Source organism: Pseudomonas salomonii, assembly GCF_900107155.1.
Taxonomy (GTDB): domain Bacteria; phylum Pseudomonadota; class Gammaproteobacteria; order Pseudomonadales; family Pseudomonadaceae; genus Aquipseudomonas; species Aquipseudomonas salomonii.
Window position 1 is genome coordinate 344374 of record NZ_FNOX01000005.1, and the last position, 56417, is coordinate 400790.

Sequence of the window (56417 nt, forward strand, 5' to 3'; positions counted from 1 at the left end):
ACAGTCGGCTGGAAGGTGATGACCGCCACTTCACTTTTGTTGCCGAATGCTCGGCCCTGGAAGCCGCGTTCATAGTCAGTCTTCAAGCCGAACGGCGCATAAACGCCAAAGCCGATTGCCCACTGGTCGTTAAGTTTGTTGGTGTAGAAACCAAAAGGGACGGCGGTGAACGGCACCATGTCGCCTTTGTTGCTGCCGCGTGAGCGACCGCTGGCGTCCTTGATGTCGGTAGAAGCGTCAATGGCTGCGACACCACCGGTGATTTGCTGGCCTTCAAGGCGAGCCATGCCGGCAGGGTTACCATAGACAGTACTGGCGTTATCGGCAGAAGAAGAACGGCCTGCGAAACCTGTGCCCATACCCGCGACGTCTTGCTCGTTAAGGGCAAAGCCGCTCGCGAACAGTTGGGTGGAGGCCATTGCAACGGCGAGGCTAAGTGTGGTCTTGAGCATTACTTTTTTCATTATTAGAACTCCGTGGTGATCACCGCTGCGGAAAGTAACAATAAATTTAGGTTAGCGCTATAGGCTGTAATGCAGGAGATAGAGCGGTTTTGTAGGACAATCCGACCAAAATCAACGTTTTTAGCCGAACCTTGCGCAACGCCTGATCAACAAGTGACCTGATTCATGGGTGAAACACAGGTTTGCCAGGCTTGGGTGAAATCCCGCAGCCGCCCTTGAGGGTGAAATATTTCTTTCCAGATACGCGCCATGGCCAGTACATCGCCCGGCGCCGGCAGGGCAGGGCTGTGTTGCTCCACCAGCAGCCAGGCAATCGCAGTGGCGTAACGCAGGTTGACGGTCAGCTCAAGCTGGGGCGCACTGAGGAATGCGTGCTGGCTGGCCAGGCCGCGTACCAGGCTGGCGCGCTCGGGGTCGCGCGCCAGGTAGTGATCCCAAAGTGCGCGGTGGCGCGGTTCCGTGATGCTGTACAGGCCGTGGCCACGGCGGTCGTGCAGGGCGGAGCCGAGTTCCGACTGGCTGGCGGCAATGCCCAGCAGCAGGGCTTCGGCGGTCGCGTCATGGCGGCCGAGGTAAATCAACGTCGGCCGGATCACATAACGACACAATTCGCTGGCGGCGATACCCATACAAGCCTCGGTCCATGAAAGTGGTCGACGGTGCCTGAGAGGGGGCTTGGCAGCTGTGGATCGGATCTCAGGCCCGTCGCAAGCGGATCATGCCGCTTGAGTTGAAGTGTAGTGTCATATTCACGATGTAAAGGACTGTTTTTAAAACATCTTCTTCATTTAGTTATAACGTTTATATCTATTTGAACTTAGGCAAAATGTTTCGATGGCAAATTTCAGGCAATAAAAAACCCTGCTGTTTAAACAGGGTTTTTGTGTTTCAGCGACTCGGGTCGATCAGGCAGTCAGTGCCTGACGGGTACGCTCGATCACGGCCTGCAGCGGCTCTGCGCTGGAGTATTGATCGGGGTACAGGCGTTCGCTGTGACGAGCGATGCCGTGTTCGTTGACCAGGGTGAAGCTGAAGCAGCCTTTGCGAGCGGCCATGATCAGGCAGTTCATTGGTGCAAAAGCGTTGGTGAGGGTGCGAATGGCATCCTGAGTATGGATTTGAGCGTTCATATTATTGGTGTTCCTACAAATGACACGGATAAGAACCGTGCAGCGTTAAAACGTTCCAGTAACGTTGATCACCATTGATCAAACGAAGAACCCGACTGGAACAAAGCAGCCAGTTTGAAGCGCTATTAAGTTGGCGCGCTTGGGCTGGCAGGTAGGTACTTAGGAGGGCAGGCAACACAACAGGGGCAAAGGTTCTGGGCCCAGGGTGAAGATCCTGATCAATTTGCAGGTTGGTTCGGTCAGAGTATTGAGACTTCGCGGCACCCTTTGCATGTTCAAAGGCAGTGTCGTCGCAAGTGATACCTGGAAACCATCGAGGTGGTCGATCCCGTGTTGTTCAGGGGAGTTGTTCGACCAGAATTGACTTTCAGCTTGGTACTAACGCCGCGGATAGTAACGGATCGAAACCGGGAAGGGAAGCGGCTGAGCAAAAAACTTTTATCAGCCGCCGAGCAAGCCGCGATAGACCAGTACCGTCACGGCGGCGGCCAACGAGCAACCCAGGCCGTAGGCCGCGAGGGTCAGGCGCCAGGAGCGGCCGGCCTCGATCACCTTCATTACGTCGCGCATGTCATTGACCCGTCCGTCACCCAGCTCAATGCACAGGCTGACGGCAGTAAAGGCCGCCGATAACAGGATGGCGATGGCGAACAACGCGCCGTCAGGCGAGGGCAGCGCTGCATTGATGCCCAGTGAGGTCGCGCAGATGGCGAGCAGCAACACGGCAAACAACAGGATTCCTTTCATCAGCGCCTGCAGGAGAGTTACGTCGATGGGGGCATGAGTGTGGCGAGCCGAGGTGGATTTGAAAAGTCCTCTGTTCCGGCAGGCCGGTAACATTCCCGAGCGGGTTGAAGCAAAAAACGTCAGTGATATAACCAGTGGATGGGTACTTGTGCACATTAGTTGCGCGGTGTGTAACCACTCTGTCAACTGCCCGAAAGCGCCCTTGTTTGCCTGCAACGAAAATTTAAGTCAATGAAAAACATCACTTTTTTTTATTGGTGAAAAAATCGTCAGTTTGACTGCGGCCCACGTTTCATGGGGCTTTGCGCGGGTTCAAGGTGGGTTGTCCACTGAGTTATCCACAGCTTCTGTGGATTGTCCCGAGCGCTTGCTCTAGAACGGGCGCGTAGGATTTTTCCAGCTTTACCTGCGCGAAAAAAAGAGTAGAGTGGCGCGCCTTCCAATCTGTCCCACAGTGCTTTATGAAGTTTCGCTCAGTATCACCTTCTGTTACCGACACCCCTCAAACTGTTACCGCACCCAAGCGCTTTTCGCTGAAGGTTGCCTTGTGGCTGCTCGACAGCCCGCGGTTGGGGCACAACGCCAACATCAAGCACTTCGCCGGGCGCCTGCTCAAGCAGCCTGCCCGCGATGGCGTCGTCGCCGCCCAAAGCCGCCTGGGCCAGTTGATGTGCCGCGAGTGCGGCAACGCCCGTGACCGCCGCATTGGCCACGACCTGCTGCGCCTGGCCGCCCGTGCCGGTGACCGCCGCGCCCTGCGCGAGCTGGGGCAGGTCGAAGACTGAGCTGTCCTCAAGCCCCGCGCTTGGTTAACCTTGCTCCTTTTCGGTGATGGCAGAAATGGCTATGGTTTTTGACTGGACCAGTATTGCCTTGGGTCTGGCGGGTGCAGCAGTGCCTTTATTGGCCCTGTGCTGGCAGATTCAACGACGACTGACCGCGCGCATGACCGGCTGGGAGCTGCTCGAAGAGCGCCTGGCGACCGCGCAACTGGCCCAGGAAGGGCTGGCGGCGCAACTGGATGCCAGCCGCGATGAAATCAGCGACCTCAGCCAGGCCAATGCCGCGAAACAGGCCGACCTGGCCGCCATGCGCCGCGAAGTCGAACTGCTGCAAATCGACCGCGATAACGCCCGCGACGCCGCTCACGCCTGGAACCTCGACCGCAGCGCCAAGGAAACCGAGCTGCGCCGCCTTGATGCGCTGTCAGCCGCCTTGCGCGCCGAATTGCGTGAACAACAGGACAGCCATCAACAACGCCTCGCCGACCTGCAAGGTTCGCGCGATGAGCTGCGCGCGCAGTTTGCCGAGCTGGCCGGGAAGATCTTCGATGAGCGCGAGCAGCGTTTCGCCGAAACCAGCCAGGAACGCCTGGGCCAATTGCTTGACCCATTGAAGGAACGCATCCAGTCCTTCGAAAAGCGGGTGGAAGAAAGCTATCAGAACGAAGCCCGCGAGCGTTTTTCCCTGGCCAAAGAGCTTGAGCGTCTGCAGCAATTGAACCTGCGCCTGTCGGACGAAGCCACCAACCTGACCCGCGCCCTCAAGGGCCAGAAAACCCAGGGTAACTGGGGCGAACTGATTCTTGAGCGGGTGCTGGAGCATGCGGGGCTGGAGAAGGGCCGCGAGTACCAGACCCAGGTGAGCCTCAAAGGGCCGGACGGCGAGCGCTTCCAGCCGGATGTGCTGATCATGTTGCCGGGCGACAAGCAGGTGGTAGTCGACTCCAAGGTCAGCCTCACGGCGTATCAGCAATACGTCGCGGCGGATGATGAGGTGATTGGCCAGGCGGCCCTTAAGCAGCATGTATTGTCCCTGCGTAACCACGTCAAAGGCTTGGCCGGCAAGGATTACAAGCGCCTGGAAGGGCTGCACAGCCTGGATTTCGTGTTGCTGTTTGTGCCCATCGAGGCCGCATTTTCCGCTGCCCTGCAGGCCGAGCCGAACCTGTTCCAGGAAGCGTTCGACCGCCATATCGTGATTGTCAGCCCCACTACCTTGCTCGCCACCCTGCGGGTGATCGACAGCCTGTGGAAGCAGGAGCGCCAAAGCCAGAATGCGCGGGAAATCGCCGAAAGGGCCGGCTGGCTGTACGACAAGTTCGTGCTGTTTATCCAGGACCTGGACGAAGTGGGCAACCGTCTGCAACAGTTGGATAAGGCTTACAGCGCAGCGCGTAACAAGCTGACAGATGGGCGGGGGAATCTGGTCAGCCGTACCGAGCAATTGCGGTTGCTGGGCGCGCGCGCGAGCAAAAGCCTGCCGGCGGATTTGCTTGAACGCGCAATGACCGATTCAGACGGCGTGGCGCATCTGCCTGAGTAAATGCAATCCGAAATGTGGGAGCGGGCAAGCCCGCTCCCACATTTTTGACCGAGTACACTGTTTAAAGCGGCAAATGCCGACTCAACAACGCCCGCAACGCCGCCGGTTTCACCGGCTTGGCCAGGTAATCCAACCCCGCCGCGTGTACCTCGGCGACCATCTCCGGTCGCCCATCGGCACTGATCACCACCCCGGGAATCGGCTCCGCCAACTGCGCCCGTAGCCAGCCCATCAGCTCCGTGCCCGTCTCGCCGTGGTCCAGGTGGTAATCCACCAATGCCAGTTGCGGGCGCACTCCCTCGGCCAGCAGCGCCGCGCATTGCGCCTGGTCGGTGGCGGTCCACACTTCGCAGCCCCAGCGCGTCAGCAGGCTGCGCATGCCGATCAGGATGCTTTCTTCGTTGTCCACGCACAGCACCTGCGCGCCGCTTAATGGCAGCCCATTGTCTGGCGCGATCTTGACCGGCGGGCTGGCCTGGTTGCGCGCCAGCGGCACGCGCACGCTGAACACGCTGCCTTGGCCCGGCCACGAGCGCACGCTCAACGTATGCCCGAGCACGCGGCACAGGCCGTCAGCGATGGCCAGGCCCAGGCCCAGGCCTTTCTCGGCACGGGTCTGGTGGCTGTCCAGGCGCTTGAACTCTTCGAAGATGACCTTCTGTTTATCCAGCGGAATGCCAGGGCCACGGTCCCACACTTCCAGGCACAGTTCGCCTTTGCGCCTGCGCACGCCCAGCAACACGGGGCCGTCGGCATAGCGGAACGCATTGGTGAGAAAGTTCTGCAGAATCCGCCTGAGCAGCTTGATGTCGCTGTCCACCCGCAACCGGCTGCCGCGCAAACGAAAACGCAGGCCCTGCTCCTGAGCCAGCGCCTTGAATTCGGCGCCGAGGGTGTCGAACAGCTCGTTGAGCACAAAGGGCTGGCGCTGCGGGTTAATCTTGCCGTTTTCCAGGCGGGAGATATCCAGCAAATCACTGATCAAGTCTTCGGCCGAACGCAGCGAACTGTCCAAGTGCTGCACCAATTGCCGGGCCTCGGCAGACAAGCCGTCGTGCTGGTGGGAGAGGGCGGCGGAGAACAGGCGTGCGGCGTTCAAGGGTTGCATCAGGTCGTGGCTGACAGCCGCAAGGAAGCGGGTCTTCGACTGGCTGGCGGATTCGGCCACGCCCTTGGCATCGGTCAGTGCAACATTGAGCTGAGACAGTTCATGGGTGCGCTCGGTTACCCGTTGCTCAAGGCCTTCGTTGGCTTCGGTCAGCGCCTGCTCGGCTTCACGGAACGCTGTGATGTCGGTAAAGCTCATGACAAACCCACCGCCAGGCATCGGGTTGCCGATCAGCTCGATCACGCGGCCATTCGGGAATAAACGCTCGGAAGTGTGTGCGCGGCCCTGGCGCATCCAGTGCAGGCGGCGTGCTACATGCACCTGGGCTTCACCCGGCCCGCACAGGCCGCGCTCGGCGTTGTAGCGAATGATGTCGGCAATCGGCCGACCCACGCTGATCAGGCCTTCAGGGTAGTTGAACAGCTCAAGATAGCGGCGGTTCCAGGCCACCAGCTTGAGGGACTGGTCGACCACACTGATGCCCTGGGTGATGTTTTCGATCGCGCCTTGCAGCAACGCGCGGTTGAACTGCAACACCTCGGAGGCTTCGTCGGCGATGCGTACTACGTCCTCCAGCTGCATTTCCCGACCTTCAATCGCGGCTTTTACCACGGCGCGTGTCGAAGAGGCGCCGAGCACACCGGCCAGCAAGCGTTCGGTGTGGGCGATCCAGTCATTGTCGGCATTCTGGTTCGGGTTGAAGCCTTTGCCTTGGCGATAGGCGAAACGGATAAAGCTCTGCTGGGCGCGTTCCTCGCCGACAAAACGTGCGGCGAGGCTGAGCAGGTCGCTGATCTGCACCGACAGCATCGAGCGCGCATTGGCGCGCTGGCTGATTTCCTGGCCGATAAAGCGCCCGGCCTGCCAATGCTCGGACACCCGTGTGCGCGACAGCATCGACACCCACACAAACAGCGTGAAGTTGCCCGCCAGGGAAAACACAGTGCCCAGAGTCAGCGAGGTGACGGTGAAACCAAAGGGGTGCGAATGCATCCACGTCAGGCCGGGGAAAAGGCTCAACGACCAGCCCAGGCTTTTCGCCGTCACCGGTAGGACCAAGGTGTAGAACCACAGGAAAGTGCCCGCCGCCAAACCGGCAAACACGCCGCGTCGGTTGGCCTGCTTCCAATACAATGCGCCGAGCATCGCAGGTGCCAGTTGGGTGACGGCGGCGAACGCGATCTGGCCGATGGTCGCCAGGCTCGCGCTGGAGCCGAGCAGGCGGTAACTCACGTAGGCGAGCAACAGGATGATCACAATGCTGACCCGGCGCACCGACAGCATCCAGTGGCGGAACACTTCGAACGGCCGCTCGGCGCTGGAGCGGCGCAGCAGCCACGGCAGCAACATGTCGTTGGAGACCATGGTCGACAAGGCAATGCTCGCCACAATCACCATGCCGGTTGCCGCCGAAGCACCGCCGATAAACGCCAGCACGGCAAGGGCCGGGTGCGCTTCGGCCATGGGCAGGCTGATCACGTAGGAGTCCGGCAATACCGAGGCGGGCAAAAGCATTTTGCCGCCGAGGGCGATAGGGATGACGAACAACGCGGCGAGGATCAGGTAGGCCGGGAACACCCATTTGGCCAGGCGCAAATCCTGCGGGTCGATGTTCTCTACCACCGTAACGTGAAACTGTCGGGGCAGGCAGATGATGGCCATCATCGCTACGCCGGTCTGCACCACCATCGACGGCCAGTTGATGGTTTCTGTCCAGTATTCTTCAAGGCGCGGGGCGAGCATGGCCTGGCTGAACAGATCGCCGAAACCGTCGTACAGGCCGAAGGTCACGAATGCGCCCACCGCCAGAAAGGCGAACAGCTTGACCAGGGATTCAAACGCAATCGCCAGCACCATGCCGCGGTGGTGTTCGGTGGCATCCAGGTTACGGGTACCGAACACAATGGTGAACAGCGCCAATACCAGCGACACGATCAATGCGGTGTCCTGGGCGCGGGTGCCGGTGGTGTCGGGGCCGGAGCCGATCAACAGGTTCACGCCCAGCACGATGCCTTTGAGTTGCAGGGCGATATAGGGCAGCACGCCGACCAGGCAGATCAGTGCCACCACCACGGCCAGTGATTGGGATTTGCCGTAGCGTGCGGCGATAAAGTCGGCAATGGAGGTGATGTTTTCCTGCTTGCTGATCAGGATCATCTTCTGCAGCACCCAGGGTGCCAGCACCAGCAGCAGCACAGGTCCCAGGTAGATCGGTAAAAACGCCCACAGCTGCTCGGCGGCCTGGCCTACGGCGCCGAAGAAGGTCCAGCTGGTGCAGTAAACGGCCAGCGACAGGCTGTATACCCAGGCACGCATTCGCGGCGGCAACGGCGCGTGGCGGCGATCGCCGTAAAAGGCGATGGCGAACATAATGGCCATATAGGCCAGGGCAACGGCGGCGATCAGCCCGCTGGACAGCGTCATGGTAACTCCGAGCATAAGAACACCCGGGCATTCCGAGCCCGGTGGGACAGTCTCGCATGATGCCGGGGGTTAGTCAGTGTCGACCAAGGTCGTGTGGGATCGAATGTCGCAGTGCGTGTTTATCGCGGTGGCAGGGTTTTCTGGCGCAAGATGTAAACGGTTACCAGCACCGCACTGGTCAGCATAAACCCGCGTGCCCAAGGCAGCGGCACCAGGTAGCAGGAAAAACCAATGCTCAGCCACATCAAACCGATGGCGTAGACCTTGCCCTTGAGCGGAATGCCATTGCCGTCCAGATAGTCTCGAATCCATGGCCCCAGGCGCGGGTGTTCCACCAGCCATTGGTAGAAACGCGGGGAGCTTCGCGCGAAGCAGGCGGCGGCGAGCAGCAGGAAGGGGGTGGTCGGCAATACCGGCAGGAAGATACCGATCACGCCGAGCGCTACGCTCAGCCAGCCGATGGCCAGCAGCACGTAGCGCAGGAGCAGTGAGCGCTTGCCCATGGGCGTCATGGGCAAACGACTCAGTGGTGACGTGGCTTGAGGATCGCCGGTTTTTCGTCAGGCGCGTTGCACAGCAGGTACAAGGCGGTGAGGGCTTCCGGGATCTGTACGATCATGTCGTCCATCAGGTTGGCATCGGCGGCGATGTCGGAGAATTCCGGCTGGTCGTCAAACAGGCCCGAACCGACCATGATCGGCAGCAGCATTTCGCTGACTTCTTCCTCGGCAGTTTCGAACCAGGCGGCTTCGCGCAGGAACACGCCTTCCATGAAGCCGATGCACCAGCCGCGCAGGTCGGAGTCATCCGGCTCTTCGCCCAGGTCCAGCTCGCATGGCAGCTCGAATTCCTCATCGGAAGCCAGCTGGCGACCAATGTGGGCCTTGAGGGCCAGCAGGGTCGATTCGATTTCTTCGCGTTGGGCGGCGTCGGCGTAGTGTGGTTCTTCGGCGAACAGCGCGTCGATCCATTCACGGTCGGGTACGACGTCGGCGCAGATCGACAGGGCGGTCAGGTAGCCGTGAGCGGCCACGTAGTCCAGCGCCTCGTCATGCAGCTCATCGGCGTCGAGGAAGGCTTGCAGGCGGGTTAGTTGCTCAGCGAAGGACATTGAAGGGCTACCTTGGGAATAAACGATGCGCAATTCTAGGCTTTCTTGAGCCTTCCGGCCAGCTGCAAGGCATATTTGCCGGGTTCTGGAGCGGGATGACTATTCGTCAGTGACGCCCTTTGCCGGGTAACGCTCGGGTATACTGCCGCGTTTTGTGATGCCCCTGCAGGCCAAACGCCAATCCGCGAAAACTTCGCTTACGGATTATTTCCCGTGATGCGGTGTTTTTTCGGCCAGCCTGTACAGAGGGATTTCGGCACCATTTTGGAGTTTTACATGCTCGAGCAGGCTCAACGCGTCCTCAAGGACATCTTCGGCTACGACAGTTTTCGTGGCCGCCAGGGTGCGATCATTGAGCGCGTGGCCAGTGGTGGTGATGCCCTGGTCCTGATGCCTACCGGTGGCGGCAAGTCGCTGTGCTTCCAGGTCCCGGCGTTGTTGCGCAATGGCTTGGCCGTGGTGGTGTCGCCACTGATCGCGTTGATGGACGATCAGGTCGCCACCCTGGAAGAACTTGGTGTCGCCGCCGCTTCCTTGAACTCCACCTTGAGTGCCGAGCAGCAGCGCGAGCTGGCTGCGCGCATCAAGCGCGGTGAAGTGAAAATGCTCTACCTGGCGCCTGAGCGGTTGGTGCAGCCGCGCATGCTGGCCTTCCTGCAAAGCCTGGAAATTGCGCTGTTCGCCATCGACGAAGCCCATTGCGTGTCGCAATGGGGCCACGATTTCCGCCGCGAATACCTGCAACTGGGCCAACTGGCGGAACTGTTCCCCGACGTGCCGCGCATCGCCCTGACCGCCACCGCCGACAAGCGCACCCGCGAAGAAATCGTTGAGCGCCTGCACCTGCAAAACGCCGAACGCTTCCTGTCGAGCTTCGACCGGCCGAATATTTTTTACCGCATCGTGCCCAAGGAACAGCCGCGCAAACAGTTGCTGGCGTTCCTGTCCGAGCGGCGCAGCGACGCAGGCATCGTGTATTGCCTGTCGCGCAAGAAGGTCGATGAAGTGGCTGCGTTTCTCTGTGAGCAAGGCTACCCGGCGCTGCCGTATCACGCGGGCCTGCCCAATGACACGCGCTCTGCCCACCAGAAGCGCTTCCTCAACGAGGAAGGCCTGATCATGGTGGCGACCATCGCGTTCGGCATGGGCATCGATAAATCCAACGTGCGCTTTGTTGCGCATATGGACCTGCCAAAATCCCTTGAGGCCTACTACCAGGAAACCGGTCGCGCCGGCCGTGATGGCCTGCCGGCGGATGCCTGGATGGTCTACGGCCTGCAAGATGTGGTGATGCTCAAGCAGATGCTGCAGAACTCCGAAGGCGACGAGCGGCACAAGCGCCTGGAACAACACAAGCTCGATGCCATGCTTTCGCTGTGCGAGGAGACGCGCTGCCGCCGTCAGACGCTGCTGGCGTATTTCGACGAGGACATGCCCGAGCCATGCGGGCACTGCGATAACTGCACCGATGGCGTACAGACCTGGGATGCGACCGAGCCGGCGCGCCAGGCGTTGTCGACCATCTACCGTACCGGCCAGCGCTACGGCGTGGGGCACCTGGTGGACGTATTGCTGGGCAAGGACAACGAGAAAGTGCGCAGCTTCGGCCACGAAAAACTCTCGGTGTACGGCGTCGGCAAGGCGCGCGCCGAAGGCGAATGGCGTTCGTTGTTCCGGCAGATGGTCGCGCGCAACCTGGTGGACATCGACATCGAAGGTTACGGCGGCCTGCGCCTGAACGACAGTTGCCGGCCCTTGCTCAAGGGCGAGGTGAGCCTGGAGCTGCGCCGCGACCTTAAGCCGCAGACCACCGCCAAAAGCAGCAGCACCAGCCCGGCCAGCCAATTGGTGCGTGGCGAAGAACGCGAGCAGTGGGAAGCCTTGCGCACCCTGCGGCGCAAACTGGCGCAGGAACACAGTGTGCCGCCCTACGTCATCTTCCCCGACTCCACCTTGCTGGAGATGTTGCGCGAGCAGCCGACCAGCATGGCCGAGATGGCCAAGGTCAGCGGCGTCGGTGCGCGCAAGCTGGAACGCTACGGCCAGGCCTTCCTCGAAGTGCTCGGTGGCCAGGCCGAGGCGCCGAAGGAAGTCGCCGATATCCGCCATGAGCTGATCAGCCTGGCACGTGCCGGCATGACTCCGATCCAGATCGCCGGCCAACTGCAATGCTCGGAAAAAAACGTCTACACCTTGCTGGCTGAGTCCATCGGCAAACAGCAGTTATCGTTGGAGCAGGCCCTTGATTTACCGGAAGATCTGCTCGGTGAAATCCAGGATGCCTTCCTTGACGGAGAAGGCGAATTGCCACCGGTTACGGAGATCGCGCCGCTGTTTACCGGGCGTGTGCCTGAAGGTGTTTTGTATTGCGTACGTGCCGCTTTGCAGTCTGAATTCGAAATTTAGTGTGCCAATTACGACAATGTAACGAATCAGTCCATAGCGCCACTTGCCTCCTGGCATGGCTCATGCTTAGCTGACTAATAATTAGCCACATTTTATTTTCAGTCTAAATCATGAGTTTTTTATGCCGTTAACCGAACAACACCGCTTTGGCATGCAGTTGGCGCAAATGTCCCGAGGCTGGCGCGCCGAACTGGACCGCCGTTTGGCGGGGCTGGGTTTGTCCCAGGCGCGTTGGCTGGTGCTGTTGCATCTGGCCCGTTTTGTCGATGCACCCACCCAGCGTGAACTGGCGCAAAGCGTCGGCGTAGAAGGTCCGACCCTGGCACGCCTGCTCGACAGCCTGGAAGGCCAGGGCCTGGTGCAGCGCCAGGCGGTGCTGGAGGATCGTCGCGCCAAACGCATCCTGCTGTGCGACACCGCCCGCCCGTTGATCGACCAGATCGAAACCATCGCCACGGCCTTGCGCCATGAGCTGTTTGTGGGCGTGGATGAAGACGATTTGCGTGTGTGCATGCGCGTGCATGGGCACATTCTGGCGAACCTGGAAAAGTCCTGAGGTGTGGCGAGGGAGCTTGCTCCTTCGCCACCGTAAGCCTGGCATCCCGCTAGAACGTCTGCCCGAGGTTCAGGTACACCGCCTGCTGCTTGTCATCATTGAACCCATAGCTGAAGTTCAGCGGCCCCAACGGCGTATCAAAGCCGAGGAAAATACTCGCCGCATTGATATAGCCACTGTCGAACTGATTGTCGTTGTTCCACGCCCGGCCGCGCTCCAGCGAAGCCCCCAGGTACAGTGGAAAATCCAGCGGCAGGTACGAGCGCGGCGTCAGGCGGCGGTAGTACACGGCGCGCATCAGGGCGATGTTCTGCCCCGAGATTGAATCTTCGCGAAAGCCCGATAATTGCCGCGCACCGCCGAGCAGGAAGCTGGAAACCACCACGTCGGATTTATCCAGGGTGCGGCCATAACGACCACCGAGTATCAAGGTGTCCGGGCCGTGGCTCATGGCCTTGTCCAGCTTGAACTCCCACTGTCGGTAGCGCTGGTCCGAACCCAGGCCGGGTTCGAACTCGCGATAGGCCAGGCCGATGTCTTCACCGGAATGGGGGAAGTACACGTTATCCAGCGAATCGAACGAATACTTGAGTTCATAGAAACCCTCGCTGAAGCTGACACTCGGCAAGTCGCGCTCGCCAACACGCACATCCGCCTTGCCCCAGGCTTCGCCGACGCCGAAGCGGATCTCGCCGCTGTTGCCGATCTGGCGCCCCACGTTCAAACCAAAACCGTAGCGCTCCAGGCGGTATTCGGCGATAGGGTCGCTGTCCAGCACCAGGTCAACGTTCTGCGCCTGGGCACTGAGATAGGGCGCGACGAAGTAGCGTGAACCCACATCCAGTGGCTGGTAGAACTCGCTGTACAGCTCCTGGCGATCACCAATCTGCACGCGTGTCAGCCATTCGGCGCCGAGGCGGTTGATGCCGTTCATGCGGTAACTGGCGCCGAGGTTGTAGGCGCTTTCGCCGCGCATGTCATCCGACAGGCTCAGGCCCAGGCGCAAATAGTCGGTGCCGCTGCGTTTGCCGCGCGCGCTGATGACCAGGGTATTGTCCTGGCCCTTTTTCACCACGCGGTATTGCACCTGCTCGAAGTAATCGAGGCCATACAACGTGCCCATGTCGGTTTGCAGGCGGCCCAGGTTCAGCGGCTCGCCCAGGGTTTGGCGAATGTAGTAGCGAATCACGTCGTCACTGACTTTCGAGTCGTTTTCCACCTTGATGGCGGTGATCACCGGCGTGCGTTCACCCGGGGTGCGGGCCTCCACCAATTGCGCGTCGATCGGTTCGGCGGGGCGCAGATGCGCCAGGCGCACGTCGAGGGCGCGGGTGGCGCGGTAGCCGGCGTCGATCATGTCTTTGGCGCGGCCGAAGTCGGTCACGCCGTAGGCGGCCAGCGGCGGCTGGATCAACACATCCCTGGGATGCAGGGCCTTGAGTTGTTCTTCGGAGTTGCGCCGGGTCATCAGGGTGATGGACTGGTTGAGCACATCCACCACAGTAGCCAGTTGCTTGCGTGAGCGCAGCGGCGTGCCGATGTCCACGACGATGGCGATATCGACGCCCATTTCGCGCGCCACATCCAGCGGGATATTGTCGGTCATGCCGCCGTCCACCAGCAGCCGCCCGTCCAGCTCAACCGGGGCGAACACTGCCGGGATCGACATGCTCGCACGGATTACCTGGGGCAAGTGACCCTTGCTGAACACCACTTTTTCGCCGGTGGTGATGTCGGTGGCCACAGCGCGGAACGGGATTGGCAGCTTGTCGAAATTACGCGTATTGCTGGAGTGGGCGAACATGCTTTCCAGCAACAGCGCCAGGTTCTGGCCCTGGATCACGCCGAGCGGCAGGCCGAGGCTGCCGTCATCGCGGAAGCTGAGCTTCTGTTTGACGAGGAAGTCGCGGTCATCCTGTTTGCGCCGAAACGGCACGTCTTCGCGTGGCGGGGCGTCGGACAATGCCTGTTGCCAGTCGATATTGAGCGCGAGCTTTTCCAGTTCATCGATCTTGTAGCCCGAGGCGTACAGGCCGCCAATCACCGCGCCCATGCTGGTGCCGGCGATAGCATCGATATGGATACCTTGCTCCTCCAGGGCCTTGAGCACGCCAATATGCGCGAGGCCACGGGCGGCACCGCCGGACAGCACCAGGCCGATCTTGGGGCGTGGGCTTTCGACGGCATCGGCGATCAGGGGAAGCAGGCACAGAAACAGGCAGGACAACAGGCGGCGCATCATGAATCTCAAGGCTGGGCGATAAAGGCCGGTATTATAGTCATTCGATCGTCCGTGCCCGTTATGTCAGGAACTTCTCAATTTATGTCTGCCAGCAAACCCGAGATCGTCATTACCTATTGCACCCAATGCCAATGGCTGTTGCGCGCCGCGTGGCTGGCTCAGGAATTGTTGAGTACATTTGCCGATGACCTGTCCCGCGTGGCGCTGGAACCGGCCACCGGCGGGGCGTTTCGCATCACCTGCGACGGCGTGCAGATCTGGGAGCGCAAGGCCGACGGCGGGTTTCCGGAGGCCAAGGTGCTCAAACAGCGCGTGCGCGACCAGATCGACCCGCAGCGCGACCTGGGCCACAACGACCGCAAGGCCTGAAGGCTACGCGGTGGCTGCCGGCTGTTTGGCCTGGCTGGCGCTGCCCATTAAGCCTGAGAGCACGATGGCGACGATGATCAGCGCGCCGCCCAGCAGCATGCGCAAGGTCGGGGTTTCGGCGAACAGCAGCCAGGCCGCGGTGATGCCATAGACCGGCTCCATGGCGAACACCACGGACGCGGTGCGCGCCTTGATCACCGCGAGGCTGGCGACAAACAAGCTATGGGCCAGGCCGGTACAGAACACGCCGAGCAGCCCGATCCACAGCCAGTCAATCCCACGCACATCCGCCAGGCCTGGCGCTGCTACTGGCAGCAGGCAGGCTGCGACCACCACGTTCTGGCACAGCGCGGCCTGCACCGCCGGAATGTGCCCGGAGCTGGCGCGGTTGTTCAGCGACAGCAGCGAGAACAACAGGCCCGAAAGAATCCCCCACAACAGGCCCCCCGTGGCTTGGCTGGCGAGGTCGAAGTCTGGCGTCACCAACACCAGGCCCACCGTGACCAGCGCCACCAGCAACACCTCGTTGGCGCGGATGCGCTCGCGGAAGATCAGCCCTTCAAGTATCACGGTAAAGGCCGGGAACGCAGTGAAGCCCAGGGTGGCGACGGCCACCCCGGCGACTTTGACGGCAATGAAGAAGGTCACCCAATGTGCCGCCAGCAGCACGCCGCTGACGACGAGTCGACGCCAGTCGCGCATCTCCAGGGTTTTCCAGGTGGTGTTGCTGGCGAATCGCGCAAAAATCGCCAGGGCGATTACGGCAAAGGCGGCGCGGCCAAACACAATGATGGCCGGCGAGGCGGCCGCCAGTTTGCCGAAAACACCGGTGAGGCCAAACATCAGTGCGCCGATATGCAGGGCGCCAAGGGCTGAACGGGGAGTCATTGCGATCCTTGAACCAACGGGGTGACAGAATCGCAGTCTAGAGGCTTGAGGGCGCCGGTGTCTGTCGCAGACCTCGCGAATCTTAGCGACAGGCTCTTGTCAGCCCGAGCGACGCAACGTGCCCGGTGAGGCGCCAAACTCACGGAGCATGGCGTTCGATGTGCGCATTGAACGCCGAATACGGCAAACGCTTGCCCGGTATCGGTTGGGCCAGCGGATGATTGAGACTGGCCAGCACCAGGCAGCGGCTGCCGTCGCGACTGCCACAGGCATGGTGGGCCGAGAAGGGCAGCACCATCACGCTGCTGGCGTGCACCTGGCTGCCCTGGCCATCGACTTCCAGGTCCAGGTGCCCCGACAACCCGAACACCAACTGGGCGTGATCATGGCTGTGGGCGAGCGGTTCTTCGAGGTAGTGGCGCAGCGTGAGGGTCGGTCTCATCGCAGTCTCCTGGGCAGCAGGCCTGCAGTCTGCAACGCTTCTGAGGGCTGCGAGCGCTGTCATCAGACTGACGCACAGTTGTCATGGGCTATTAACCGCCTGGGCGCAAGCTCGCGAAAACACCGTCGAGGGATGCCCATGACCAGTGCCGAGTTCGTTAAACCCAGCCGCAAACAACGGGTTCGTACCCTGTGGATCTCCGACGTGCACTTGGGCACCCGGGATTGCCAGGCCGAGCACCTGTCGCAGTTCCTCAAGGGCTACCACGCCGACAAGGTCTACCTGGTGGGCGATATCATCGACGGCTGGAAAATGCGCGGCGGCATGTATTGGCCCCAGGCTCATACCAATGTGATCCGCCGCTTGCTCACCATGGCCAAGCGCGGCACCGAGGTGATCTACGTCACCGGCAACCACGACGAATTCCTGCGCCGCTACTCCAAGCTGATCCTGGGCAATATCCAGCTGGTGGACGAGGCCGTGCACGTCACTGCCGATGGCCGCCACCTGCTGGTGATTCACGGCGATCAATTTGATGTGATCACCCGATACCACCGTTGGCTGGCCTTCCTGGGCGATTCGGCCTACGAGTTCACCCTCACGCTCAACCGTTGGCTCAATCACTGGCGTGCGCGGTATGGCTATGGCTACTGGTCGTTGTCGGCGTACCTGAAGCACAAGGTCAAGACGGCGGTGAGTTTTATCAGCGATTTTGAAGAAGCGATCGCCCACGAAGTGACCAAGCGCGAGTTGCATGGCGTGGTGTGCGGGCATATTCACCATGCCGAGATTCGCAAGGTGGGCGAGGTGGACTACCTTAATTGCGGGGATTGGGTGGAGTCGTGCACCGCGTTGATCGAGCACTGGGATGGCAGTATCGAGTTGTATCGGTTGGCGGATGCGCAGGCCAAAGAGGCGCAGTTGAAGGCCGAGATGGTTGCGGGCTAGAAGGTTCGCACGGTCAAAAATGTGGGAGCTGGCTTGCCTGCGATGGCGGTTGTTCAGTCAGCTTATTCAGTGACTGACACTCCGTAATCGCAGGCAAGCCAGCTCCCACAATTTGATTGGATTTCTTCAGTTATTTCGAGACGTCGGCGATAGCCTCGGCCAGTAATGCCAGACGTGTGGCATCAATGCCGGCGACATTCGCCCGCCCTGAACTGACCATATACACGCTGTGCTTCTCACGCAGTTGCTTGACCTGTTCGGCACTCAAGCCGGTATAGGAAAACATCCCACGCTGCGCACCAATATGCGCAAACTTCTCGGCCAGCCCGTGGGGCGCCAGCGCCTCCACCAGCCCGGAGCGCAGTTGTGCAATGCGCGAACGCATGGCCTCGACTTCAGCGCTCCAGCGCTTTTTCAGCTCGGCGTCGCCCAGGATGGTCGCTACCACTGCGGCGCCATGATCCGGCGGCGTCGACCACAGGTTGCGCGCGATATTCGCCAGCTGGCTGCGCACGTCCGTGAGCTTCTCGGCGCTTGCCGCGCACACGATCAGCGCGCCGACACGGTCGCTGTACAGGCCGAAGTTCTTCGAGCAGGAACTGGTGACCAGCACCTCCGGCAGCTCGGCGGCAAATAACCGCACCGCCCAGGCATCCTGCTCCAGTCCGTCGCCAAAGCCCTGGTAGGCGAAGTCGATCAGTGGCAGTAACTGCCGTTCGCGCACGATGTGCAACACCTGGCGCCAGTCGTCCTGGGACAAGTCAAAACCGGTCGGGTTATGGCAGCAGGCATGCAACAACACCACGTCGCCCTTGGGCACGGTGGCAAGCGTTGCGAGCATCGCGCCCACGTCTAGGCGGTTATCCGCGCCCACATACGGGTAATGGCTGACCTTGAGCCCGGCCTTGGCGAAGATGGTTTCGTGGATCGGCCAGGTCGGGTCGCTCAGCCAAACGCCACGGCCGGGCAGGTTTTGCGCGATAAAATCCGCACTCAGGCGTAGCGCGCCGGTGCCGCCAGGGGTTTGCGTGGCACCGGCGCGACGCTCGCGAATCAGCGCTGAATCGGCACCCAGTACCAGTTGGCTGATCAGCGCACCGAAGGCCGCATTGCCGTGGCCGCCGATGTAGGTCTTGGTGGTTTGTGTGTCCACCAGACGCTGTTCGGCCAGTTTTACCGAGTGCGGAATCGGCGTCAGGCCCTGGTCGTCCTTGTAGACGCCCACGCCCAGGTCGAACTTGTTCGGGTTGGCGTCCTGGGCATACAGGTCCATCAGCCCGAGGATCGGGTCGCCGGGCACGCGGCCAATGGCATCAAAATGCATTACTTGCGGCCCTCGGCGTCTTTGGCCACTTCGTCAGTGCGCGCAGCCATGATGAAGTCGTTGCGGTGCAAGCCTTTGATCGAGTGGCTCCACCAGGTCACGGTGACTTTGCCCCACTCGGTCAAAAGGCCTGGGTGATGGCCTTCGGCTTCGGAGATTTCACCCATGGCGTTGGTAAAGGCCAGGGCGAATTTGAAGTTCTTGAACAGGAAAACCTTTTCCAGCTGCATCACGCCGTCGCGCACTTCGATGTTCCAGTCGGGGATCTGCTTGATCAGTACCGGCAGCTCTTCGTCGCTGACTTGTGGGGCATCGGCGCGGCAGGCTTCGCAATGGGCTTGGTTCAAGGTGGTCATGGAGGTGTCCTGAATTCGAATGATTGAGATCAGTGAGCGTTACCCTAAAGCAACGCGGGGCCAGGGAACAGATTCACCTGGCCTCAAATTGTAAGGTTCAAGCAGCTTCGGGTTTGGGCGGGACTGCCTTTGGGGTGAAGAGCGGCGCATGCAGACCCAGCTGCATACCGCGCTCGACCATGCCCATGATGTCTTCCTGCGCCACCTCAAACAGGCGCTTAAGCTCAGGCAATACGAAGTACAGCGGTTGCAGAATGTCGATGCGATACGGCGTACGCATGGCTTCCAGCGGGTCGAAGGCCTGGTGTTCGGGTTCATCCGACAGGCAATACACGCTTTCTTTAGGCGACGACAAGATGCCGCCACCGTAGATGCGTCGACCTTGCGGCGTGTCCACCAAACCGAATTCGATGGTCATCCAGTACAGGCGCGCCAGGTACACGCGTTGCTCTTTGGTGGCCGCGAGGCCGAGCTTGCCGTAAGTGTGGGTGAATTCGGCAAACCATGGGTTGGTCAGCAGCGGGCAGTGGCCAAAGATCTCGTGGAAAATATCCGGCTCTTGCAGGTAGTCCAGTTCTTCGCGGGTGCGAATAAAGGTCGCCACCGGAAATTGCTTGCTGGCGAGCAATTCAAAGAAGGTCTGGAAGGGGATCAGTGCGGGGACGCGGGCAACTTGCCAGCCGGTGGTTTCGGCCAACACCTTGTTGATCTCACCCAGTTGCGGGATGCGGTCCAGGGGCAGGCCGAGCTTGTCGATTCCGTCCAGGTATTCCTGGCAGGCGCGCCCCTCGATCACTTTCAATTGGCGGGTGATCAGGGTGTTCCACACCGCGTGTTCTTCCGGCGGGTAGTGGATAAAACCTTGCGCATCGGGCTCGCGGGCCACGTAGTGCGTCTGCTTCATACGGCTCTCCTGCTAGGCATTCGTTCTTGTTATGTCCTGCGATGAGCCTATTGATAACGCGGAAGGTGCCGGATTCCATCGGGGTCCGGCGCCTGCGCGTAGGAAAAGTTACCGTTATTCGTAAAGTTTTCGTTACGCTATGCCGACCTCTCGGTGTCTTGGGCTGGGAAAAGGTCACAAGCTGTCACATAATCTTGACGACTATCTGCGCTCAGCGGCAAAAAGCCCCGGCGCTTTCCCACCATTTGGGCTTTTTCATGCGTATTAAAGTGCACTGCCAGAACCGTATCGGCATCCTGCGGGACATTCTCAACTTGCTGGTGGAGTACGGCGTCAACGTCGCCAAAGGCGAGGTGGGCGGTGAACATGGCAACGCCATTTACCTGTTTTGCCCCAACCTTGTGAACATGCAGTTCCAGGCGCTGCGCCCGCAATTCGAAGCAATTGCCGGCGTTTTTGGGGTTAAAAGGGTAGGGCTGATGCCCAGCGAACGTCGGCATATGGAGCTCAATGCGCTGCTCGGCGCTCTGGAATTTCCGGTGTTGTCGATTGATATGGGCGGCTCTATCGTCGCCGCCAACCGCGCGGCGGCGCAGTTGCTCGGGGTGCGCGTGGACGAGGTGCCGGGCATTCCGCTGTCGCGTTATGCCGAGGATTTCGACCTGCCGGAGCTGGTGCGTGCGAGCAAATCGCGCATCAATGGCTTGCGGGTCAAGGTCAAGGGTGACGTGTTTTTGGCGGACATCGCGCCGCTGCAATCTTCCGAGCACGATGACAGCGAGGCCATGGCCGGCGCCGTGCTGACCCTGCACCGTGCCGACCGTGTGGGCGAGCGTATCTACAATGTGCGCAAGCAAGAGCTGCGCGGCTTCGACAGTATCTTCCAAAGCTCCAGGGTCATGGCCGCGGTGGTGCGCGAAGCCCGGCGCATGGCACCGCTGGATGCGCCGCTATTAATAGAAGGTGAAACCGGCACCGGCAAAGAGTTACTGGCACGCGCTTGCCACTTGGCCAGCCCGCGCGGGCAATCACCCTTGATGGCGCTCAATTGCGCGGGCCTGCCGGAGTCGATGGCCGAGACCGAGCTGTTCGGCTATGGCCCCGGCGCATTTGAAGGGGCGCGGGCCGAGGGCAAGCTGGGCCTGCTGGAACTGACGGCGGGCGGTACCTTGTTTCTCGATGGCGTGGGAGAAATGAGCGCACGCTTGCAGGTGAAATTGCTGCGCTTTTTGCAGGACGGCTGCTTTCGCCGGGTGGGCAGTGATGAAGAGGTGTACCTCGACGTGCGGGTGATCTGCGCCACCCAAGTGGACCTGTCGGAACTCTGCGCCCGTGGCGAATTCCGCCAGGACCTGTATCACCGGCTCAACGTGTTGTCGCTGCATATCCCGCCGCTGCGTGAATGCCTGGATGGCCTGGCGCCGCTGGTTGAGCATTTTCTTGACCAGGCCAGCCGACAGATTGGTTGCCCGCTGCCCAGGCTGGCACCGGCGGCGATGGATCGGCTCAGTCATTACCACTGGCCGGGCAATGTGCGGCAGTTGGAAAATGTGTTGTTTCAGGCGGTGTCGTTGTGCGACGGCGGCATGGTCAAGGCTGAACATATTCGCCTGCCGGATTATGGGGTGCGCCAGCCGCTTGGGGATTTTTCCCTGGAAGGCGGGTTGGAGAATATCGTTGGACGGTTTGAAAAGGCGGTGCTGGAGGCCTTGTACGCCGAGCACCCGAGCAGTCGGCAGCTGGGTAAGCGCCTGGGCGTGTCGCACACGACTATTGCCAATAAGTTGCGCGATTACGAAATCCTCAAGACCGATAAATAACCCGCTGACACACTGAGGTTAAAACTGTGGGAGCTGGCTTGCCTGCGATGACGGTGGGTCAGTTGGCTCATGTGTCACTGATACACCGCTATCGCAGGCAAGCCAGCTCCCACATTGGTTCTTTGTCATTTTCAAGGCCGGTGCTTGCCGCAGGCGGCAGTAGTCCGCCGTTTTTTCGACTCTATCCCTGCCACCTAATCTCTAAGCCTGCCCGCAAACCCGCGCCGCATATGGACTTCAATCTATTTTCAAAAGTTGGTTCGCAAATTGCTTAAGCCTCATCAGAGCAACGGTGGGCGGCAAGCGTCCGTCAGAAAGAGGATAGAGCGTGGACAAGTACCTTTATGTGGCAATGACCGGCGCCAGCCAGAATGCACTGGCGCAAAAGGCCCATGCCAACAATCTGGCGAACATTTCCACCAACGGTTTTCAACGGGACCTGGAGCAGGCGCGTTCGATGCCGGTGTTCGGTGACAGCTTTCCGGCGCGGGCATTTGCCATGACCGAACGGCCGGGCACCGACTTCTCCCAGGGCGCCATGATTGAAACCGGTCGCGACCTCGATGTGGCGGTCAGCGGTGACGGTTGGATGGCCGTGCAAACCCCGGATGGCGGCGAAGCCTACGTGCGCAGCGCCAGCATGAATGTGGATGCGCTGGGCGTGTTGCGTGCCGGCAACGGCATGCCGGTGATGGGCAACGGTGGCCCGATTGCCGTGCCGCCCGAGCAGAAAATCGAAGTGGGCGCCGACGGCACCATCAGCATCCGCGCCATGGGCGAAGGCCCACGCGTGATGGCTGAAGTGGACCGCATCAAGCTGGTTCAGCCGGACCTCAAGAACATGACCAAGGGCCTGGATGGCGCCATCCATACCAAGGATGGCAAACCGGCCCAGGCTGACGCGAACGTGCGGCTGACCTCGGGTTTCCTGCAGGCGAGCAACGTCAATGCGGTGGAAGAAATGACCGCCGTGCTGTCGCTCTCCAAGCAGTTCGAGCTGCACATCAAGATGATGAACAGCGCCAAAGAAGACGACCAGGCCATGACTCGCGTTCTGTCGATGAGCTGATCGCCGGTTCACTGAAGACTAATTTTGCAGCACAGCGCCAACAAACAGGCGCACGAAGGAGAACACTATGCTTCCGGCTCTATGGGTTGCCAAAACAGGTTTGGCCGCGCAGGACACCAACCTGACCACCATCTCCAACAACTTGGCGAACGTGTCGACCACGGGTTTCAAACGTGACCGCGCCGAGTTTCAGGACTTGCTCTATCAGATCAAGCGCCAGCCGGGCGCCCAGTCGACCCAGGACAGCGAATTGCCGTCGGGCCTGCAACTGGGTACCGGTGTGCAGATCGTCGGCACCCAGAAGAACTTCAGCGCCGGTAACCTGCAGCAAACCAACCAGCCGCTGGACATGGCCATCAATGGCCGGGGTTTCTTCCAGATCCTGCAGCCCGATGGCACTACGTCCTACACCCGTGACGGTACTTTCCACCTCGACTCCAATGGCCAGATCGTCACCGCCAACGGCTTCGCGCTGGAGCCGGCCGTTGTAGTGCCGGCCGATGCCAAGACCTTTACCGTCGGCACCGACGGCACCGTGTCCATCACTGTTGCCGGCAACCCGGCGTCGCAAGTGATCGGCAACCTGCAAACCGCCGACTTTATCAACCCGGCCGGCTTGCAGGCCATGGGTAACAACCTGTTCCTGGAAACCGCCTCCAGCGGCGCGCCGCAAATCGGCACCCCAGGTCTCAACGGCTTCGGTACCACCCTGCAACAAACCCTGGAAACCTCCAACGTCAGCACGGTTGAGGAGATGGTCAACATGATCACCACCCAGCGCGCCTACGAGATGAACTCCAAGGTGATTTCCACCGCCGACCAGATGCTTTCGTTCGTAACGCAGAATCTGTAATCAAGTCTATGGGGCGCCTTCTGCGGCGCCTGCAACACCGTGAGGTAAGGGTCATGAATCGCTATGTTTCTGTTCTGGCATTGAGTGGGATCGCCGTGCTCGCGGGCTGTGTCGCCCCGTCGCCAAAGCCCAATGACCCGTACTACGCGCCGGTGCTGCCGCGCACGCCGTTGCCGGCGGCGGCCAACAATGGCTCGATCTACCAGGCCGGTTTCGAACAGAACCTGTACAGCGACCGCAAGGCCTTCCGGGTGGGTGACATCATCACCATCACCCTGAACGAGAAGACCCAGGCCAGCAAAAACGCCAACTCGCAGATCGGCAAGACCAGCAAGACCGGCATCGGCCTGACTTCGCTGTTTGGTGGCGGCCTGACCACCAATAACCCTTTGGGCGATGGCGACCTGAGCCTCAATGCCGGTTACAGCGGTGACCGTGCTACCAACGGCAAGAGCGCGGCAGGGCAGGGCAACAGCCTGACCGGTTCGATCACCGTGACGGTGGCGGATGTATTGCCCAACGGCATTATCGCCGTGCGCGGTGAAAAGTGGATGACCCTCAACACCGGCGACGAGCTGGTGCGTATCGCGGGCATGGTGCGTGCCGATGATATCTCCACCGACAACACCGTGCCGTCGACGCGCATTGCCGATGCACGCATTACCTACTCGGGTACGGGTTCGTTTGCTGATGCGAGTCAGCCGGGCTGGTTCGACCGTTTCTTCCTTAGCCCGCTGTTCCCTTTCTAGGTGGCCACTTTGAACCTCAAACAGCTGATGGCTGCCGCGTTATTGCTGGCCTTGAGCGCAGGGGCACACGCTGAGCGGTTGAAAGACATCGCCAGCATTTCCGGCGTGCGCTCCAACCAATTGATCGGCTACGGCCTGGTGGTGGGGCTCAATGGTACGGGTGACCAGACCACCCAGACCCCGTTCACCCTGCAAACCTTCAACAACATGCTCTCGCAGTTCGGCATCAAGGTGCCGCCTGGGTCGGGCAACGTGCAGCTCAAGAACGTCGCGGCCGTGTCGATCAGTGCCGATTTGCCGGCGTTCTCCAAGCCGGGCCAGGTGGTGGACATCACCGTGTCGTCCATCGGTAACTCGAAAAGCCTGCGTGGCGGCACCTTGCTGATGACGCCGCTCAAAGGTATCGACGGCAACGTCTACGCCATCGCCCAGGGCAACCTGGTGGTCGGCGGTTTTGACGCCGAGGGCCGTGACGGCTCGAAGATCACTGTTAACGTGCCATCGGCCGGTCGCATTCCCGGTGGCGCCACGGTTGAACGCACCGTGCCCAGCGGTTTCAACCAGGGCAACAGCCTGACCCTGAACCTCAACCGTTCGGACTTCACCACCGCCAAGCGCGTGGTCGACAAGATCAACGACATGCTCGGCCCTGGCGTGGCACAAGCCATCGACGGCGGCTCGATCCGTGTGACGGCGCCGCTCGACCCAAGCCAGCGTGTCGACTACCTGTCGATCCTGGAAAACCTTGAGGTCGACCCGGGCCAGGCGGTGGCCAAAGTCATCATTAACTCGCGCACCGGCACCATCGTGATCGGTCAGAACGTCAAGGTCTCGCCGGCGGCAGTGACCCACGGCAGCCTGACCGTGACCATCACCGAAGACCCGATCGTCAGCCAGCCCGGGCCGCTGTCCAATGGTCAGACGGCAGTGGTACCGCGCTCGCGGGTCAATGCCCAGCAAGAAGCCAAGCCGATGTTCAAATTCGGCCCCGGCACCACCCTGGACGAGATTGTCCGTGCGGTGAACCAGGTGGGCGCAGCGCCCGGCGACTTGATGGCGATTCTCGAAGCTTTGAAACAGGCCGGCGCCTTGCAAGCCGACCTGATCGTGATCTAAGGCCATGGCCATGGATATGCACAAAAGCGGGTTCACCAGCACGGCGGATTCGGGGTCTTATTCCGACCTCAACCGGCTGAACCAGCTCAAGGTCGGCGCCGACAAGAACAGCGAAGGCAACATGCGCAAAGTGGCGCAGGAGTTCGAGTCGCTGTTCCTGAGCGAGATGCTCAAGTCCATGCGTTCGGCCACTGAGGCCCTGGGCAAGGACAACCCGCTGAACACCCCGGCTGCCAAGCAGTACCAGGAAATGTATGACCAGCAGTTGGCGGTCTCGATGTCCCGTGAAGGCGGTGGTATCGGTTTGGCTGACGTGCTGATGCGCCAGATGCAGAAGAACAAGCCGGTTGAGGCGCAGTCCTCCACCTTGCAAGGCCCGGCGGCGGCCGAGCCGGTCAAGGCCAGGAAGGTTGATGTGCCGACCGAAATTGCCGCCGGTACCCAGGCGAATGGCCCGTTGGGGCGCTCCAATGGCCAGCGGCCGTTGTGGGCTTACCGCGTTGCGGAGCCGCAAGGTACCAGCGCACACACCAACGACATGGAGCTGATGAACCAGCGTCGCATGGCGTTGCCGAGCAAACTGACCGATCGCCTGCTGGCCGGCATCGTGCCGAGTACCCAGCCCGCTACGCAGGGCGCGAGTGCGCCACTGCGTAACAGCGCCGCCACCGATAACGTGGTTAACAGCGCCGCGCGCAACTTTGCCGTGCCGAGCGGACGCATGCAGGTTTATGGCCGCGCAATTGCCCAGCCACCGCTGGCACCGGCGAAAAAAGCCTTCAGCTCGCAGGACGAATTTGTCGCCACCATGCTGCCGATGGCCAAGGCGGCCGCAGCGCGCATCGGGGTCGATCCCAAGTATCTGGTGGCCCAGGCCGCGTTGGAAACCGGTTGGGGTAAATCGGTGATGCGCGCCGAGGACGGCAGCAGCAGCCACAACCTGTTCGGCATCAAGGCCGGGCAGAGTTGGCAGGGCGGCCAGGCGCGTGCAATCACCAGCGAGTTTCGTGCAGGGGCGATGGTCAAGGAAACGGCGCAATTTCGTTCCTATAACTCCTACCAGGACAGCTTCCACGACCTCGTAACATTGCTGCAAAGCAATGATCGCTATAAAGAAGTTGTGAAATCAGCCGACAACCCGGAACAGTTTGTACGCGAGTTGCAAAAAGCCGGATATGCAACCGACCCGGACTACGCCAGCAAGATTTCGCAGATCGCCAAAACGATGAACAGTTACCAGAACTTCGCTGCCGCTGGCGCAACCACACATTTATAAGGTCTGAACCATGAGTTTGCTCAGTATCGGGATGTCAGGACTCAATGCCTCTCAAGGCTCGTTGTCGGTCTTGAGTAACAACATTGCCAACGTCAATACCCCGGGATACTCGCGTCAGCAGACCACCCAGAACGCCAGCGCCAGCAACCAGTATGGCGGCGTGTTTATCGGCAGTGGCACAACGCTTGCGGATGTGCGCCGCATTTATAACGACTTCCTGGGCGCTGCCTACCAGAGCAGCACCGCCCTTAACAGCGATGCCAACGCCTACGCGGGTCAGGCCGCCGCCATCGACAAGACCCTGTCGGACAAGTCCACGGGTATGTCGGCCGTGCTCAGCGCGTTTTTTGCCTCTTTGCAGAACGCCGCGGCCACGCCCAGCGACGTGTCCGCGCGGCAGTTGCTGATCACCAACGCCCAAACGTTGAGCAACCGCTTCAACGCGATTTCCACGCAGTTGACCCAGCAGAAAGAAAGCATCAACGGTCAGTTGCAGACCATGAGTGACCAGGTCAACAAACTGACTTCGTCGATTGCCTCGCTCAACAGCCAAATTGCCACGGCCCAGGGTTCTTCGACCAGTGCGCCGGCCAACCTGCTGGATGCGCGCAATGAGGCGGTGCGTTCGCTCAATGAGTTGATCGGCGTGACGGCCACCGAAAAGAACGGCCAGTTCAGCATCACCACCGGCACCGGCCAATCGCTGGTAGAAGGCAGCGTTGCCAATACCATTTCGGCGGTGCCGAGCAAGAACGACAACAGCCAGTACACCATTCAGCTGAACATGGGCGACACGCCGATGGACATCGGCAATGTGGTCAGTGGCGGCAGCATTGGCGGCCTGTTGCGTTATCGCAGTGATGCGCTGATGCCGGCCATCAACGACCTGGGACGCATCGCCATTGCCACCGCCGACAGTGTTAACAGCCAGTTGGGCCAGGGCCTGGACCTGAACAGCGATTTCGGCTCCTCGCTGTTTGGCGACATCAACAGCGCTGCGGCGATTTCCCAGCGCAGCCAGGCGGCCGCCGGTAACAGTGCAGGCTCGGGCAACCTGAACGTGACGATTGCCGACAGCAGCAAGCTGTCGACCTTCGACTACAAGGTGACCTTCACCAGCGGCAATCAATACAACGTGGTGCGCTCCGACGGCAAAGCCATGGGCTCGTTCGACACCACCACCACGCCACCGCCGGTGATTGACGGCTTCACCCTGGCCTTGAACGGCAAGGGACCGGTGGCGGCCGGCGACAGCTTCAAGGTCAGCCCGACGGCCAATGGCGCCAGCGGCATCAGTGTCGACCTCAAAGACCCGAACAAACTCGCCTTCGCCGCGCCCTTGGCCGGCAATGCCAGCAAGACCAATACCGGCACCGGCGCGTTCACCCAGCCGACCCTGACCGTGCCGATCGATATCGACGGCGGCGTCGCGACTGCGCAATTGCGCACCGGGATCGAAAACTCGATGCCGGTGAAAATGGTGTTCGGCAAGCCGGCGGCGGACGGCACCCAGTCCTATGCAATCAGTGATGCCCAGGGCAACCCGATCGGCACCGGCACCATCATTCCGGGCCAAGGCAACAAGGTCAGCATCAATGTGCCGATGCGTGATGCCAGCGGTGCGTTGATCCCCGGCAAAAGCTTCAGCTTTGACACCTCCGTGTCCGGTTCGCCGGCCAATGGCGACAGCACTACCTTTTCATTCAACAGCGGCGCCAGCTCCGATGGCCGTAATGCCCAGGAACTGCTGGGGTTGCAGACCAAGGCCACGGTGGGTGCGGTGGACGGCAATGCGGGCGTCAGCCTGGTCAGCGCCAACAGCCGGCTGGTGTCCCAAGTCGGCTCCAAGGCCGCCCAGGCCAACACCGACAGCACCGCCACCGGCGCCTTGCTGGCGGCGAACAAGGCGGCCAGCAACTCGGTGTCCCAGGTCAACCTGGATGAGGAAGCGGGCGACATGATCAAGTTCCAGCAGTACTACACCGCGTCGTCGCAGATCATCAAGGCCGCGCAGGAAACCTTCAGCACACTGATCAACGCCCTTTAAAGGAGTCTGGAACGATGCGTATCTCTACACAGCAGTATTTCGACACCAGCTCCAGCAAGTATCAGGACAACTATTCGGGTGTGGTGAAGGCCCAGGACCAGGCGAGTTCCGGTGTGCGTGTGCAAACCGCGTCCGATGACCCGGTGGCCGCCGCCCAATTGCTGATGTTGCAGCAGCAGAAAGACATGCTGGGGCAGTACAACGGCAATATCACGAGCTTGCAAAACTCGCTGACCAACGAAGAAAGTGTGCTGGCGAGCATCAATACCTCCATGCAAGCCGCCCAGGGCCTGGCACTGCAGGCCGGTAATCTCAAGCTCAGCGATGATGACCGCAAGGCGATCGCCAGCCAGATAGGTGCCCTTGAAGACCAGGTGTTGGGCCTGCTCAATACCAAGGACTCCAGCGGCAACTATATGTTCTCCGGGACCAAGACCGACACGCCGCCTTACACCCGTAACAACGATGGCACCTACACCTATCAGGGCGATGAGACGCCGCTGAGCCTGCAGGTGTCGAGCAACCTGACGGTCTCTGCGGGGGATACGGGCAAGACGTTGCTTGAGAGTTCTTCCAATACCGGTCGCACCCAGGCCACGCTGTTGCCGCCTGCGGTGAATGACGGCAAGGTCGCGATCTCGGCGGGCCTGATCACCTCCGGCACCACTTACACCAAGAGTTTTTCCGATGGTCAGCCCTATACATTGACCTTCTCCAGCAGCACCCAATACAGCGTGAGCGACAAGGACGGCAATGACGTTACCGCCGAGATCACCGGTAACGGCACGTTTGACTCCACCAAGGAAGGCGCTTCGAGTGTCAACTTGCGCGGCGTCAAATTCGATATCAGCTTGAACCTGGGGCCGGATGTCGCCTCGGGTGCGCCTGCGGATGCATTGGTGGCGGGCAAGGCGTTCACCCTCGAAAGCAAGCCGGACACGTTCAGCAGCTCGCGTACCGCCAGTAATCCGTCCACGGCGCAACTGACCGGCGGCCGGGTCACGGATCAGCCGACCTACGCCAGTACCTTTCCCAACTCGGGTGCGGTGATCAAGTTCACCAGCGGCAATGCCTACGACGTGTATGCTCAGCCGTACACGCCGAACAGCAAGTCGATTGCCTCGGGCACCATGGCCACCGGCGCGACGTCGATTACCGCTGCCGGAGTGACGTTCGATGTGAGCGGTACGCCAGGGGCTGGTGACCAGTTTTCTGTTGGTGCCACCAGCAACAAAAATATGAATGCCCTGGATACCTTGGGCCAGCTGCGCAAGGCCCTGCTGGTCCCGGCGGATGGCAACCAGGTCGCCAAGAACAACCTCAAAGACGTGTTGAACACCACCATCGGCAACCTGACCAACGCGTCGGCGCAGATTGACCAGGTGCGCGGTTCGATTGGTGCGCGCCAGAATGCGCTGGATATTCAGGGCCAGGAAAACACCAGTCTGGGCCTGGCCAACACCTCGACCATGTCGTCACTGGCCAACGTCGATATGGGCCAGGCTGCCATTGACCTGACCTTGCAACAGACCATGCTGCAAGCCTCGCAATTGGCTTTCGTGAAAATCTCGCAGTTGAGCCTGTTCAGCCGCATGTAATCGGCGGTGATACAAACGGCCCAGCCTGGAAACAGGGTGGGCCGTTGTCGTTTCTGGTGCCGGGAATGTTGCCGGGTTTTGCATAAAGCGCACAAAATTGAGTGACCTGTGAGTCATAAAGCGCATCTTCACTGTATCGTGTGAAAAGGATAAGTCGCTTGCGAGTCTTCACACGGCGGCTTTCAGCGATATTTTCATGGGGTTATCCCCTTTATTGTCAGCGCTCCCGGCCAAGCCCGAGGGGTGTTATCCAGCTATTTAGTATTGGGAAGCCACAATGATTGGCATAAAAAGCATCGCCAGTTACGTGCCGGCAGACGGGGTTGATAACTACGCCCAGGGCGCCAAATTCGCCAAGGATGAAGATTTCATCATCGGCAAGATCGGTTCGGCGTTCCTGCCGCGCAAGGATGCTGCGCAGGAAACCTCTGATCTGTGCGTCGAGGCAGTCAACGCCTTGTTTGCGGCCAACCCGGATTTGAAGCGCGAATCCATTGACGCGCTGATCGTTGTGACGCAAAACGGCGACGAAGAGGGGTTGCCCCACACCGCCGCCATCGTCCAGGACAAGCTGGGCCTGCCCACCCACGTGGCTGCGTTTGATATTTCCCTGGGCTGCTCGGGTTACGTCTACGGCATCTATGCGATGAAGGGCTTCATGGAAGCCACCGGCCTGAAAAACGGCCTGCTGATCACCGCCGACCCGTATTCGAAGATCGTCGACCCGGAAGATCGCAACACCACCATGCTGTTCGGCGATGCCGCCACCGCCACCTGGATGGGTGAAGACGCGCCGTGGTTGCTGGGCAAGTCCAAATTCGGCACCGACGGTTCCGGCGCACCGCACCTTAAGGTCAGCGACGGCGTGTTTTTCATGAACGGCCGCCAGGTGTTCAACTTCGCGTTGCTCAAGGTGCCGGCACATTTGCACGAGCTGCTCAATGAGTCGGACCTCAAAGCCGACGAAATCGACGCATTCTGTATTCACCAGGGCAGTGCGGCGATTGTTGACGCGGTCGCGCGGCGTTTCGAAGATGCGCCCGTGGAGAAGTTCATCAAGGACATGGTCGAGACCGGCAACACCGTGTCCTCGAGTATTCCGCTGCTGCTGGAAAAGCACATGATCGACGGCGATTGGAAGCGGGTTGCCATCAGCGGTTTCGGCGTTGGCCTGTCGTGGGGCTCGGCGATTCTCTATCGCCCGTAACGCTCTAACAGGCTGCACACAAAAACGCCCAGGCTCAAAAAGCCTGGGCGTTTTTTATTTGGCGCCAGAAAACCCAGCAATTGCGAGTGATTGGGCTATCGTAAATGCTTGAATTACAAAGGGTGGCCCCGTGCTAGTAAAAAAAATCAAAAAAGTCCTCAAGCAACCTGCTTTCACGACGATAACTATTACGAAGGTTCTCTAGGCCACACCCGGCGGTTGCCAGGGCCGGAAGCCGCAGTACACCACCCACGAGGATTTCGTCATGGCTTTAACAGTAAACACCAACCTTGCTTCGTTGACCGTTCAGAACAACCTGAACAAGGCTTCCGGCGCCCTGCAAACCTCCATGCAGCGTCTGTCCTCCGGCCTGCGTATCAACAGCGCCAAAGACGATGCGGCCGGCCTGCAAATCTCCAACCGTCTGACCAGCCAAATCAACGGCCTGGGCGTTGCGATCAAAAACGCCAACGACGGTAGCTCCATTGCTCAGACCGCTGAAGGCGCCATGCAGCAGTCCACCAACATCCTGCAAAGCATGCGTACCCTGGCTCTGCAATCCGCCAACGGCTCGCCAAGCGCTGAAGACCGTAAGTCGAACCAGGCTCAATACGCTGCTCTGACTGCTGAATTGACCCGTATCGCTACCACCACCACCTTCGGTGGCAAGAACCTGCTGGACGGTTCTTTCGGTACTACGTCGTTCCAGGTCGGCGCCAACGCCAACCAGACCATCGACATGAGCATCGGTAACGTTGCCGCCAACAACATTGGTTCGCAGCAGCTGAAAACTCAATCCCTGACGCCTTCGGCAACAGGTATTGCCGGCGGCGCGATCACCGTTACCGGTGGTGGCCAGTCTGCAACCGTGACCCTGGCAGCTGGCGCTTCCGCCAAGCAGATCGCTGCTCAAATGAACGGCGCTGTCGGCGGCCTGGCTGCGACTGCCAGCACTGAAGCTAAGTTCACCGTAAACACCGCTACCATCGGTGCTGCTACCCCTCCGAACGCTAACTTCACCCTGCAAGTGGGCAGCGGTGCAGCCGTTCAGTTCACTGGCGTGACCAGCACTGCCGACCTGGCTAGCCAACTGTCGTCCAACGCTGCCAAGCTGGGCATCAGCGTTAACTACGATTCGTCGACCGACGCTCTGTCGGTCAAGTCCGACACCGGTGAGAACCTGACCTTCAACGCTGGTGACGGCGGTGCTGCTGGTATCTCGGTTGCAACAAAAGACGGCAGCGGTACCTTCGGTACTGCTACTGCACTCGCCGCCACCGCTATCATTGCTACCGGTGCTGTTTCGCTGAACTCCTCCAGCAGCTACGCGCTGAACGGCGCGGGTGTAGCTGGTGTGTTCGCTGCCGGTGCTGCTACCGCTGCCAACTCCACCAAAACCACCGTCAACAACACCGACGTTACTACCGCTGCCAACGCGCAAAACGCGATCGACGTGATCACCCAGGCGATCTCGGACATCGACTCCCAGCGTGCCGGCCTCGGTGCTGTACAAAACCGTTTCGACAACACCGTTGCCAACCTGCAGAGCATTGCAGACAACTCCAGCGCCGCTCGCGGTCAGATCCAGGACGTTGACTACGCTGCAGAAACTGCTCAGCTGACCAAGCAACAAACCCTGCAACAGGCTTCCACTGCGATCCTGTCCCAGGCCAACCAGCTGCCTTCCGCTGTACTGAAGCTGCTTCAGTAATAGCCATCGGTAGATGACTGACGGAAGGGCGCGTTTACGTGCCCTTTTGTCTTTTGCGTGATGAGGAGACTGGACATGGACATGAGCGTCAAGTTGAACCTGTCTTATCCGGCAGCGGCGCCGCAAAGTGCTCCTGCTCCTGTAAGTACCGACCCGCAGAAAACCAAGGTGGACCCTACGGTCGCCACGGTCCAGCCCAAGCAGGACTCGAAGCCGTCCGACCTTGAACAGGCGGTCACGGATATTCGCAAATTCGTCCAGGCTGCCCAGCGCAACCTGGATTTTTCCATTGATGACACCACCCATCAGGTGGTAGTCAAGGTCATTGCGACCGACAGCGGCGAGGTGATTCGTCAGATCCCTTCGGAAACTGCGTTGAAACTCGCACAAAGCCTTCACGACGCCAGCAGCGTGTTGTTTGACGCCAAAGTCTGAGCTGGCATGAATTTTGTTGCTGAAGCTGCTTGAGGCGTCGTACGTCAAGAAAGCGCCAGCCCCGGATCAGGAGAACAGTCATGGGTGATATTACGGTTAGCGGCCCAGTTACGAACATCGATACCCAGTCGATCGTGACGGCATTGGTGAACGCGGAACAGGCACCCAAGCAGTCGCAGATCAACAAGCAGACGCAAACGTCGACCGCCCAGCTGTCCTCGATCGGCAAGATTCAAGCGGCACTGGATGCGTTCCGCGGCGCTATGGACAACATGGCCAAAGACGCCAGTATCGGCGGTTTGTCGGCAACGACCTCGGATAACAACGTATCGGCCATCACGCTGGGGGCCGGCGCTTCCGCGGGCAGCTACCAGTTGGTGGTCAATCAGTTGGCGACGGCCTCGAAGGTCGCTACCCAGACCTTTGCAGCCGGGACGAAGGCTGTCGTCAATAGCGGCACTACGTCGACCACCCTGGAGATCTCCCAGTCGGGCAAGAGCTATGGTGTGAGCGTTCCGCCAGGTGCGACGTTGCAGCAGGTGCGTGACTCGATCAACGCGCAATACAGCAGTGCTGGTTTGAGTGCCAACATCGTGACTGACGCCACCGGTTCCCGTTTGGTCATGACGTCGACCAATACCGGCGTCGGCACCGACATTACCCTCGGCGGTAACTCCGGCCTGGAAGCCGGAGCGTCAGTCGTGACCGTGCCGCAGAACGCGAAGTACACCATTGACGGTACCGCTCAGGAATCCAAGAGCAATACCCTGGGTGACGCGATCAGTGGTGTGAGCATCAAGTTGACGGCAGTGTCGCCTCTGCCTGCCGGCTCTACAGATCCGCTACCCCCTGGCTCAACCGTTACGCGCCTGAGTTCGACCATCACCATCGCGCGAAGCACCGACACCCTCAAGAGTTCGGTCAAGGGCTTTGTCGACACCTATAACGCCCTGATGACTGCGATCAACACTGAGACCGCGGTGACCACCAATGCCGACGGTTCCATCACGTCGGCTGCGCTGACGGGCGACGCCACTCTGCGTACCCTGACCTCGGCCGTTCGTAGCGAACTGAACGCATTGGGTGGCACCGGCTCGTTGAAATCCCTGGCCCAGTTTGGTGTGAACACTGACCAGAAGACCGGCAAGCTCAGCATTGACGATAAGTTGTTCAGTGCGGCGATCGCGACCAACCCCACTGACATTGGCGGCATTTTCAACGGCGACAAGGGGCTGCTGGCTCGGATGAAGACCGCGACCGACAGCTATGCGCTCAGTGGTACCGGGGTTCTCGCCACGCGTACCTCGACGCTGTCGGCAAACATCAAAGACCTGCAAAACCAGCAGGACACCCTGACCGCGCGCATGGCGGCCTTGAAGACGAGCCTGACTGCCAAATACACCACGATGAACAACCTGGTCGCCCAGCTCACCAGTCAACGTTCCAGCGTGATGACGACGCTTAACGCGCTGAATAATCCGAAGACCAATTGATCCTCAATGAGGCCGCCCGGCAATGTGATTAACGTTGTCGGGCGTGACCTTCGCCAGACTATCGGCTTAAAGTTTTTTGCGACGCCGTCGACATAATAATCAGAGCCCATCTTTTTTAGCTGTTGCCTGCCACGAGGTAGAAACATGAATCCCATGAGAGCCCTTCGCCAATACCAGAAGGTCAATTCCCATGCCCAAGTCTCTGAAGCCAGCCCACATCGCCTGGTGCAGATGCTGATGGAAGGCGCGCTGGACCGCATGGCGCAGGCCAAGGGCGCCATGGCTCGTGGTGATATCGCGCAGAAGGGTTTGTTGTTGGGCAAGGCGATCGATATTTTGATCGGCCTGCGTGACGGCCTGAACCCGGAAAAAACCGATGATCCGGCCGCGTTGCAGCAACTCGATAACCTGTATGCCTACATGACCACGCGTTTGCTTGAAGCCAACAGCAAGAGCGATGTCAGCATGATCGACGAAGTAGCCGGCCTGATGATTACGCTCAAGGAAGGCTGGGACGGTATTGCAACACTGTAGGCCTTTGGCCTGAGGATGATGTCATGAGCCACGCCCTGCAACGGATTGACGAGACCCGCGAAGCCTTGGTCGACGCATTGGCGCAACGTAACTGGGACGCCATCGGCGAACTGGACATGGGGTGCCGCGCAGTCATCGACGAAGCGCTCAATAACGCGCCGGTGGACGAGGATGCGCTGCGGGAGAAGTTGGAGAGTTTGCTGGCGGTGTATCAGCAGTTGCTGGAGGTCACGACCGGCGAGCGCCAGGCGATTTTCGAAGAGATGTCGCAGATCAACCGCGCGCAAAGTGCGTCAAAGGTTTACCATCTGTTCGGCTGAACTGGCCCAGTTAATCCGAACAGTGCGTCATATATTTGACTGTGCTCGTATTTTTGACTTAACTAGTGCTGTTTTCAGATTTCAGGCGTCTGTTAGGTAAGAAGTCCTACAGGCGTCTCGATTGCCCTCACTCTGGGGCAGGAAGTTTTACTAGGGAAGTTGCTATTGCATGTGGCGTGAAACCAAAATTCTGCTGATTGATGACGATAGCGTCCGTCGCCGCGATTTGGCGGTGATTTTAAATTTTCTCGGTGAAGAAAATTTGCCCTGCGGCAGCCATGACTGGCAGCAGGCGGTCAGCTCTTTGTCGTCGAGCCGTGAAGTTATTTGTGTGCTGATCGGGACGGTAAATGCTCCTGGCGCCATTTTGGGCCTGTTAAAGACACTGTCGACCTGGGATGAGTTCCTTCCGGTGTTGCTGATGGGTGATATTTCTTCCGTGGACCTGCCGGAAGACCAGCGCCGCCGCGTGCTTTCAACCCTGGAAATGCCGCCCAGCTACAGCAAATTGCTCGACTCCCTGCACCGTGCCCAGGTCTATCGCGAGATGTACGACCAGGCTCGCGAGCGCGGCCGTCACCGTGAACCCAACCTGTTCCGCAGCCTCGTCGGCACCAGCCGTGCGATTCAGCATGTGCGCCAGATGATGCAGCAAGTCGCCGACACCGACGCCAGCGTGCTGATCCTTGGCGAATCCGGCACCGGCAAGGAAGTGGTTGCCCGCAACCTGCACTATCACTCCAAGCGCCGCGACGGGCCATTCGTGCCGGTCAACTGCGGGGCGATCCCGGCAGAGCTGCTTGAAAGCGAACTGTTCGGCCACGAGAAGGGCGCCTTTACCGGGGCGATCACCAGCCGTGCCGGGCGTTTCGAACTGGCCAACGGCGGCACCTTGTTCCTCGACGAAATCGGCGACATGCCGCTGCCGATGCAGGTCAAGCTGTTGCGCGTATTGCAGGAGCGCACCTTCGAGCGCGTGGGCAGCAACAAGACCCAGAGCGTCGACGTGCGCATCATTGCCGCCACGCACAAAAACCTCGAAAGCATGATCGAGGTCGGCAGCTTCCGCGAAGACCTGTACTACCGCCTCAACGTATTCCCCATCGAGATGGCCCCGCTGCGCGAGCGCGTGGAAGACATCCCGTTGCTGATGAACGAGTTGATCTCGCGCATGGAGCACGAAAAGCGCGGTTCGATTCGCTTCAACTCCGCCGCGATCATGTCGCTGTGCCGCCACGGCTGGCCGGGCAACGTGCGTGAGCTGGCCAACCTGGTAGAGCGCATGGCGATCATGCACCCCTACGGTGTGATCGGCGTGGTCGAACTGCCGAAGAAATTCCGTTACGTCGACGACGAAGACGAACAACTGGTCGACAGCCTGCGCACCGACCTCGAAGAGCGCGTGGCCATCAACGGCCACACGCCGGACTTCGGCGCCACCGCCATGCTGCCGCCCGAAGGCCTGGACTTGAAGGACTACCTCGGTAGCCTCGAGCAGGGCCTGATCCAGCAGGCGCTGGACGATGCCAACGGCATTGTTGCCCGCGCCGCCGAACGCTTGCGAATCCGTCGAACCACCCTGGTGGAGAAGATGCGCAAGTACGGTATGAGCCGCCGGGAAGGTGATGAACAGGCGGATGATTGACGCCTGTTTTTTAAGCTACTGAAATTTCAGTAGTTTTTTTTAGGCACGGGTATTGCTACAGCCCTCGCAACGTTCCGTTTAACTGACGGTCAGCCAAGCGAGAGAGCATGATGCCCCACGCCGCCCAACTTTCTTCCGCCCCTGCTATTGCGGGGCTCGTTCCGTCCTCAGAGCCGCTGACCCGGCAGGGTCTTGAACAGGCGTTCTCGCAGTTCAACCAGATGTCGAGCCAACTGACTGACTCTTACAGCTTGCTGGAGGCGCGGGTTTCCGAGCTTAAAGGCGAGCTGGCGGTGGTCAGTGCCCAGCGCATGCAAGAGCTGGCCGAGAAAGAGCGCCTGGCCAACCGTCTGCAAAACCTGCTGTCGCTGCTGCCCGGTGGCGTAATCGTCATTGATGATCAGGGCCGCGTGCGCGAAGCCAACCCGGCTGCGGTCGACATGCTCGGCCTGCCGCTGGAAGGCGAGTTGTGGCGCGAAGTCATCGCCCGCTGCTTCGCCCCCCGTGAAGACGACGGCCACGAAATATCCCTCAAGGACGGCCGCCGCCTGTCCATCGCCACCCGTTCCCTGGACGCCGAGCCTGGCCAACTGGTGCTGCTCAACGACCTGACGGAAACCCGTCACCTGCAAGACCAGCTGGCGCGCCATGAACGCTTGTCGTCGTTGGGGCGGATGGTCGCTTCGTTGGCGCATCAGATCCGCACGCCGTTGTCGGCGGCGCTGATCTACGCCAGTCATTTGACTGACGAGCAATTGCCGGCCGCCACCCATCAGCGTTTTGCTGGCCGTCTCAAAGAGCGCTTGCATGAGTTGGAGCACCAGGTGCGCGACATGCTGGTGTTCGCCCGCGGCGAATTGCCGCTGACCGACCGCGTTACGCCCGCCCTGTTGATGCAGTCGCTGCAAGCGGCGGCCGCCACCCATATCCAGGACGCCCAGGTGCGCTGGCAGTGCGACAGCCACCAGGGCGAGTTGCTGTGCAATCGCGACACCCTGGTCGGCGCCTTGCTTAACCTGATCGAAAACGCCACCCAGGCCAGTGGCCTCGGAGCGCGGCTCAAGGTCCACCTGTACACCCGCGAGCAAACCCTGCGCCTGTGTATCAGCGACAGCGGCAGCGGCATCGAACCGCGTGTGCTGCAACGCCTGGGCGAACCGTTTTTTACCACCAAGACCAACGGCACCGGCCTCGGCCTGACCGTGGTCAAGGCCGTGGCACGTGCGCATCAGGGAGAATTGCAACTGCACTCCCGATTGGGGCGTGGCACCTGTGCATTGATGACCTTGCCACTGTTTTCCAGCACGGCAAGCGCGGAGTAAAAGGACTATGGCTATCAAGGTTTTACTGGTCGAAGACGATCGCGCCCTGCGTGAAGCATTGGCTGACACGCTGCTGCTGGCGGGCCATGACTACCGGGCGGTCGGTTCTGCCGAGGAAGCCTTGGAGGCGGTCGAGCAGGAATCTTTCAGCCTGGTGGTCAGTGACGTCAACATGCCCGGCATGGACGGCCACCAGTTGCTCGGCCTGCTGCGCGCGCGCAAGCCGCAGTTGCCGGTGCTGCTGATGACCGCCCATGGCGCCGTGGAGCGGGCGGTGGACGCCATGCGCCAGGGCGCGGCGGATTACCTGGTCAAACCCTTTGAGCCTAAAGCCTTGATCGAACTGGTTGCCCGGCATGCACTCGGCGTTGTTTCGAACGCCGAAGGCCAAGGCCCGATTGCCTTTGAACCGGCCAGCGCACAGTTGCTGGAACTGGCGGCCCGTGTGGCGCGCAGCGATTCCACCGTGCTGATCTCCGGCGAGTCCGGCACCGGTAAAGAAGTGCTGGCGCGGTATATCCACCAACAATCGAGCCGTGCCAAACAACCGTTCATCGCGATCAACTGCGCGGCGATCCCTGACAACATGCTCGAAGCCACCTTGTTCGGCCATGAAAAAGGCTCGTTCACCGGCGCCATCGCGGCCCAGGCCGGCAAGTTCGAACAGGCCGACGGCGGCACCATCCTGCTCGACGAAATCTCGGAAATGCCCCTGGGCCTGCAAGCCAAGCTGCTGCGGGTGTTGCAGGAGCGTGAGGTGGAGCGCGTGGGTGCGCGCAAGCCGATCCAGCTGGATATCCGCGTGGTTGCCACCACCAACCGCGACCTTGCGGGCGAAGTGGCGGCGGGGCGCTTTCGTGAAGACCTGTTCTACCGGCTATCCGTATTCCCGCTGGCCTGGCGCCCGTTGCGCGAACGCCCGGCGGACATCATCCCGCTGGCCGAGCGCCTGCTGAACAACCACGTCAAAAAAATGAAGCACGCCCAGGCGCGGCTGTCGGCCGAGGCTCAGGCTTGCCTGATCAGCTACCCATGGCCGGGCAACGTGCGCGAATTGGACAACGCCATCCAGCGTGCGCTGATTTTGCAGCAGGGCGGTTTGATCCAGCCGCAGGACTTTTGCCTGGCCATGGGCAGTGGCAGCGCGCCGTTGCCGAGCCTGGCGCCCGCACCGGTGGCGGCTGCCGATACCGAGTCCGGCGGTGCGCTGGGCGACGACCTGCGCCGCCGCGAATTCCAAATGATCATCGACACCTTGCGTGCCGAGCGCGGCCGTCGCAAAGAGGCCGCTGAGCGCCTGGGCATCAGCCCGCGCACCCTGCGCTACAAGCTGGCGCAGATGCGCGACGCCGGCATGGACGTGGAAGCCTACCTGTTCGCCACCTGACCGGTAACAAGGTCGACAAGGTTTGTCGCCTTTTCTTACGAGTTGCTACAGAGCTGGCACCCTTGTTGCTACCTCCCCTGGTAATTGCTGCGTAGTGTCAAAAAATTGCGGGTCGTCGGAGAGAGAAGGTCATGAGCCAGGGTATTGAGTTCAATCGGTTGATGTTGGATATGCGCTCCATGCAAATGGATGCCATGGCTCAACCGAAATCCGTCGCGCCAGCGCCGGAATTGGGCCAAAGCAGTTTTGCCGACATGCTCGGTCAGGCAATCAACAAAGTCAGCGACACCCAGCAAGCCTCCAATCAGTTGGCCACCGCCTTCGAGATCGGCAAGAGCGGCGTGGACCTCACCGATGTGATGGTCGCTTCGCAAAAGGCCAGCGTTTCCTTTCAAGCCTTGACCCAAGTGCGTAACAAGCTGGTTCAGGCTTATCAAGACATCATGCAGATGCCGGTTTAAGGACGAGATTTAAGTCATGGCAGAAGCAGTCTCCGACAACGTACCCGCCAAGGCAGACGGCAAGCCGCCGCTGTTTGGCCTGTCGTTCCTGGAAAACCTCTCGGAAATGACCATGCTGCGGCAGGTGGGCCTGATGGTCGGCCTGGCGGCGAGCGTGGCGATTGGTTTTGCCGTGGTGTTGTGGTCGCAGCAACCCGATTACCGTCCGCTGTACGGCAGCCTGGCCGGCATGGATTCCAAGCAGATCATGGAAACCCTGGCCGCCGCCGACATCGCCTACACCGTGGAGCCCAATTCCGGCGCCTTGCTGGTCAAGTCCGATGACGTGGCCCGTGCGCGCATGAAGCTGGCTGCGGCTGGTGTAACGCCGTCCGACAGCAATATCGGTTTTGAAATCCTCGACAAGGACCAGGGCCTGGGCACCAGCCAGTTCATGGAAGCCACCCGCTACCGTCGTGGCCTGGAAGGCGAACTGGCGCGCACCATCAGCAGCTTGAACAACGTCAAGGGCGCCCGCGTGCACCTGGCGATCCCGAAAAGCTCGGTGTTCGTGCGTGACGAACGCAAGCCAAGTGCCTCGGTATTGGTCGAACTGTTTTCCGGCCGCTCCCTGGAGCCTGGCCAGGTACTGGCGATCATCAACCTGGTGGCCACCAGCGTTCCCGAATTGAGCAAGTCGCAAATCACTGTGGTCGACCAGAAGGGCAACCTGCTGTCGGACCAGGCCGAGAACTCCGCGCTGACCCAGGCCGGCAAGCAGTTCGACTACAGCCGCCGCATGGAAAGCATGCTGACCCAGCGGGTGCACAACATCCTGCAACCGGTGCTGGGCAATGACCGCTACAAGGCTGAAGTGTCCGCCGACGTGGATTTCAGCGCGGTCGAGTCGACCTCCGAACAGTTCAACCCGGACCAGCCTGCGCTGCGCAGCGAGCAGTCCACCAGCGAACAACGTACCGCCAGCAATGGCCCGCAAGGTGTGCCGGGTGCCCTGAGCAACCAGCCACCGGCCCCGGCGACTGCACCACAAACCACCGGTGGCGCCGCTGCCACGGCTGGCGCGATCCAGCCGGGCCAACCACTGTTGGACGCCAACGGCCAGCAGATCATGGACCCGGCCACCGGCCAGCCCATGCTCGCACCGTACCCGGCGGACAAGCGTAACCAGTCGACCAAGAACTTCGAACTCGACCGTTCCATCAGCCACACCAAACAGCAGCAGGGCAAGATCAATCGCCTGTCGGTGTCGGTGGTGGTCGATGATCAGGTCAAGGTCAACCCGGCGGATGGTGCCGTCACCCGTGCACCGTGGAGCAGCGATGAATTGGCGCGTTTCACGCGCCTGGTACAGGACGCCGTCGGTTTCGACGCCAGCCGTGGAGACAGCGTCAGCGTGATCAACATGCCGTTCTCCGCCGAGCGCGCCGAAGTGATCGCCGACCCGGCGTTCTACACGCAGCCATGGTTCTGGGACATCGTTAAACAAGTGCTGGGTGTGTTGTTCATCCTGGTGCTGGTGTTCGGCGTGCTGCGCCCGGTGCTCAACAACATCACCGGCAACGGCAAGAAACAGCTGGCTTTGGCCGGTGGCGACGTCGAGTTGGGTGGCATGGGCGGCCTGGACGGCGAACTGGCCAACGACCGCGTCAGCCTCGGCGGCCCGCAAAGCATCCTGTTGCCAAGCCCGAGCGAAGGCTACGACGCTCAGCTGAATGCAATCAAGAGTCTGGTAGCAGAAGACCCGGGCCGTGTGGCTCAGGTCGTGAAAGAGTGGATCAACGCAGATGAGTGATAATCGAGCCGCTGTTGCCAAGCTCACCAAGGTCGATAAAGCCGCAGTTCTGCTGCTGTCCCTGGGTGAAACCGACGCCGCCCAAGTGCTGCGCCACATGGGGCCTAAAGAGGTCCAGCGGGTGGGCGTGGCCATGGCGCAGATGCGCAATGTGCACCGCGAGCAAGTCGAGCAGGTGATGAGCGAGTTCGTCGAGATCGTCGGCGACCAGACCAGCCTGGGCGTCGGCTCCGACAGCTATATCCGCAAGATGCTCACCTCGGCTCTTGGCGAAGACAAGGCCAACGGCCTGATCGACCGCATCCTGCTGGGCGGCAACACCAGTGGCCTGGACAGCCTCAAGTGGATGGAACCGCGCGCGGTGGCCGACGTGATCCGCTATGAGCACCCGCAGATCCAGGCGATCGTCGTGGCTTACCTCGACCCGGACCAGGCCGGTGAAGTGCTCGGCCACTTCGACCATAAAGTGCGCCTGGACATCATCCTGCGCGTGTCGTCGCTGAACACCGTGCAGCCGGCAGCCCTGAAAGAACTCAACACGATTCTGGAGAAGCAGTTCTCCGGCAACTCGAATGCTTCGCGCACCACCTTGGGCGGCATCAAGCGTGCGGCCGACATCATGAACTTCCTCGACAGCTCGGTCGAAGGCCAGTTGATGGACTCGATCCGCGAGATCGACGACACCCTGTCCGGCCAGATCGAAGACCTCATGTTCGTGTTCAACAACCTCTCCGATGTCGACGACCGTGGCATCCAGGCGTTGCTGCGCGAAGTCTCCTCCGACGTGCTGGTGCTGGCCCTCAAGGGCTCGGACGAAAACGTCAAAGAGAAGATCTTCAAGAACATGTCCAAGCGTGCTTCCGAACTGTTGCGCGACGACCTCGAAGCCAAAGGCCCGGTGCGCGTCAGCGACGTCGAAACCGCGCAGAAAGAAATCCTCACCATTGCCCGCCGTATGGCCGAAGCCGGAGAAATCGTTCTCGGCGGGAAGGGCGGCGAAGAAATGATCTAAGGCGCGTCCCATGTCGAACAAAGATGAGACGCCCAGCGATCTGATTCGCGCGCGGGATGTCGGCGGGTTCGACATCTGGTCGCTGCCCAGCTTCGATCCGCATGTGCCGGAGCCTGAGCCTGAACCGGTGGTTGAAACGCCGGTAGAGATGGAAGAAGTGCCGCTGGATGAAGTCCAGCCACTGACCCTTGAAGAGTTGGAGGCCATCCGCCAGGAAGCCTACAACGAAGGCTTTGCGGCCGGCGAGAAGGACGGCTTTCGCAGCACCACCCTCAAGGTGCGCCAGGAAGCCGAAGAGGCGCTCAGCGTCAAACTCGCCAGCCTTGAGCGGCTGATGGGCACGCTGTTCGACCCGATTGCCGAGCAGGATACGCAGATCGAAAAAGCCATGGTCGGCCTGGTCGAGCACATTGCTCGCCAGGTGATCCAGCGCGAACTGGTGCTCGATTCCAGCCATATCGAAAGCGTCATGCGCGAAGCCCTCAAGCTGCTGCCGTTGGGCGTGGGCAATGTGCGCCTGTACATCAACCCGCAGGATTTCGAACAGGTCAAAGCCCTGCGCGAGCGCCATGAAGAAACCTGGCGCATCGTCGAGGACGCGGCGTTGTTGCCCGGTGGTTGCCGCGTCGAGACGGAACACAGCCGCATCGATGCCACGGTGGAAACCCGTATCAGCCAGATCATGGCCAAGCTGTTTGATCAACTGCATGAACAAGCCCTGCACCCGGCCGAGCCAGACCTGAGTGTGGACCTGGACGCCGCCGATGCGCCTTGATCGCACCAGCTTCGCCAAGCGCCTGGGCGGCTATGCCGAGCTCACTGAGTTGCCCGGCCAGCCGATTCTCGAAGGGCGCCTGCTGCGCATGGTTGGCCTCACTCTCGAGGCCGAAGGCCTGCGCGCCGCCATGGGCAGCCGCTGCCTGGTGATCAACGACGACAGCTACCACCCGGTGCAGGTCGAGGCCGAGGTGATGGGCTTTTCCGGCAGCAAGATTTTCCTCATGCCTGTCGGCAGCCTGGCGGGCATCGCCCCCGGTGCCCGCGTGGTGCCCTTGGCCGACACCGGCCGCCTGCCCATGGGCATGAGCATGCTCGGCCGCGTGCTCGATGGCGCCGGTCGCGCACTCGACGGCAAAGGCGGGATGAAGGCCGAAGACTGGGTGCCGATGGACGGCCCGACCATCAACCCGCTCAACCGCAACCCCATCAGCGTGCCGCTGGACGTGGGTATTCGCAGCATCAACGGTTTATTGACGGTTGGTCGCGGCCAGCGTCTGGGCCTGTTTGCCGGTACCGGCGTGGGTAAGTCGGTGTTGCTGGGCATGATGACGCGCTTTACCGAGGCCGACATTATCGTGGTCGGGCTGATCGGCGAGCGCGGCCGTGAAGTGAAAGAATTCATCGAGCACAGCCTCGGTGAAGAAGGCCTCAAACGCTCGGTGGTGGTCGCATCCCCAGCCGACGATGCGCCGCTGATGCGCCTGCGCGCCGCGATGTACTGCACGCGTATCGCCGAATATTTTCGCGACAAGGGCAAGAATGTCCTGTTGCTGATGGACTCGCTCACGCGTTTTGCCCAGGCCCAGCGGGAAATCGCCCTGGCCATCGGCGAGCCGCCCGCCACCAAAGGTTATCCGCCGTCAGTGTTCGCCAAGCTGCCCAAGCTGGTGGAGCGCGCCGGTAATGCCGAGGCCGGTGGCGGTTCAATAACTGCGTTCTACACCGTGTTGTCCGAAGGCGATGACCAACAAGACCCGATTGCCGACTCGGCGCGGGGCGTGCTCGACGGCCACATCGTGTTGTCACGGCGGTTGGCGGAGGAGGGGCACTACCCGGCCATCGACATCGAAGCCTCGATCAGCCGGGTGATGCCGGCGGTGGTCACCGCAGAGCACATGGCCCGTGCGCAGCACTTCAAACAACTGTGGTCGCGTTATCAGCAGAGCCGAGACCTGATCAGCGTCGGCGCCTACGTGGCCGGTGGCGATCGCGAAACCGACCTGGCCATCGCGCTGCAACCGCAGTTGGTGAGCTACCTGCGCCAGGGCCTTAACGACAAAATCAGCATGGGCGAAAGCGAAGCCCACCTGGGCTCGATCTTCGCCCCGGCGCCGGGCGGTTAAGCCATGGCCAGCACCCGTTCTTCACGCCTGGCCCCAGTGGTGGACATGGCCGAAAAGGCCGAGAAAACCGCCGTGCAACGCCTGGGGTATTTCCAGGGTCAGGTGCGCCTGGCGGAAAGCAAACTGGGTGACCTGGAGCGTTTTCGCAGCGAGTACCAGCAACAGTGGATCGAACGCGGCAGCAAGGGCGTGTCCGGCCAATGGCTGATGGGTTACCAGGGCTTTCTCAACCAGCTGGAAACTGCCGTGAGCCAACAGCGCCAGAGCCTGGCCTGGCACCAGAATAATCTCGATAAGGCTCGTGAGGCTTGGCAAGCGGCGTTTGCCCGGGTTGAAGGGTTGCGCAAGCTGGTGCAGCGTTATATCGACGAAGCGCGGGCCATCGAAGACAAGCGCGAGCAAAAGCTGCTCGACGAGCTATCACAGCGTCTTCCGCGCCAGTCACAGTACTAACAGCTCCCACACACGCCAGCTCCCACATTTGAGTATCAGTGTTGCTCACATCTCTATCAGCTGCTAAACCTTGTTGCATATTGCCAATGACAAGGAAGCAGTCACATGTCAGTCGAATCAGAAGTGTCCCTGGATGGGACGAAGTTGACGATTAAAGTAAGAGGCCGTTTCGATTTCGGTAACCACCAGACCTTTCGTGAGGCCTACGAACGGTTTTACAAAGTGCCCGAGATCTACGTGGTGGACCTGAAGGACGCCACCTACATGGACAGCTCGGCCCTGGGCATGCTCCTGCTGTTGCGTGACCACGCCGGTGGCGATAACGCCGAAGTGCAGGTCATCAACAGCAACTCCGATGTGCGCAAGATCCTCGCCATCTCCAACTTCGACAAACTGTTCGACATCAGTTGAACACCCTGGCCCCCGTACTCGAGGCGCTGACGATCCTGATCGCCGAAGACAGCGCCGCCGATTTGCTGTTGCTGTCGACGATCATTCGGCGTCAGGGCCATCAGGTGCTCACCGCCTCGAATGGCGCGCAAGCCGTCGAGGTGTTCACCCGTGAGCGCCCGCAACTGGTGTTGATGGACGCCCTGATGCCGGTGATGGACGGCTTTGAGGCGGCGCGGCGGATCAAGCAATTGGCGGGTGAGGCGCTGGTGCCGATCATCTTTCTTACCTCGCTGCGCGAGAGTGAAGCCCTGGCCCAGTGCCTGGATGCCGGTGGCGATGATTTCCTGCCCAAACCCTATAACCCGCTGATCCTGGCCGCCAAGATCAATGCCATGGACCGCCTGCGGCGGCTGCAGGCCATGGTGCTGCGCCAGCGCGACCAGATCGCCCGGCACCACGATTACCTGTTGCATGAGCAACGTGCGGCCAAGGCGGTGTTCGATAAGGTGGCGCATTCGGGTTGCATCAATGCGGCGCCGAACATTCGTTACCTGCAATCGCCTTATGCGCTGTTCAACGGCGACCTGTTGCTGGCGGCCTACACGCCCTCCGGCGACATGCATGTGTTGCTCGGTGACTTCACCGGCCATGGCCTGCCGGCCGCCGTGGGCGCCATGCCGCTGGCGGAGGTGTTCTACGGCATGACCGCCAAGGGCTACGGCCTGGCCCAGACCCTGCGCGAGATGAATGCCAAGCTCAAGCGCATCCTGCCGGTGGACATGTTCTGCTGCGCCACCCTGGTGTGCCTGAGTGCCCAGCGGCGCGTGGTGGAGGTGTGGAACGGCGGCATGCCCGAGGGCTATGTGCATGAGATCGCCACCGGCAAGCGCACGCCGTTGGTGTCGCGGCACCTGCCGCTGGGTGTGCTGTCGGCGCAGGCGTTTGATGACAGCACCGAAGTCTGGCCCATGGCCCTGGGCGACCGGGTGTTCTTGCTGTCCGATGGTGTACTGGACACTGCCGACGCCAATGATCAGTTATTTGGCGCTGCGCGCTTGCAGCAGGTATTTGCCGGCAATCGCAAGCCCGACCGCTTGTTTGAGGATATTGAGCAGGCCCTGGCGGCGTTTCGGGGCGAGGCGCGTGATGATGTGAGTATGGTGGAGATCACCTTGCAGGCGGGCCAGCCGTCGCGGGCGGCTGAGCCGCTGTACGCCGACAGTGGCCAGTCGTGCCCGCTGGATTGGTCGGTGAGCTTCGAGTTTCGTGCGCGCACGCTCAAAAGCTACAACCCGTTGCCGTACCTGTTGCAGTTGTTGCTGGAGATTCACGGCCTGCGCGGGCAGAGCGGGGCGCTGTACAGCGTGATGGCCGAGTTGTATTCCAATGCGCTGGAGCATGGCGTGCTGGGCCTGGATTCGCGACTCAAGCGCGATGCCCTGGGGTTTGCCGAGTATTACCGCCAGCGCAACCAGCGCTTGGCGCAGTTGAACAGCGGTTATGTGCGGGTGCATGTGCAGGTGGTGCCGACTGCCACAGGTGGCAAAATGACGCTGCGCATTGAGGACAGTGGCCCCGGCTTTGACGTGGAACAGGTGCTGGCGCGGCCGCTGGATATCGACCGCCTGTCTGGCCGCGGGCTGAGCCTGGTACGGCAACTGAGCAGCGATGTACGCTGGACCGATGGCGGGCGCAGTGTATGCGTGGAGTTTTGCTGGGGGGCTCTGGCATAATCCGCCGATTCTTGATCAAGGAGCGAACAAGTGCTTGAGATTCATCTGGACCCTGATGTGCTGACGGGCCTGCAGGAAGTGATGGAAAGCGAGTATCCGAAACTGCTGGAGACCTTTCTGGACGATTCGCAAAAGCGCGTCGAAGCGTTGCGCAAGTCGCGTGATGATGCCAAGGCGTTGGGGCGCATTGCCCATAGCTTCAAGGGCAGCAGTGGCAACCTTGGGGCGGTGCGGTTGGCGCAGTTGTGTCAGCGGCTGGAGGTGGAGTCCGTCGAGCTGACGGCGGACTTGGGTGCGCTGGTTGATCAGATTGATCATGAGTTTGCGTTGGTGCGGCCGCTGTATGAGTCGGAAAGGCAGCGCTTCGGCCTCTGAATCACCAAAGTTGTACCAGTCCTGTGCGGATCAAACTGTGGGAGCGGGCTTGCTCGCACACATTTAGACTGTGTTTTACCTGTCATTTGTCTTTGACCCGCAAACCTGGCCCAACTCTTGCTCTACCTCCCAATACTGCATCCCCGACCCCCAGTGCAGTGGAGACCTTTACCTATGCCAGTCGCCCCCAATTCGCTCCTTCAGGCTGCCCCTGCGGCCAAGCCTCAAGCGCCTGCCGCTACTTCCCCGGTAGCGGTTGCAGCCCCACAGGACAAGGGCCCTGGCTTCGCTCAAGTGTTTGCCAACCAAAGCCCCAAGCCCACGCTGAAGCCCGACGACAGCCCGGCCAAAGTCACGCGTGACAAGCCTGCGGACACCAGCGCCAAGCCTGCCGCCAGTACGCCGGCGGTTGCCGATAGCGGCAATCCCTTGCCTGCCAAGCCGGCCAAGACCGACGACAGCGCCAGCAGTGATGACGACAAGCCCGCCGACCCGGCCCTGGCGCAGCAGCCTGCGGTTGATCCGGTGGTTGACCCGGCATTGGCCGCCGCCGTTACGCCGGTGCCTGTCCCGGTGCCCACGCCAGCGCCGGTCGCGGCCAATAATGATGACAAGGCCCTGCCGGTGGTCGCGGCGCCGGTTGCGGCAACCGAAGATGCCAGGCAACCGGCCTTCGATCCCGAAGCCGACCCGCTGGATTCGATGCCGGCCGTGCGCCTGGCGATGGAGCAGGGCGGCCATGTGTCGGCCAGCAGCCAGACGCCACAGAAAGCTGCGCCGACCAGCGCTCAGGATCAACCCACCGCCGCGCAAAACTTTGCCGCAGGTCTTGCCGGCATGGTCGACCAGCAAGCCACCAAAGACAGTACTGACCAGGGCGGCGACAAGGCCTTCAGCGGGCTGATCGAAGGCGGCCTCAAGGATTTGAAAGACGCCAGCAGCGACACCCGCGTGGATGATTTCGCCAACCGCCTGGCCGCGCTGACCCAGGCCGCCACGCCGAAAACCGCAAATGCCTTGCCGCCCGTGGCCAATGCGCCGCTGGCCATGCACCAGAGCGGCTGGACCGAAGAAGTGGTCAACCGCGTGATGTACCTGTCCAGCGCCAACCTCAAGTCGGCGGAGATTCAGTTGCAGCCGGCCGAGCTGGGGCGCCTGGATATCAAGGTCAATATGACCGCCGACCAGCAAGCCCAGGTCAACTTCATGAGCGGCCACGCCGTGGTGCGTGAAGCGCTGGAAAGCCAGTCCGGCCGTTTGCGTGAGATGTTTGCCCAGCAGGGCATGGGGCAGGTGGATGTCAATGTGTCCGACCAGTCCCGTGGCTGGCAGGGGCAGGGCCAGGAACAACAGCAGCAGAACCAGGCACGCGGCATAAGCGGCATTGGCGGGCGTGGTGATGGCGGGGATGCGGGTGACGCTGCTGAAGTGGCGGCAGCGGTCGCGCCGGTGAGCCAGACCGTGATCGGTTCCAGCGCCGTCGACTATTACGCCTGACCTGAGCCGTATAAAGATCAAAGTGTGGGAGCGGGCTTGCTCGCGAATACGGTGTGTCAGTCAACAGATTCATTAACTGATCCACCGTATTCGCGAGCAAGCCCGCTCCCACATTTGTTTTGCGCCCGGCTTGCCTGACAACTCTGGCATAACACTTGCTCTTGCCTTCCCGTAGATCTATGAATCCCCGAATAGTGACGGATTATTGGCATGGCGAAGAGCGACGACGCAGCAGCAACCCCACCCGCAGGCAAAGGCAAGCTCAAGCTGATCCTGCTGATTGTGCTGGGCCTGCTCCTGGCCATTGGCGCCTCGATCGGCGGCACGTGGTACATCATGCACAGCAGTGCGAGCAAGCCGGCACCCGCCGCCGAAACCGCCACCAACGTCAAGCAACCGGCAATCTTCGAGCCGATGCTGCCGGCCTTTGTCGCCAACTACAATCAGAACGGTCGCCAACGCTACCTGCAGGTGAGCATCACCTTGCTGGCGCGTAACCAGGCGGACCTGGATGCGCTTAAAGTGCATATGCCGGTGATCCGCAACAACCTGGTGATGCTGTTCTCCGGCCAGAGCTTCGACAGCCTGGCCACCCCGGTCGGCCAGGAAATGCTGCGCCAGAAGGTCACTGCCAGCGTGCAGGAAGTGGCCCAGAAAGAGCTCGGCAAAGTCGTGGTCGAGCAGGCGCTCTTCACTAACTTCGTATTGCAGTAGGATCACGACATGGCCGTGCAAGACCTGCTGTCCCAGGATGAAATCGACGCGCTGTTGCATGGCGTCGACGACGGTCTGGTACAGACCGAAATGGCTGCCGAGCCCGGCAGCGTCAAAAGTTATGACCTCACCAGCCAGGATCGTATCGTCCGCGGGCGCATGCCGACCCTGGAGATGATCAACGAGCGTTTCGCCCGCTACACCCGTATCAGCATGTTCAACATGCTGCGCCGTTCGGCGGACGTGGCGGTGGGCGGCGTGCAGGTGATGAAGTTCGGTGAATACGTGCACTCGCTGTACGTGCCCACCAGCCTCAACCTGGTCAAGATCAAGCCGCTGCGCGGCACCGCACTGTTCATCCTCGACGCCAAGCTGGTGTTCAAGCTGGTGGACAACTTCTTCGGCGGCGACGGCCGTCACGCCAAGATCGAAGGGCGTGAATTCACCCCCACCGAACTGCGTGTGGTGCGCATGGTGCTGGAGCAAGCCTTCATCGACTTGAAGGAAGCCTGGCAGGCGATCATGGAAGTCAATTTCGAGTACATCAACTCGGAAGTGAACCCGGCCATGGCCAACATCGTCGGCCCCAGCGAAGCCATTGTGGTCTCCACCTTCCATATCGAACTCGATGGCGGCGGCGGCGACCTGCACGTGACCATGCCGTACTCGATGATCGAGCCGGTGCGCGAAATGCTCGATGCCGGTTTCCAGTCCGACCTCGACGACCAGGACGAACGCTGGGTCAAGGCCCTGCGCGAAGACCTGCTGGACGTCGACGTGCCGTTAAGCGCCACTGTGGCCCGTCGCCAGCTGCGTTTGCGCGATATTTTGCACATGCAACCGGGGGACGTGATCCCTGTGGAACTGCCGGAAGAGCTGATCATGCGCGCCAACGGCGTACCGTCGTTCAAGGTCAAGCTCGGTTCCCACAAAGGCAACCTGGCGTTGCAAGTGATCGAACCGATCAACCGTCGCTGATCTGCCCCTTCTATCGATGAATTTTTGCTGCGCCGAGGACATGTAATGGCTACCGAACACGAAAACACTTCCGCCGAAGACCAGGCCCTGGCTGACGAATGGGCTGCAGCCCTGGAAGAAACCGGCGATGTCGGCCAGGACGACATCGACGCGCTGCTGGCCGCCGACGCCGCCATGGCGCCGGCCGGCAAGCGTCTGCCGATGGAAGAATTCGGCAGCGTGCCGAAAAACAACGACCCGGTGACCCTCGACGGCCCGAACCTGGATGTGATCCTCGACATTCCGGTGTCGATCTCCATGGAAGTCGGCAGCACCGAAATCAACATCCGCAACCTGCTGCAACTCAACCAGGGTTCGGTGATCGAGCTCGACCGCCTGGCCGGTGAGCCGCTGGACGTACTGGTCAACGGCACCCTGATCGCCCATGGCGAGGTGGTGGTGGTCAACGAGAAGTTCGGCATTCGCCTGACGGACGTGATCAGCCCAAGCGAACGCATCAAGAAGTTGCGTTGATATGAAGTATTCGATGGCGGGACTGTTTCTGGCGCTGCCATTGAGCGCCATGGCGGCGGAGCCGATCGCCCCAGCGGTAGCGGCGGCGCCGGTGGTCAGCAGTGGCATCGGTGGGCAATTGACCCAGCTGGTGCTGGGGCTGTTGCTGGTGGTCGGCTTGATCTTCGTGCTGGCCTGGTTGATGCGTCGCGTGCAGCGTATTGGGCCGGGCAATGCCCAGGTGATCGAGATGATCGGCTCGCGCGCCCTCGGCCCGCGTGATCGGCTGGTGCTGGTGCAAGTGGGCGAAGAGCAAATCCTGCTCGGCATCACGCCCGGTCGCATCACCCCGTTGCACGTACTCAAGACACCAGTGGAAGCGACCAAAACCGAGGCCGCCACGCCGGAATTCGCCCAGCGCCTGATGGAGTTGCTGGGCAAGGATCAGAAGGATAAGAAGTAATGCGCGTTTTATTGACGCTCATGCTGTTGCTGGCCGCGCCGCTGGCGTTGGCTGCCGACCCGTTGTCGATCCCGGCGATCACCCTGGGTACCAACGCGGCCGGCGCCCAGGAATATTCGGTCAGCCTGCAGATTTTGCTGATCATGACTGCGCTGAGTTTTATCCCGGCGTTTGTCATGCTGATGACCAGCTTTACGCGGATCATCATCGTGTTCTCGATTCTGCGTCAGGCCCTGGGCCTGCAGCAGACGCCGTCGAACCAGATCCTCACCGGCATGGCGCTGTTTTTGACCTTGTTCATCATGGCGCCGGTGTTCGACAAGGTGAACCAGCAAGCCTTGCAACCCTACCTGGCCGAAAAACTCTCGGCTCAGGACGCGATCGACAAGGCCCAGGGTCCGATCAAGGACTTCATGCTCTCGCAAACCCGCTCCAGCGACCTTGAGCTGTTTATGCGCCTGTCCAAGCGCACCGACATTGCCACGCCGGATCAGGCGCCGCTGACCATTCTGGTGCCGGCCTTCGTCACGTCCGAATTGAAAACCGCGTTCCAGATCGGCTTCATGATCTTTATCCCGTTCCTGATCATCGACCTGGTGGTGGCGAGCGTGCTGATGGCCATGGGCATGATGATGCTGTCGCCGCTGATTATCTCGCTGCCGTTCAAGATCATGCTGTTTGTGCTGGTGGACGGCTGGGCGCTGATTATCGGCACCCTGGCCAGCAGTTTCGGCGGGGTGTAGTCAGATGACGCCAGAAGTAGCGGTTGACCTGTTCCGTGAAGCGCTGTGGCTGACCACCATGATGGTCGCCGTGCTGGTGGTGCCGAGCCTGTTGGTGGGCCTGCTGGTGGCGATGTTCCAGGCCGCGACCCAGATCAACGAACAAACCCTGAGTTTCCTCCCGCGTTTGCTGGTGATGCTGATCACCCTGATCGTCGCCGGCCCGTGGCTGGTGCAAACCTTTATGGAATACATCCTGCAGCTGTACGGCAGTATTCCGCAGTTGATCGGCTGACCGATGCAATCTGTGCTGGCCTTGACCGACACCCAGATCAGCACCTGGGTGGCATCTTTCATTTTGCCGATGTTTCGCGTCACGGCGGTGCTGATGACCATGCCGGTGTTCGGGACCACCTTGGTGCCGAGGCGCATCCGCTTGTATTTTGCCTTCGCCATTACCATCGTCATCGTGCCCGGCTTGCCGCCGATGCCGCCGGTGAATGCCCTGGACCTCAGCGCGTTGTTGCTGATTGCCGAGCAGATATTGATCGGCGCGATAATGGGCTTCTCGCTGACGTTGTTCTTCCAGGCGTTCGTGATCGCCGGGCAGATCATCTCGATCCAGATGGGCATGGGCTTCGCGTCCATGGTCGACCCTACCAACGGCGTGTCGGTGGCGGTGATCGGGCAGTTCCTGACCATGCTGGTGACCCTGATTTTCCTGGCGATGAATGGCCATTTGGTGGTGTTCGAGGTCATGACCGAAAGCTTCACCACCTTGCCGGTGGGCTCGGGGCTGGTGGTCAACCACTTCTGGGAGCTGGTCGGGCGCCTCAGCTGGGTGCTGGGTGCCTCATTGTTGCTGGTGTTGCCGGCGATTACTGCGCTGCTGGTGGTCAATATCGCATTTGGCGTAATGACCCGCGCGGCGCCGCAATTGAACATCTTCTCGATTGGTTTCCCGCTGACCCTGGTGTTGGGCATGGGGATTTTCTGGATCGGCATGGCCGACATTCTCAATCAGTATCAACCGCTGGCCACCGACGCCTTGCAGTTCTTACGTGATCTGGCACGGGCGCGTTGAGCCATGGCCGAGAGCGAGAGTGGCCAGGACAAAACAGAAGACCCCACGGAGAAACGTAAAAAGGACTCCAGGGAAAAGGGCGAGATTGCCCGCTCCAAAGAACTTAACACCCTCGCCGTGATGCTCGCCGGTGCCGGTGGCCTGCTGATCTACGGCGGTGGCCTGGCGCTGGACCTGATGGAGCTGATGAAGCTCAACTTTTCGCTGCCGCGCGAAGTGCTGCTGAGCCCCGGCGCCATGGGCCAGTACCTGTTGCACTCGGGCAAAATCGCGATTCTGGCGGTGCAGCCGGTGCTGATCACCCTGTTGCTGGCGGCACTGATCGGGCCGGTGTCCCTCGGCGGCTGGCTGTTTGCCGCCGGCAGCATGGCGCCCAAGTTCAGCCGCATGAACCCTGGGCCTGGGCTTAAGCGCATGTTCTCCACCAAGGCGCTGGTGGAACTGCTCAAGGCGCTGGCGAAATTCATTCTGATCCTGTTTGTGGCGTTGACGGTGTTGTCGTCCGACATCGACGACTTGCTGCGCATCGCCCATGAGCCGCTGGAATCGGCCATCATCCACAGCGTGCAGGTGGTGGGCTGGAGTGCGTTGTGGATGGCTTGCGGGCTGATCATCATCGCCGCCGTGGATGCGCCGATCCAGCTGTGGGAAAGCCACAAGAAACTGCTGATGACCAAGCAGGAAGTGCGCGACGAACACAAAGACCAGGAAGGCCGCCCCGAGGTCAAACAGCGGATTCGCCAACTGCAGCGGGAAATGTCCCAGCGCAAGATGATGGCGGCGGTGCCCGACGCCGACGTGGTCATTACCAACCCGACCCACTACGCCGTGGCGCTCAAGTACGACCCGGAGAAGGGCGGCGCGCCGATGTTGCTGGCCAAGGGCAGCGACTTTACCGCGCTGAAGATTCGCGAAATTGCCGTGGCCAACGACATTCTGCTGCTGGAATCGCCGGAGCTGGCGCGGTCGATCTTCTACTCCACCGACCTCGACCAGGAAATCCCCGCGGGCCTGTACCTGGCCGTGGCGCAGGTGTTGGCCTACGTGTACCAGATCCGCCAATACCGCGCGGGCAAGGGCAAACGGCCAGACCCGCTCAAGGATCTGCCGATTCCGCCGGAGCTGCGCCGCGATTCCTGAGTTTTTTGTGGCGAGCGGGCCTTCTTACCATATGTCGTCAGCGCCGTTGACCTGTCAACTTTGACAGTATCCATTGCACCGCCTTCACTGTTTGATAGAGCGACGAGGCGCGCCTTCATGCGTGGCTCGGGAGAGCGATCATGAGCAGGGCTACGGTCAGGTGGTTTGACGCGGTCAAGGGCATTGGTTTTGTCGCCCGCGACCGCGAAGGCAACGCGGTACCCGTTCAGGCAACGGGCAATCCCGCCAGCGAAATCGATACGCCGCCCAAGGCGCGAAAACCCCGCAAGCGAAAAAAATAACCCCTCGGCTGCTCAGTAAACAATCACTACCACTGGTCGTTAATCCCCGTCTACCTGTCAACTCTGACAGTAGCCAGTTCTGCGTTCTCGCGTTTTTATGGTGCCGGACACTGTACGCAAGTAGTAACGAGATGCAGGGGAAGGGCGATGGAAGCGGTAACGGGGACGATCAAGGTTTATAACCGCAAGACCGGTGAAGGGCTGATTGCGTTGGATGGCGATGATGAGCCGGTGTGTTTGGACCGCTTGAGTTCGGCGTATACCCGGTGGCGAGAAGGCCAGCGGGTACAGTTCGCCAGGATTCATCGGCCACAGGGTGTGTTTGCGTTTTGTATCAGGCTTATCTAACGAGATTTT

54 protein-coding genes and 1 pseudogene (1 of these 55 running past the window's edge) are annotated in these 56417 nt (G+C 60.7%); 42 read left to right on the top strand and 13 right to left on the bottom strand.

Features of this window, described 5'->3' with window-relative positions; genetic code table 11:
- The 4 genes from BLV67_RS13990 to BLV67_RS14010 form a co-directional block, all read right to left on the bottom strand.
- Positions 1-464, bottom strand: the start of a protein-coding gene (locus BLV67_RS13990; RefSeq protein ID WP_056861448.1) for an OmpP1/FadL family transporter. Its footprint begins 838 nt before the window's first position; 464 of the gene's 1302 nt are visible here — the first part of the coding sequence; it begins with the start codon at positions 462-464; its stop codon lies off the left edge, out of view.
- 146 nt (positions 465-610) lie between these two features.
- Positions 611-1093: a hypothetical protein gene (locus BLV67_RS13995; protein ID WP_056861447.1), complete on the bottom strand. Its 483-nt coding sequence runs from the start codon at positions 1091-1093 to the stop codon at positions 611-613.
- 276 nt (positions 1094-1369) lie between these two features.
- Positions 1370-1594, bottom strand: coding sequence for a hypothetical protein (locus BLV67_RS14000; protein WP_005790139.1), 225 nt, complete (start codon positions 1592-1594; stop codon positions 1370-1372).
- Positions 1595-2035: 441 nt separating this feature from the next.
- Complete coding sequence (locus BLV67_RS14010; protein WP_065929771.1) at positions 2036-2341, bottom strand: hypothetical protein; 306 nt, start codon at positions 2339-2341, stop codon at positions 2036-2038.
- Positions 2342-2802: 461 nt separating this feature from the next.
- On the opposite strand from BLV67_RS14010, the gene BLV67_RS14015 reads away from it, so the two are divergent.
- Together BLV67_RS14015 and BLV67_RS14020 are read left to right on the top strand one after the other, a co-directional pair.
- The gene (locus tag BLV67_RS14015; RefSeq protein ID WP_056861445.1) at positions 2803-3126 is read left to right on the top strand and encodes an SEL1-like repeat protein; all 324 of its coding nucleotides are present in this window, start codon (positions 2803-2805) and stop codon (positions 3124-3126) included.
- Positions 3127-3301: 175 nt separating this feature from the next.
- Complete coding sequence (locus tag BLV67_RS14020) at positions 3302-4666, top strand: DNA recombination protein RmuC (RefSeq protein ID WP_163005473.1); 1365 nt, start codon at positions 3302-3304, stop codon at positions 4664-4666.
- Between the two features lie 61 nt (positions 4667-4727).
- Here BLV67_RS14020 and BLV67_RS14025 read toward each other — a convergent pair whose 3' ends face one another.
- The 3 genes from BLV67_RS14025 to BLV67_RS14035 all read right to left on the bottom strand — a co-directional run bounded on the left by BLV67_RS14025 (position 4728) and on the right by BLV67_RS14035 (position 9309).
- A complete protein-coding gene (locus tag BLV67_RS14025; protein ID WP_069788070.1) occupies positions 4728-8198 on the bottom strand; it encodes a hybrid sensor histidine kinase/response regulator in 3471 nt (1156 codons plus the stop codon).
- A gap of 119 nt (positions 8199-8317) precedes the next feature.
- Positions 8318-8710 (bottom strand): YbaN family protein, encoded by a 393-nt coding sequence (locus tag BLV67_RS14030; protein WP_170875837.1) that lies wholly within the window; start codon positions 8708-8710, stop codon positions 8318-8320.
- A gap of 11 nt (positions 8711-8721) precedes the next feature.
- Positions 8722-9309 carry a UPF0149 family protein gene (locus tag BLV67_RS14035; RefSeq protein ID WP_017134909.1) on the bottom strand — a complete coding sequence of 196 codons (588 nt, stop codon included), beginning with the start codon at positions 9307-9309 and terminating at the stop codon, positions 8722-8724.
- 276 nt (positions 9310-9585) lie between these two features.
- Between BLV67_RS14035 and recQ the strand changes: the two genes are divergently transcribed.
- Together recQ and BLV67_RS14045 are read left to right on the top strand one after the other, a co-directional pair.
- The gene (gene recQ / locus BLV67_RS14040) at positions 9586-11715 is read left to right on the top strand and encodes a DNA helicase RecQ (protein WP_065929768.1); all 2130 of its coding nucleotides are present in this window, start codon (positions 9586-9588) and stop codon (positions 11713-11715) included.
- A gap of 121 nt (positions 11716-11836) precedes the next feature.
- Positions 11837-12271: a MarR family transcriptional regulator gene (locus BLV67_RS14045; protein WP_056861440.1), complete on the top strand. Its 435-nt coding sequence runs from the start codon at positions 11837-11839 to the stop codon at positions 12269-12271.
- Between the two features lie 49 nt (positions 12272-12320).
- On the opposite strand, the gene BLV67_RS14050 is transcribed toward BLV67_RS14045, so the two are convergent.
- Positions 12321-14510, bottom strand: a complete 2190-nt coding sequence (locus tag BLV67_RS14050; protein ID WP_069788071.1) for a patatin-like phospholipase family protein — start codon at positions 14508-14510, stop codon at positions 12321-12323.
- An 84-nt stretch (positions 14511-14594) separates the two neighbouring features.
- On the opposite strand from BLV67_RS14050, the gene BLV67_RS14055 reads away from it, so the two are divergent.
- Positions 14595-14882, top strand: coding sequence for an Rdx family protein (locus tag BLV67_RS14055; protein WP_065929766.1), 288 nt, complete (start codon positions 14595-14597; stop codon positions 14880-14882).
- A gap of 3 nt (positions 14883-14885) precedes the next feature.
- Here the strand turns inward: BLV67_RS14055 and BLV67_RS14060 are convergent, their stop codons facing one another.
- Entirely contained in the window at positions 14886-15770 is an 885-nt protein-coding gene (locus tag BLV67_RS14060; protein WP_069788072.1) for a DMT family transporter, read from the bottom strand.
- Positions 15771-15915: 145 nt separating this feature from the next.
- Positions 15916-16212 (bottom strand): annotated as a pseudogene (locus BLV67_RS14065) (cupin domain-containing protein); the annotation flags it as partial.
- 138 nt (positions 16213-16350) lie between these two features.
- On the opposite strand from BLV67_RS14065, the gene BLV67_RS14070 reads away from it, so the two are divergent.
- The gene (locus BLV67_RS14070; protein ID WP_065929763.1) at positions 16351-17160 is read left to right on the top strand and encodes a UDP-2,3-diacylglucosamine diphosphatase; all 810 of its coding nucleotides are present in this window, start codon (positions 16351-16353) and stop codon (positions 17158-17160) included.
- A gap of 130 nt (positions 17161-17290) precedes the next feature.
- On the opposite strand, the gene BLV67_RS14075 is transcribed toward BLV67_RS14070, so the two are convergent.
- The 3 genes from BLV67_RS14075 to phhA form a co-directional block, all read right to left on the bottom strand.
- On the bottom strand, positions 17291-18484 hold the full coding sequence (locus tag BLV67_RS14075) for an amino acid aminotransferase (protein ID WP_069788074.1): 1194 nt from the start codon (positions 18482-18484) through the stop codon (positions 17291-17293).
- Positions 18484-18840, bottom strand: coding sequence for a 4a-hydroxytetrahydrobiopterin dehydratase (locus BLV67_RS14080; RefSeq protein WP_017134918.1), 357 nt, complete (start codon positions 18838-18840; stop codon positions 18484-18486). Before BLV67_RS14080 ends, BLV67_RS14075 begins: the two co-directional genes overlap by 1 nt.
- 97 nt (positions 18841-18937) lie before the next feature.
- Positions 18938-19744: a phenylalanine 4-monooxygenase gene (gene phhA / locus BLV67_RS14085; protein WP_017134919.1), complete on the bottom strand. Its 807-nt coding sequence runs from the start codon at positions 19742-19744 to the stop codon at positions 18938-18940.
- Between the two features lie 257 nt (positions 19745-20001).
- On the opposite strand from phhA, the gene BLV67_RS14090 reads away from it, so the two are divergent.
- From BLV67_RS14090 to BLV67_RS32500, 36 genes are all read left to right on the top strand, one after another.
- Entirely contained in the window at positions 20002-21564 is a 1563-nt protein-coding gene (locus tag BLV67_RS14090) for a sigma-54-dependent transcriptional regulator (protein ID WP_065929760.1), read from the top strand.
- Positions 21565-21892: 328 nt separating this feature from the next.
- The gene (locus BLV67_RS14095; RefSeq protein WP_017134921.1) at positions 21893-22633 is read left to right on the top strand and encodes a flagellar basal body rod protein FlgF; all 741 of its coding nucleotides are present in this window, start codon (positions 21893-21895) and stop codon (positions 22631-22633) included.
- Between the two features lie 67 nt (positions 22634-22700).
- Positions 22701-23486: a flagellar basal-body rod protein FlgG gene (gene flgG / locus BLV67_RS14100; RefSeq protein WP_056859743.1), complete on the top strand. Its 786-nt coding sequence runs from the start codon at positions 22701-22703 to the stop codon at positions 23484-23486.
- Between the two features lie 53 nt (positions 23487-23539).
- Positions 23540-24235 carry a flagellar basal body L-ring protein FlgH gene (gene flgH / locus BLV67_RS14105; protein WP_056859744.1) on the top strand — a complete coding sequence of 232 codons (696 nt, stop codon included), beginning with the start codon at positions 23540-23542 and terminating at the stop codon, positions 24233-24235.
- A gap of 27 nt (positions 24236-24262) precedes the next feature.
- The gene (locus BLV67_RS14110) at positions 24263-25351 is read left to right on the top strand and encodes a flagellar basal body P-ring protein FlgI (RefSeq protein ID WP_225933067.1); all 1089 of its coding nucleotides are present in this window, start codon (positions 24263-24265) and stop codon (positions 25349-25351) included.
- 4 nt (positions 25352-25355) lie between these two features.
- Complete coding sequence (gene flgJ / locus BLV67_RS14115; protein ID WP_069788075.1) at positions 25356-26627, top strand: flagellar assembly peptidoglycan hydrolase FlgJ; 1272 nt, start codon at positions 25356-25358, stop codon at positions 26625-26627.
- 10 nt (positions 26628-26637) lie between these two features.
- Complete coding sequence (gene flgK, locus BLV67_RS14120) at positions 26638-28674, top strand: flagellar hook-associated protein FlgK (protein ID WP_069788076.1); 2037 nt, start codon at positions 26638-26640, stop codon at positions 28672-28674.
- 14 nt (positions 28675-28688) lie between these two features.
- Positions 28689-30272, top strand: a complete 1584-nt coding sequence (locus tag BLV67_RS14125; protein WP_069788077.1) for a flagellar hook-associated protein 3 — start codon at positions 28689-28691, stop codon at positions 30270-30272.
- A 277-nt stretch (positions 30273-30549) separates the two neighbouring features.
- Positions 30550-31479: a ketoacyl-ACP synthase III gene (locus tag BLV67_RS14130; RefSeq protein ID WP_053257317.1), complete on the top strand. Its 930-nt coding sequence runs from the start codon at positions 30550-30552 to the stop codon at positions 31477-31479.
- 265 nt (positions 31480-31744) lie between these two features.
- A complete protein-coding gene (locus BLV67_RS14135; protein WP_058422163.1) occupies positions 31745-33190 on the top strand; it encodes a flagellin N-terminal helical domain-containing protein in 1446 nt (481 codons plus the stop codon).
- Between the two features lie 75 nt (positions 33191-33265).
- Positions 33266-33625, top strand: a complete 360-nt coding sequence (locus BLV67_RS14140; RefSeq protein WP_053257315.1) for a flagellar protein FlaG — start codon at positions 33266-33268, stop codon at positions 33623-33625.
- An 80-nt stretch (positions 33626-33705) separates the two neighbouring features.
- Positions 33706-35118 (top strand): flagellar filament capping protein FliD, encoded by a 1413-nt coding sequence (gene fliD, locus BLV67_RS14145; RefSeq protein WP_069788078.1) that lies wholly within the window; start codon positions 33706-33708, stop codon positions 35116-35118.
- A 144-nt stretch (positions 35119-35262) separates the two neighbouring features.
- Positions 35263-35652, top strand: coding sequence for a flagellar export chaperone FliS (fliS, locus tag BLV67_RS14150; RefSeq protein WP_017134932.1), 390 nt, complete (start codon positions 35263-35265; stop codon positions 35650-35652).
- Positions 35653-35675: 23 nt separating this feature from the next.
- Positions 35676-35972 (top strand): flagellar protein FliT, encoded by a 297-nt coding sequence (gene fliT / locus BLV67_RS14155; protein WP_017134933.1) that lies wholly within the window; start codon positions 35676-35678, stop codon positions 35970-35972.
- 169 nt (positions 35973-36141) lie between these two features.
- Positions 36142-37617, top strand: a complete 1476-nt coding sequence (locus BLV67_RS14160; RefSeq protein WP_065929754.1) for a sigma-54 dependent transcriptional regulator — start codon at positions 36142-36144, stop codon at positions 37615-37617.
- 110 nt (positions 37618-37727) lie between these two features.
- Complete coding sequence (locus BLV67_RS14165) at positions 37728-38939, top strand: sensor histidine kinase (protein WP_069788087.1); 1212 nt, start codon at positions 37728-37730, stop codon at positions 38937-38939.
- Positions 38940-38946: 7 nt separating this feature from the next.
- On the top strand, positions 38947-40326 hold the full coding sequence (locus BLV67_RS14170; protein WP_069788079.1) for a sigma-54-dependent transcriptional regulator: 1380 nt from the start codon (positions 38947-38949) through the stop codon (positions 40324-40326).
- Positions 40327-40457: 131 nt separating this feature from the next.
- Positions 40458-40787: a flagellar hook-basal body complex protein FliE gene (fliE, locus tag BLV67_RS14175; protein ID WP_016972029.1), complete on the top strand. Its 330-nt coding sequence runs from the start codon at positions 40458-40460 to the stop codon at positions 40785-40787.
- A gap of 16 nt (positions 40788-40803) precedes the next feature.
- On the top strand, positions 40804-42579 hold the full coding sequence (gene fliF / locus BLV67_RS14180; RefSeq protein WP_069788080.1) for a flagellar basal-body MS-ring/collar protein FliF: 1776 nt from the start codon (positions 40804-40806) through the stop codon (positions 42577-42579).
- Positions 42572-43591: a flagellar motor switch protein FliG gene (gene fliG, locus BLV67_RS14185; RefSeq protein ID WP_010208743.1), complete on the top strand. Its 1020-nt coding sequence runs from the start codon at positions 42572-42574 to the stop codon at positions 43589-43591. The genes fliF and fliG overlap by 8 nt, the downstream gene beginning before the upstream one ends.
- 10 nt (positions 43592-43601) lie before the next feature.
- The gene (gene fliH / locus BLV67_RS14190) at positions 43602-44366 is read left to right on the top strand and encodes a flagellar assembly protein FliH (protein WP_069788081.1); all 765 of its coding nucleotides are present in this window, start codon (positions 43602-43604) and stop codon (positions 44364-44366) included.
- Positions 44356-45714 carry a flagellar protein export ATPase FliI gene (gene fliI, locus BLV67_RS14195; RefSeq protein ID WP_069788082.1) on the top strand — a complete coding sequence of 453 codons (1359 nt, stop codon included), beginning with the start codon at positions 44356-44358 and terminating at the stop codon, positions 45712-45714. The genes fliH and fliI overlap by 11 nt, the downstream gene beginning before the upstream one ends.
- Positions 45715-45717: 3 nt before the next feature.
- Positions 45718-46167: a flagellar export protein FliJ gene (gene fliJ, locus BLV67_RS14200; RefSeq protein ID WP_069788083.1), complete on the top strand. Its 450-nt coding sequence runs from the start codon at positions 45718-45720 to the stop codon at positions 46165-46167.
- Positions 46168-46272: 105 nt separating this feature from the next.
- Entirely contained in the window at positions 46273-46578 is a 306-nt protein-coding gene (locus BLV67_RS14205; protein ID WP_065929748.1) for an STAS domain-containing protein, read from the top strand.
- Entirely contained in the window at positions 46575-48293 is a 1719-nt protein-coding gene (locus BLV67_RS14210; protein ID WP_065929747.1) for an ATP-binding SpoIIE family protein phosphatase, read from the top strand. Before BLV67_RS14205 ends, BLV67_RS14210 begins: the two co-directional genes overlap by 4 nt.
- A gap of 30 nt (positions 48294-48323) precedes the next feature.
- Positions 48324-48668: an Hpt domain-containing protein gene (locus BLV67_RS14215; RefSeq protein ID WP_065929746.1), complete on the top strand. Its 345-nt coding sequence runs from the start codon at positions 48324-48326 to the stop codon at positions 48666-48668.
- Positions 48669-48842: 174 nt separating this feature from the next.
- Positions 48843-50165, top strand: coding sequence for a flagellar hook-length control protein FliK (locus BLV67_RS14220; RefSeq protein WP_069788084.1), 1323 nt, complete (start codon positions 48843-48845; stop codon positions 50163-50165).
- A 210-nt stretch (positions 50166-50375) separates the two neighbouring features.
- Positions 50376-50879, top strand: a complete 504-nt coding sequence (fliL, locus tag BLV67_RS14225) for a flagellar basal body-associated protein FliL (RefSeq protein ID WP_017134945.1) — start codon at positions 50376-50378, stop codon at positions 50877-50879.
- A 9-nt stretch (positions 50880-50888) separates the two neighbouring features.
- Complete coding sequence (fliM, locus tag BLV67_RS14230) at positions 50889-51857, top strand: flagellar motor switch protein FliM (RefSeq protein ID WP_010166091.1); 969 nt, start codon at positions 50889-50891, stop codon at positions 51855-51857.
- Positions 51858-51902: 45 nt separating this feature from the next.
- Entirely contained in the window at positions 51903-52370 is a 468-nt protein-coding gene (fliN, locus tag BLV67_RS14235; RefSeq protein WP_017134946.1) for a flagellar motor switch protein FliN, read from the top strand.
- A 1-nt stretch (position 52371) separates the two neighbouring features.
- Positions 52372-52812 (top strand): flagellar biosynthetic protein FliO, encoded by a 441-nt coding sequence (fliO, locus tag BLV67_RS14240; protein ID WP_069788088.1) that lies wholly within the window; start codon positions 52372-52374, stop codon positions 52810-52812.
- Complete coding sequence (gene fliP, locus BLV67_RS14245) at positions 52812-53555, top strand: flagellar type III secretion system pore protein FliP (RefSeq protein ID WP_056859761.1); 744 nt, start codon at positions 52812-52814, stop codon at positions 53553-53555. The genes fliO and fliP overlap by 1 nt, the downstream gene beginning before the upstream one ends.
- Before the next feature lie 4 nt (positions 53556-53559).
- Positions 53560-53829: a flagellar biosynthesis protein FliQ gene (fliQ, locus tag BLV67_RS14250; protein ID WP_003214552.1), complete on the top strand. Its 270-nt coding sequence runs from the start codon at positions 53560-53562 to the stop codon at positions 53827-53829.
- Positions 53830-53832: 3 nt separating this feature from the next.
- A complete protein-coding gene (gene fliR / locus BLV67_RS14255; protein WP_065929743.1) occupies positions 53833-54618 on the top strand; it encodes a flagellar biosynthetic protein FliR in 786 nt (261 codons plus the stop codon).
- A 3-nt stretch (positions 54619-54621) separates the two neighbouring features.
- On the top strand, positions 54622-55758 hold the full coding sequence (gene flhB, locus BLV67_RS14260; protein ID WP_056859763.1) for a flagellar biosynthesis protein FlhB: 1137 nt from the start codon (positions 54622-54624) through the stop codon (positions 55756-55758).
- Between the two features lie 140 nt (positions 55759-55898).
- A complete protein-coding gene (locus BLV67_RS32500) occupies positions 55899-56060 on the top strand; it encodes an acetate and sugar kinases/Hsc70/actin family protein (RefSeq protein ID WP_122528502.1) in 162 nt (53 codons plus the stop codon).
- The last annotated feature ends 357 nt before the right edge of the window (positions 56061-56417 follow it).

What these genes read in the sequence shown, in the direction of transcription:
- fliP (WP_056859761.1), top strand. Translation starts at nt 52,812, where the DNA reads ATGCGCGTTTTATTGACGCTCATGCTGTTGCTGGCCGCGCCGCTGGCG.
- BLV67_RS14010 (WP_065929771.1), bottom strand. Translation starts at nt 2,341, where the DNA reads ATGAAAGGAATCCTGTTGTTTGCCGTGTTGCTGCTCGCCATCTGCGCG.
- BLV67_RS14015 (WP_056861445.1), top strand. Translation starts at nt 2,803, where the DNA reads ATGAAGTTTCGCTCAGTATCACCTTCTGTTACCGACACCCCTCAAACT.
- fliI (WP_069788082.1), top strand. Translation starts at nt 44,356, where the DNA reads ATGCGCCTTGATCGCACCAGCTTCGCCAAGCGCCTGGGCGGCTATGCC.
- fliM (WP_010166091.1), top strand. Translation starts at nt 50,889, where the DNA reads ATGGCCGTGCAAGACCTGCTGTCCCAGGATGAAATCGACGCGCTGTTG.
- fliH (WP_069788081.1), top strand. Translation starts at nt 43,602, where the DNA reads ATGTCGAACAAAGATGAGACGCCCAGCGATCTGATTCGCGCGCGGGAT.
- BLV67_RS14090 (WP_065929760.1), top strand. Translation starts at nt 20,002, where the DNA reads ATGCGTATTAAAGTGCACTGCCAGAACCGTATCGGCATCCTGCGGGAC.
- fliQ (WP_003214552.1), top strand. Translation starts at nt 53,560, where the DNA reads ATGACGCCAGAAGTAGCGGTTGACCTGTTCCGTGAAGCGCTGTGGCTG.
- BLV67_RS14135 (WP_058422163.1), top strand. Translation starts at nt 31,745, where the DNA reads ATGGCTTTAACAGTAAACACCAACCTTGCTTCGTTGACCGTTCAGAAC.
- BLV67_RS14125 (WP_069788077.1), top strand. Translation starts at nt 28,689, where the DNA reads ATGCGTATCTCTACACAGCAGTATTTCGACACCAGCTCCAGCAAGTAT.
- BLV67_RS14160 (WP_065929754.1), top strand. Translation starts at nt 36,142, where the DNA reads ATGTGGCGTGAAACCAAAATTCTGCTGATTGATGACGATAGCGTCCGT.
- BLV67_RS14130 (WP_053257317.1), top strand. Translation starts at nt 30,550, where the DNA reads ATGATTGGCATAAAAAGCATCGCCAGTTACGTGCCGGCAGACGGGGTT.
- BLV67_RS14070 (WP_065929763.1), top strand. Translation starts at nt 16,351, where the DNA reads ATGACCAGTGCCGAGTTCGTTAAACCCAGCCGCAAACAACGGGTTCGT.
- BLV67_RS14030 (WP_170875837.1), bottom strand. Translation starts at nt 8,710, where the DNA reads ATGACGCCCATGGGCAAGCGCTCACTGCTCCTGCGCTACGTGCTGCTG.
- BLV67_RS14220 (WP_069788084.1), top strand. Translation starts at nt 48,843, where the DNA reads ATGCCAGTCGCCCCCAATTCGCTCCTTCAGGCTGCCCCTGCGGCCAAG.
- flhB (WP_056859763.1), top strand. Translation starts at nt 54,622, where the DNA reads ATGGCCGAGAGCGAGAGTGGCCAGGACAAAACAGAAGACCCCACGGAG.
- fliN (WP_017134946.1), top strand. Translation starts at nt 51,903, where the DNA reads ATGGCTACCGAACACGAAAACACTTCCGCCGAAGACCAGGCCCTGGCT.
- BLV67_RS14165 (WP_069788087.1), top strand. Translation starts at nt 37,728, where the DNA reads ATGCCCCACGCCGCCCAACTTTCTTCCGCCCCTGCTATTGCGGGGCTC.
- flgK (WP_069788076.1), top strand. Translation starts at nt 26,638, where the DNA reads ATGAGTTTGCTCAGTATCGGGATGTCAGGACTCAATGCCTCTCAAGGC.
- fliR (WP_065929743.1), top strand. Translation starts at nt 53,833, where the DNA reads ATGCAATCTGTGCTGGCCTTGACCGACACCCAGATCAGCACCTGGGTG.
- BLV67_RS14055 (WP_065929766.1), top strand. Translation starts at nt 14,595, where the DNA reads ATGTCTGCCAGCAAACCCGAGATCGTCATTACCTATTGCACCCAATGC.
- fliD (WP_069788078.1), top strand. Translation starts at nt 33,706, where the DNA reads ATGGGTGATATTACGGTTAGCGGCCCAGTTACGAACATCGATACCCAG.
- BLV67_RS14075 (WP_069788074.1), bottom strand. Translation starts at nt 18,484, where the DNA reads ATGCATTTTGATGCCATTGGCCGCGTGCCCGGCGACCCGATCCTCGGG.
- fliL (WP_017134945.1), top strand. Translation starts at nt 50,376, where the DNA reads ATGGCGAAGAGCGACGACGCAGCAGCAACCCCACCCGCAGGCAAAGGC.
- BLV67_RS14140 (WP_053257315.1), top strand. Translation starts at nt 33,266, where the DNA reads ATGGACATGAGCGTCAAGTTGAACCTGTCTTATCCGGCAGCGGCGCCG.
- BLV67_RS13995 (WP_056861447.1), bottom strand. Translation starts at nt 1,093, where the DNA reads ATGGGTATCGCCGCCAGCGAATTGTGTCGTTATGTGATCCGGCCGACG.
- BLV67_RS32500 (WP_122528502.1), top strand. Translation starts at nt 55,899, where the DNA reads ATGAGCAGGGCTACGGTCAGGTGGTTTGACGCGGTCAAGGGCATTGGT.
- fliO (WP_069788088.1), top strand. Translation starts at nt 52,372, where the DNA reads ATGAAGTATTCGATGGCGGGACTGTTTCTGGCGCTGCCATTGAGCGCC.
- BLV67_RS14060 (WP_069788072.1), bottom strand. Translation starts at nt 15,770, where the DNA reads ATGACTCCCCGTTCAGCCCTTGGCGCCCTGCATATCGGCGCACTGATG.
- phhA (WP_017134919.1), bottom strand. Translation starts at nt 19,744, where the DNA reads ATGAAGCAGACGCACTACGTGGCCCGCGAGCCCGATGCGCAAGGTTTT.
- fliS (WP_017134932.1), top strand. Translation starts at nt 35,263, where the DNA reads ATGAATCCCATGAGAGCCCTTCGCCAATACCAGAAGGTCAATTCCCAT.
- BLV67_RS14205 (WP_065929748.1), top strand. Translation starts at nt 46,273, where the DNA reads ATGTCAGTCGAATCAGAAGTGTCCCTGGATGGGACGAAGTTGACGATT.
- flgH (WP_056859744.1), top strand. Translation starts at nt 23,540, where the DNA reads ATGAATCGCTATGTTTCTGTTCTGGCATTGAGTGGGATCGCCGTGCTC.
- flgJ (WP_069788075.1), top strand. Translation starts at nt 25,356, where the DNA reads ATGGCCATGGATATGCACAAAAGCGGGTTCACCAGCACGGCGGATTCG.
- BLV67_RS14110 (WP_225933067.1), top strand. Translation starts at nt 24,263, where the DNA reads ATGGCTGCCGCGTTATTGCTGGCCTTGAGCGCAGGGGCACACGCTGAG.
- fliE (WP_016972029.1), top strand. Translation starts at nt 40,458, where the DNA reads ATGAGCCAGGGTATTGAGTTCAATCGGTTGATGTTGGATATGCGCTCC.
- BLV67_RS14045 (WP_056861440.1), top strand. Translation starts at nt 11,837, where the DNA reads ATGCCGTTAACCGAACAACACCGCTTTGGCATGCAGTTGGCGCAAATG.
- fliG (WP_010208743.1), top strand. Translation starts at nt 42,572, where the DNA reads ATGAGTGATAATCGAGCCGCTGTTGCCAAGCTCACCAAGGTCGATAAA.
- BLV67_RS14080 (WP_017134918.1), bottom strand. Translation starts at nt 18,840, where the DNA reads ATGACCACCTTGAACCAAGCCCATTGCGAAGCCTGCCGCGCCGATGCC.
- BLV67_RS14050 (WP_069788071.1), bottom strand. Translation starts at nt 14,510, where the DNA reads ATGCGCCGCCTGTTGTCCTGCCTGTTTCTGTGCCTGCTTCCCCTGATC.
- BLV67_RS14025 (WP_069788070.1), bottom strand. Translation starts at nt 8,198, where the DNA reads ATGACGCTGTCCAGCGGGCTGATCGCCGCCGTTGCCCTGGCCTATATG.
- fliJ (WP_069788083.1), top strand. Translation starts at nt 45,718, where the DNA reads ATGGCCAGCACCCGTTCTTCACGCCTGGCCCCAGTGGTGGACATGGCC.
- flgG (WP_056859743.1), top strand. Translation starts at nt 22,701, where the DNA reads ATGCTTCCGGCTCTATGGGTTGCCAAAACAGGTTTGGCCGCGCAGGAC.
- fliF (WP_069788080.1), top strand. Translation starts at nt 40,804, where the DNA reads ATGGCAGAAGCAGTCTCCGACAACGTACCCGCCAAGGCAGACGGCAAG.
- recQ (WP_065929768.1), top strand. Translation starts at nt 9,586, where the DNA reads ATGCTCGAGCAGGCTCAACGCGTCCTCAAGGACATCTTCGGCTACGAC.
- BLV67_RS14000 (WP_005790139.1), bottom strand. Translation starts at nt 1,594, where the DNA reads ATGAACGCTCAAATCCATACTCAGGATGCCATTCGCACCCTCACCAAC.
- fliT (WP_017134933.1), top strand. Translation starts at nt 35,676, where the DNA reads ATGAGCCACGCCCTGCAACGGATTGACGAGACCCGCGAAGCCTTGGTC.
- BLV67_RS14170 (WP_069788079.1), top strand. Translation starts at nt 38,947, where the DNA reads ATGGCTATCAAGGTTTTACTGGTCGAAGACGATCGCGCCCTGCGTGAA.
- BLV67_RS14035 (WP_017134909.1), bottom strand. Translation starts at nt 9,309, where the DNA reads ATGTCCTTCGCTGAGCAACTAACCCGCCTGCAAGCCTTCCTCGACGCC.